The sequence below is a fragment of the Endobacterium cereale genome, assembly GCF_009617585.1.
In the GTDB taxonomy this organism is placed as follows: domain Bacteria; phylum Pseudomonadota; class Alphaproteobacteria; order Rhizobiales; family Rhizobiaceae; genus Neorhizobium; species Neorhizobium cereale.
Map to the genome: position 1 here is coordinate 1 of NZ_WIXI01000049.1, position 57,671 is coordinate 57,671.

At 60.1% G+C, this 57,671-nt stretch carries 49 protein-coding genes and 1 tRNA gene (1 of these 50 running past the window's edge); 31 read left to right on the plus strand and 19 right to left on the minus strand.

Annotated elements, in window-relative coordinates:
- From GAO09_RS21940 to GAO09_RS21955, 4 genes are all read left to right on the plus strand, one after another.
- Positions 1-247: LysM peptidoglycan-binding domain-containing protein (locus GAO09_RS21940; protein WP_153357611.1), on the plus strand; the 247-nt coding region annotated here is incomplete at its 5' end.
- Positions 248-384: 137 nt separating this feature from the next.
- On the plus strand, positions 385-1,419 hold the full coding sequence (gene hemH / locus GAO09_RS21945) for a ferrochelatase (protein ID WP_153357613.1): 1,035 nt from the start codon (positions 385-387) through the stop codon (positions 1,417-1,419).
- Positions 1,420-1,438: 19 nt separating this feature from the next.
- Positions 1,439-1,984: a hypothetical protein gene (locus GAO09_RS21950; RefSeq protein ID WP_153357617.1), complete on the plus strand. Its 546-nt coding sequence runs from the start codon at positions 1,439-1,441 to the stop codon at positions 1,982-1,984.
- A gap of 21 nt (positions 1,985-2,005) precedes the next feature.
- The gene (locus GAO09_RS21955) at positions 2,006-2,695 is read left to right on the plus strand and encodes an SDR family oxidoreductase (RefSeq protein ID WP_153357619.1); all 690 of its coding nucleotides are present in this window, start codon (positions 2,006-2,008) and stop codon (positions 2,693-2,695) included.
- Here GAO09_RS21955 and GAO09_RS21960 read toward each other — a convergent pair.
- The 4 genes from GAO09_RS21960 to queC all read right to left on the minus strand — a co-directional run bounded on the left by GAO09_RS21960 (position 2,683) and on the right by queC (position 6,133).
- Positions 2,683-4,245, minus strand: coding sequence for an FAD-dependent monooxygenase (locus tag GAO09_RS21960; RefSeq protein ID WP_153357622.1), 1,563 nt, complete (start codon positions 4,243-4,245; stop codon positions 2,683-2,685). The two genes, GAO09_RS21955 and GAO09_RS21960, sit on opposite strands and share 13 nt — an antisense overlap.
- A 66-nt stretch (positions 4,246-4,311) precedes the next feature.
- Positions 4,312-5,058, minus strand: a complete 747-nt coding sequence (gene queE / locus GAO09_RS21965) for a 7-carboxy-7-deazaguanine synthase QueE (protein WP_153357625.1) — start codon at positions 5,056-5,058, stop codon at positions 4,312-4,314.
- Complete coding sequence (gene queD, locus GAO09_RS21970; RefSeq protein WP_153357628.1) at positions 5,055-5,423, minus strand: 6-carboxytetrahydropterin synthase QueD; 369 nt, start codon at positions 5,421-5,423, stop codon at positions 5,055-5,057. Before queD ends, queE begins: the two co-directional genes overlap by 4 nt.
- The gene (gene queC / locus GAO09_RS21975) at positions 5,423-6,133 is read right to left on the minus strand and encodes a 7-cyano-7-deazaguanine synthase QueC (RefSeq protein WP_153357631.1); all 711 of its coding nucleotides are present in this window, start codon (positions 6,131-6,133) and stop codon (positions 5,423-5,425) included. Before queC ends, queD begins: the two co-directional genes overlap by 1 nt.
- A 207-nt stretch (positions 6,134-6,340) precedes the next feature.
- On the opposite strand from queC, the gene GAO09_RS21980 reads away from it, so the two are divergent.
- The 3 genes from GAO09_RS21980 to GAO09_RS21990 all read left to right on the plus strand — a co-directional run bounded on the left by GAO09_RS21980 (position 6,341) and on the right by GAO09_RS21990 (position 8,292).
- Complete coding sequence (locus tag GAO09_RS21980) at positions 6,341-6,709, plus strand: helix-turn-helix domain-containing protein (protein WP_209018793.1); 369 nt, start codon at positions 6,341-6,343, stop codon at positions 6,707-6,709.
- 106 nt (positions 6,710-6,815) lie between these two features.
- Positions 6,816-7,829 (plus strand): SPFH domain-containing protein, encoded by a 1,014-nt coding sequence (locus tag GAO09_RS21985; RefSeq protein WP_153358315.1) that lies wholly within the window; start codon positions 6,816-6,818, stop codon positions 7,827-7,829.
- 4 nt (positions 7,830-7,833) lie between these two features.
- Complete coding sequence (locus GAO09_RS21990; RefSeq protein ID WP_153357637.1) at positions 7,834-8,292, plus strand: NfeD family protein; 459 nt, start codon at positions 7,834-7,836, stop codon at positions 8,290-8,292.
- Between the two features lie 21 nt (positions 8,293-8,313).
- On the opposite strand, the gene GAO09_RS21995 is transcribed toward GAO09_RS21990, so the two are convergent.
- Positions 8,314-9,324, minus strand: coding sequence for a KpsF/GutQ family sugar-phosphate isomerase (locus GAO09_RS21995; protein ID WP_153358317.1), 1,011 nt, complete (start codon positions 9,322-9,324; stop codon positions 8,314-8,316).
- A gap of 145 nt (positions 9,325-9,469) precedes the next feature.
- On the opposite strand from GAO09_RS21995, the gene GAO09_RS22000 reads away from it, so the two are divergent.
- Positions 9,470-11,176, plus strand: a complete 1,707-nt coding sequence (locus GAO09_RS22000; RefSeq protein WP_153357640.1) for an outer membrane beta-barrel protein — start codon at positions 9,470-9,472, stop codon at positions 11,174-11,176.
- A 55-nt stretch (positions 11,177-11,231) separates the two neighbouring features.
- Here GAO09_RS22000 and galU read toward each other — a convergent pair whose 3' ends face one another.
- The gene (gene galU / locus GAO09_RS22005) at positions 11,232-12,116 is read right to left on the minus strand and encodes a UTP--glucose-1-phosphate uridylyltransferase GalU (protein WP_112730779.1); all 885 of its coding nucleotides are present in this window, start codon (positions 12,114-12,116) and stop codon (positions 11,232-11,234) included.
- A gap of 251 nt (positions 12,117-12,367) precedes the next feature.
- On the opposite strand from galU, the gene GAO09_RS22010 reads away from it, so the two are divergent.
- Both GAO09_RS22010 and GAO09_RS22015 read left to right on the plus strand, forming a co-directional pair.
- Positions 12,368-13,543 (plus strand): lytic murein transglycosylase, encoded by a 1,176-nt coding sequence (locus GAO09_RS22010; RefSeq protein ID WP_410768429.1) that lies wholly within the window; start codon positions 12,368-12,370, stop codon positions 13,541-13,543.
- A gap of 74 nt (positions 13,544-13,617) precedes the next feature.
- Positions 13,618-14,871, plus strand: a complete 1,254-nt coding sequence (locus tag GAO09_RS22015) for an SGNH/GDSL hydrolase family protein (RefSeq protein ID WP_410768311.1) — start codon at positions 13,618-13,620, stop codon at positions 14,869-14,871.
- On the opposite strand, the gene GAO09_RS22020 is transcribed toward GAO09_RS22015, so the two are convergent.
- From GAO09_RS22020 to gltB, 5 genes are all read right to left on the minus strand, one after another.
- Positions 14,855-15,325 carry a hypothetical protein gene (locus GAO09_RS22020; RefSeq protein WP_153357648.1) on the minus strand — a complete coding sequence of 157 codons (471 nt, stop codon included), beginning with the start codon at positions 15,323-15,325 and terminating at the stop codon, positions 14,855-14,857. The genes GAO09_RS22015 and GAO09_RS22020 overlap by 17 nt on opposite strands.
- A gap of 378 nt (positions 15,326-15,703) precedes the next feature.
- Positions 15,704-17,158, minus strand: coding sequence for a glutamate synthase subunit beta (locus tag GAO09_RS22030; RefSeq protein ID WP_153357655.1), 1,455 nt, complete (start codon positions 17,156-17,158; stop codon positions 15,704-15,706).
- 26 nt (positions 17,159-17,184) lie between these two features.
- On the minus strand, positions 17,185-17,571 hold the full coding sequence (locus GAO09_RS22035; RefSeq protein ID WP_235938389.1) for a type II toxin-antitoxin system VapC family toxin: 387 nt from the start codon (positions 17,569-17,571) through the stop codon (positions 17,185-17,187).
- A gap of 8 nt (positions 17,572-17,579) precedes the next feature.
- Positions 17,580-17,852: an antitoxin gene (locus tag GAO09_RS22040; protein WP_209018794.1), complete on the minus strand. Its 273-nt coding sequence runs from the start codon at positions 17,850-17,852 to the stop codon at positions 17,580-17,582.
- A 58-nt stretch (positions 17,853-17,910) separates the two neighbouring features.
- On the minus strand, positions 17,911-22,632 hold the full coding sequence (gene gltB, locus GAO09_RS22045) for a glutamate synthase large subunit (RefSeq protein ID WP_410768307.1): 4,722 nt from the start codon (positions 22,630-22,632) through the stop codon (positions 17,911-17,913).
- A gap of 500 nt (positions 22,633-23,132) precedes the next feature.
- Between gltB and GAO09_RS22050 the strand changes: the two genes are divergently transcribed.
- Positions 23,133-24,185 (plus strand): threonine aldolase family protein, encoded by a 1,053-nt coding sequence (locus GAO09_RS22050; protein WP_153358321.1) that lies wholly within the window; start codon positions 23,133-23,135, stop codon positions 24,183-24,185.
- Between the two features lie 104 nt (positions 24,186-24,289).
- Here the strand turns inward: GAO09_RS22050 and GAO09_RS22055 are convergent, their stop codons facing one another.
- A complete protein-coding gene (locus tag GAO09_RS22055; RefSeq protein WP_324185070.1) occupies positions 24,290-25,132 on the minus strand; it encodes a LysR family transcriptional regulator in 843 nt (280 codons plus the stop codon).
- A 100-nt stretch (positions 25,133-25,232) separates the two neighbouring features.
- Here GAO09_RS22055 and GAO09_RS22060 point away from each other — a divergent pair, with 100 nt between their 5' ends.
- Positions 25,233-26,231 carry a bile acid:sodium symporter family protein gene (locus tag GAO09_RS22060; protein ID WP_153357664.1) on the plus strand — a complete coding sequence of 333 codons (999 nt, stop codon included), beginning with the start codon at positions 25,233-25,235 and terminating at the stop codon, positions 26,229-26,231.
- A 100-nt stretch (positions 26,232-26,331) separates the two neighbouring features.
- Here the strand turns inward: GAO09_RS22060 and GAO09_RS22065 are convergent, their stop codons facing one another.
- Positions 26,332-26,814, minus strand: coding sequence for an Hsp20 family protein (locus GAO09_RS22065; protein WP_153357667.1), 483 nt, complete (start codon positions 26,812-26,814; stop codon positions 26,332-26,334).
- 383 nt (positions 26,815-27,197) lie between these two features.
- Here GAO09_RS22065 and GAO09_RS22070 point away from each other — a divergent pair, with 383 nt between their 5' ends.
- Positions 27,198-28,352, plus strand: a complete 1,155-nt coding sequence (locus tag GAO09_RS22070; protein WP_235938391.1) for a hypothetical protein — start codon at positions 27,198-27,200, stop codon at positions 28,350-28,352.
- A gap of 182 nt (positions 28,353-28,534) precedes the next feature.
- On the opposite strand, the gene GAO09_RS22075 is transcribed toward GAO09_RS22070, so the two are convergent.
- Genes GAO09_RS22075 through GAO09_RS22085 form a run of 3 tightly spaced genes read right to left on the minus strand, consistent with a single transcriptional unit; the run spans position 28,535 to position 30,863 of the window.
- The gene (locus GAO09_RS22075; protein WP_153357670.1) at positions 28,535-29,887 is read right to left on the minus strand and encodes a sensor histidine kinase; all 1,353 of its coding nucleotides are present in this window, start codon (positions 29,885-29,887) and stop codon (positions 28,535-28,537) included.
- Positions 29,884-30,543 (minus strand): response regulator transcription factor, encoded by a 660-nt coding sequence (locus GAO09_RS22080; RefSeq protein ID WP_153357673.1) that lies wholly within the window; start codon positions 30,541-30,543, stop codon positions 29,884-29,886. The genes GAO09_RS22075 and GAO09_RS22080 overlap by 4 nt, the downstream gene beginning before the upstream one ends.
- 5 nt (positions 30,544-30,548) lie before the next feature.
- Positions 30,549-30,863 carry a PepSY domain-containing protein gene (locus tag GAO09_RS22085; RefSeq protein WP_153357676.1) on the minus strand — a complete coding sequence of 105 codons (315 nt, stop codon included), beginning with the start codon at positions 30,861-30,863 and terminating at the stop codon, positions 30,549-30,551.
- A 131-nt stretch (positions 30,864-30,994) separates the two neighbouring features.
- Here GAO09_RS22085 and GAO09_RS22090 point away from each other — a divergent pair, with 131 nt between their 5' ends.
- A complete protein-coding gene (locus tag GAO09_RS22090) occupies positions 30,995-31,294 on the plus strand; it encodes a PepSY domain-containing protein (RefSeq protein ID WP_209018795.1) in 300 nt (99 codons plus the stop codon).
- A gap of 86 nt (positions 31,295-31,380) precedes the next feature.
- On the plus strand, positions 31,381-32,373 hold the full coding sequence (locus GAO09_RS22095) for an alpha/beta fold hydrolase (RefSeq protein ID WP_153357681.1): 993 nt from the start codon (positions 31,381-31,383) through the stop codon (positions 32,371-32,373).
- A gap of 6 nt (positions 32,374-32,379) precedes the next feature.
- Here GAO09_RS22095 and hisN read toward each other — a convergent pair whose 3' ends face one another.
- Entirely contained in the window at positions 32,380-33,153 is a 774-nt protein-coding gene (hisN, locus tag GAO09_RS22100) for a histidinol-phosphatase (protein WP_153358325.1), read from the minus strand.
- 281 nt (positions 33,154-33,434) lie between these two features.
- The gene (locus GAO09_RS22105; RefSeq protein WP_153357684.1) at positions 33,435-34,319 is read right to left on the minus strand and encodes an N-formylglutamate amidohydrolase; all 885 of its coding nucleotides are present in this window, start codon (positions 34,317-34,319) and stop codon (positions 33,435-33,437) included.
- A 201-nt stretch (positions 34,320-34,520) separates the two neighbouring features.
- Here GAO09_RS22105 and cpdR1 point away from each other — a divergent pair, with 201 nt between their 5' ends.
- The 7 genes from cpdR1 to GAO09_RS22140 all read left to right on the plus strand — a co-directional run bounded on the left by cpdR1 (position 34,521) and on the right by GAO09_RS22140 (position 38,970).
- The gene (cpdR1, locus tag GAO09_RS22110) at positions 34,521-34,883 is read left to right on the plus strand and encodes a response regulator CpdR1 (protein WP_153357686.1); all 363 of its coding nucleotides are present in this window, start codon (positions 34,521-34,523) and stop codon (positions 34,881-34,883) included.
- Positions 34,884-34,985: 102 nt separating this feature from the next.
- Positions 34,986-35,060 (plus strand) — tRNA-Val (locus GAO09_RS22115).
- Between the two features lie 228 nt (positions 35,061-35,288).
- Entirely contained in the window at positions 35,289-36,200 is a 912-nt protein-coding gene (locus GAO09_RS22120) for a LysR family transcriptional regulator (protein WP_153357689.1), read from the plus strand.
- Between the two features lie 55 nt (positions 36,201-36,255).
- A complete protein-coding gene (locus GAO09_RS22125) occupies positions 36,256-36,855 on the plus strand; it encodes a hypothetical protein (RefSeq protein ID WP_153357691.1) in 600 nt (199 codons plus the stop codon).
- 125 nt (positions 36,856-36,980) lie between these two features.
- On the plus strand, positions 36,981-37,376 hold the full coding sequence (locus tag GAO09_RS22130; RefSeq protein ID WP_153357694.1) for a hypothetical protein: 396 nt from the start codon (positions 36,981-36,983) through the stop codon (positions 37,374-37,376).
- Positions 37,377-37,531: 155 nt separating this feature from the next.
- Positions 37,532-37,942 carry a DoxX family protein gene (locus GAO09_RS22135; RefSeq protein WP_153357696.1) on the plus strand — a complete coding sequence of 137 codons (411 nt, stop codon included), beginning with the start codon at positions 37,532-37,534 and terminating at the stop codon, positions 37,940-37,942.
- Positions 37,943-38,010: 68 nt separating this feature from the next.
- Positions 38,011-38,970: a glutathione S-transferase family protein gene (locus GAO09_RS22140; protein WP_153357698.1), complete on the plus strand. Its 960-nt coding sequence runs from the start codon at positions 38,011-38,013 to the stop codon at positions 38,968-38,970.
- Here GAO09_RS22140 and GAO09_RS22145 read toward each other — a convergent pair.
- A complete protein-coding gene (locus tag GAO09_RS22145; RefSeq protein WP_153357701.1) occupies positions 38,967-40,127 on the minus strand; it encodes a GGDEF domain-containing protein in 1,161 nt (386 codons plus the stop codon). The two genes, GAO09_RS22140 and GAO09_RS22145, sit on opposite strands and share 4 nt — an antisense overlap.
- Before the next feature lie 264 nt (positions 40,128-40,391).
- On the opposite strand from GAO09_RS22145, the gene GAO09_RS22150 reads away from it, so the two are divergent.
- The 9 genes from GAO09_RS22150 to GAO09_RS22190 all read left to right on the plus strand — a co-directional run.
- Entirely contained in the window at positions 40,392-43,748 is a 3,357-nt protein-coding gene (locus tag GAO09_RS22150) for a transglutaminase family protein (protein WP_153357704.1), read from the plus strand.
- Positions 43,749-43,757: 9 nt separating this feature from the next.
- Entirely contained in the window at positions 43,758-46,172 is a 2,415-nt protein-coding gene (locus GAO09_RS22155) for a circularly permuted type 2 ATP-grasp protein (protein WP_153357707.1), read from the plus strand.
- A gap of 20 nt (positions 46,173-46,192) precedes the next feature.
- On the plus strand, positions 46,193-47,071 hold the full coding sequence (locus GAO09_RS22160) for a transglutaminase family protein (protein WP_153357709.1): 879 nt from the start codon (positions 46,193-46,195) through the stop codon (positions 47,069-47,071).
- A gap of 118 nt (positions 47,072-47,189) precedes the next feature.
- Positions 47,190-48,443: a vWA domain-containing protein gene (locus GAO09_RS22165; RefSeq protein WP_209018796.1), complete on the plus strand. Its 1,254-nt coding sequence runs from the start codon at positions 47,190-47,192 to the stop codon at positions 48,441-48,443.
- A 217-nt stretch (positions 48,444-48,660) separates the two neighbouring features.
- Complete coding sequence (locus tag GAO09_RS22170) at positions 48,661-51,126, plus strand: glycogen/starch/alpha-glucan phosphorylase (RefSeq protein ID WP_153357715.1); 2,466 nt, start codon at positions 48,661-48,663, stop codon at positions 51,124-51,126.
- Positions 51,123-53,348 carry a 1,4-alpha-glucan branching protein GlgB gene (glgB, locus tag GAO09_RS22175; RefSeq protein ID WP_153357718.1) on the plus strand — a complete coding sequence of 742 codons (2,226 nt, stop codon included), beginning with the start codon at positions 51,123-51,125 and terminating at the stop codon, positions 53,346-53,348. The genes GAO09_RS22170 and glgB overlap by 4 nt, the downstream gene beginning before the upstream one ends.
- Positions 53,349-53,383: 35 nt before the next feature.
- Positions 53,384-54,646: a glucose-1-phosphate adenylyltransferase gene (gene glgC, locus GAO09_RS22180; RefSeq protein ID WP_153357724.1), complete on the plus strand. Its 1,263-nt coding sequence runs from the start codon at positions 53,384-53,386 to the stop codon at positions 54,644-54,646.
- Between the two features lie 26 nt (positions 54,647-54,672).
- Positions 54,673-56,118, plus strand: coding sequence for a glycogen synthase GlgA (gene glgA / locus GAO09_RS22185; RefSeq protein WP_153358327.1), 1,446 nt, complete (start codon positions 54,673-54,675; stop codon positions 56,116-56,118).
- Positions 56,119-56,120: 2 nt separating this feature from the next.
- On the plus strand, positions 56,121-57,671 hold the 5' portion of the coding sequence (locus GAO09_RS22190) for an alpha-D-glucose phosphate-specific phosphoglucomutase (RefSeq protein WP_153358329.1). Its footprint extends 78 nt past the window's final position; only the first 1,551 of its 1,629 coding nucleotides appear in the window; its start codon is at positions 56,121-56,123; its stop codon lies beyond the right edge, outside the window.

Sequence of the window (57,671 nt, forward strand, 5' to 3'; positions counted from 1 at the left end):
TGCTCCGGCCCCGGCAGCGCCCGCTGCAACGACCACGGCTCCGGCCGCTGTCGAGGCGCCCGGCCAGACCGCGCAGCCGGCCGGCGGCCCGAGCAAGTACACGGTCGTCAAGGGCGACTCGCTGTGGACGATTGCCGAAAGCGCCTATGGCGACGGCACCCGCTGGAGCGAAATCTCCAAGGCCAATGAACTGCGCCACCCGGACCTGATCCAGGTCGGCAAGGAACTGGACCTGCCGGCCAAGTAAGGCCCACCGGGTTAAGACGATTTGTCCTATGCTAAACGACGGTCCGGGGCTTTCCCGGGCCGTTCTTTGTTTCTACATAAGGCGATAACTGCCGCGCCCTTCTCGGCGCGACCCACGAATTTAGCCGGAAAGCCCGCATGACATCTCCCACAGCCGTTTTGCCTGCCAACCACCCCAAGGTCTCACTTGGCAAGGTGGGCGTCCTGCTCGTCAATTTGGGCACGCCCGACGGCACCGATTACTGGTCGATGCGCCGTTATCTGGCGGAATTCCTGTCCGACAGCCGCGTCATCGAGTGGTCGAAGCTTTACTGGTACCCGATCCTCTACGGCATCGTGCTCAACAAGCGCCCCCAAAAGGTCGGCAAGGCTTACGAGGAGATCTGGAACAAGGATCTGAACGAAAGCTATCTGCGCACCTACACCCGCAACCAGGGTGAACTGATGGTCGAGCGCCTGAAGGATCTGCCCAATGTCGTGGTCGACTGGGCCATGCGTTACGGCAATCCGTCGATCGCCTCGAAAATCGATGCGCTGAAGGCGCAAGGGTGTGACCGCATCGTGCTCTTCCCGCTCTATCCGCAATATGCAGCGGCAACGACGGCCACCGTCAACGACAAAGCTTTCGAGCACCTGATGAAGATGCGCTGGCAGCCCGCCGTGCGCACCGTGCCGACCTATCACGACGACCCGGTCTATATCGAGGCGCTGGCCAACTCCGTGCGCAACACGCTCGCCACGCTGGACTGGGAACCGCAGCTGCTGATCACCTCGTTCCACGGCATCCCGCAATCCTATTTCAAGGCCGGCGATCCCTACCAGTGTTTCTGCCAGAAGACGGCCCGCCTGCTGCGAGAAAAGCTCGGTTATCGAGAGGACCAGCTACGCATCACCTTCCAGTCGCGTTTCGGCCCGGAAGAGTGGCTGCAGCCCTATACCGACAAGACGATGGAAGGGCTTGCCGCCGAAGGCATCAAGCGCGTCGCCATCATGAACCCCGGTTTCGTTTCGGATTGTCTCGAGACGCTTGAGGAAATCGCCGGTGAAGCCGGCGAAATCTTCATGCATCACGGCGGCGAAAAGTTTGTCCACATCCCCTGCCTCAACGACAGTGTCGACGGCATGAATGTGCTGGAAGCGGTCGTGCGACGCGAATTGCAGGGGTGGGTGTAACAAACGGGGGTAGAGAGGCTTGAAGCGCTCATGGATTTGGCCCGCAGCCCTTCTGGTGATGGGCGCGGGTATTGCCGGACGGTCGCTCGCGGACAATCACACCGAGAACAGGATCCGCTTTGCGGAAACCGCCTGCCCATTCACGATTGATCTGCCCGGCGATTCCGTGACGACGCATAGCGGTATCAAGACAGAGTATCTGGATCCGTCGCATATGGTGACCGGCTTCTGGAGCAGCGCAGCCGCGGATTTTCTCGTCATCTGCCTGTCGGTGCCGGAGTACAAGCTGCCACCCGATGCGGTCAAAAAATTCTGCAGTGCCGAAAACCCGGAGATGGTGGACCGCAGTGAATGTGGGCGCGCCAAACGGTTCGACGGGGTTGAAATAGCCTCTCCGAAGACCGGCCCGGCGGATGGCGTGGCTTATTTCTGGTTCTATGTAGGTCACAAGGAAAGCAAGGGCCGCTTCAGTTTCAGGGTCGCGTCGAAACAGAAGACCCCGGATGAAGCCGAGAAAAAGCGGATCGATGATCTGGCACGATCTCTTTTCAGCACGATCCGCTGAATGGGTGAAAGGGAGACCATCATGAAAAAGGCAATCGTCACCGGCGGCGCAGGGCTCATCGGAACCGGCATCTGCGAGGCACTCAGCCTTCGCGGTTTCGAGGTCGCCTCTTTTGACCTCACCGACAAGCCGCATCCCGTCGAAGCCGTGCGGCATATCCAGTGCGACGTCTCCGATGAGGCTTCCGTCGAAATCGCCGTCGCCGAGCTCGGCTGGGATCGCATGGACCTTCTCGTCAACAATGCCGGCGCCACCGGCGGTGCGCTCGGCACACCGCTGCTGGATCTGTCGCTGACCGAATGGCGCCGCGTCATCGACAGCCACCTGACCGGCGCCTTCCTGATGACCCGAACCGTAACACCGCTGATGCGCGAGGGCGGCGCCATCGTCAACATGGCCTCCACCCGCGCCTTCATGTCGGAGCCGAATTCGGAAGCCTATGCCGCGTCGAAGGGCGGGCTGGTGGCGCTCACCCATGCGCTGGCCGTCAGCCTCGGCCCAAAGATCCGCGTCAACGCCATCGCGCCGGGCTGGATCACCGCCGAGACAGAACTTTCGGCAGAGGACGAGGCCCAGCATCCGTCAGGCCGCGTCGGGCGTGCGAAAGATATCGCCGACGCCGTGCTCTATCTCGAAGGCGCCGGCTTCGTCACCGGCCAGACGATCACGGTGGACGGCGGCATGACGAAGAAGATGATCTACGCCGAATAGGTTTTTCGCGTCTTCGCCGGCAGCGTGATGCCATGGTCGGAAAAATAACGCTCCAGCGCCTCCGGCAGCGCCGCGTGAGCGGCACTTGCCACATAACTGTCCGGCCGCATCAGATAGGCGGCATCGCGCCCGATGCCCGCTTCCTCGAATTGCGATTGCCACGGAAATACATGCAGCGGCAGGCCGTTTTCACGGCACCAGTCCTCCACGTCGCTGCCGGCATATCCATAGACATGCACCTGCCAGCAGAGATCGCGAAAACCGTCATGGTTGGAACGGCCATCTCCGAGATCGAACCACGGCAGCCGGTCGCCGCCATGCACGTCGCCCGCTTCGCCTCGACTGAGGTATTCGCCACGATAGTTGATCATCAGTTGCGACACGGTGCGGAACATGAAATCCCGCACCGGCTCGATCTGAGTGGCCATGGGCACGACCAGCGGCACCAGCTTTGTCCGCACGAAACGCGCCATCCAGCCATCCGCCGTCGCCATGGAAAAGGCCTGATCCGTCGTGCGCACCAGTTTACGGGCAAAGGCGATCCGTTCCGCCTCGAATGTGTTGAGCAAACGGTTGGCGGCTGCCATGTCATGCACGCCGCCGGACAAGACGGCCTTCAGTTTCCAGGCGAGATTGATGGCATCACCGATGCCGGTATTCATGCCCTGCCCGCCGGCCGGGCTGTGAATATGCGCGGCATCACCGAGGATGAAGGCACGCCCCTTGCGGAACCTTTCCGCCACCCGGTGATGCACACGGTAGGTCGAGAACCAGTTGACCGCCTTCACCGCGATGCCGAGATGGGCGATCGCCCGGTCGTTCAGATCCTCGAAACGCAGCGTGCCGGCATGTGCTTCATCCTCCTCCACCGTGCCGACCAGACGGGCGCGACGGCCTTCATCGAGCGGGAAGACGGCGAGGAAATCGGCGCTGTCGAGCGCGATATTGAGTTCGCCATTCATCGGCGGCCCGGATGCCTCGACATCGGCGACGTAAAAGGTCTGCTCGTAGGTGCCGCCCGGAAAACCAGCTGAGATGCTTTTGCGCACCATTGAGCCGGCGCCGTCGCAACCGGCAACAAAGGCGGCCTCATACACGGCCTCGTTTCCATCCGGCAGGGTCAGCCGCGCCGCAATGCCATCCGTCGCTTCCTCGAATTCGATGAAGCTGGTGTTCCACTCGACCGAGACACCCATCCCCTCAAGCCGGGACAAGAGCAGCTTTTCATGCGCATCCTGCGGATAGATATGCAGGAACGGATAGGGCGTCAGACCGCCACCGATCTCGCCGAATTCCGCCCTGGCCTTGCGGTCGCCCTCGACCCACAGATTGACACCGGCAACATGGTGGCCCTCGGAAACCACGGCGTCAGCCAGACCGACCTGATCATAAAACTCCAGCGTGCGGGCATGTACGGCCAGCGCCCGCGAGGCCGTGCCCGGCCCGGACGCCTTGGAGATGATGCGCACCTGCACACCCAATTTCGTCAGCCATAATGCAAGCACCAGCCCGGTCGGCCCCGCTCCCACGATCAGCACATTTTTGCGCATGCCTTCCTCCTCCGGATCTCCCGCCGATAAATCTAGCGTAACGGCGAGAAAGGCAAAGACGGAAGATCAAACGCCCCGCTTGTTGCCCCAAAGGAGAACATGAAGCTGCGGCAGCACGGTCGCGGCGAACCAGCGGTCGGCCATCACCTTGTCCACCAGCCACAACATGCGATCCATGACACCATCGAGATCGATGCGGGCATCGTCGTCATCCGGTGGTGGCGGCGTATGATTGCCGGGCTGTAGATAGACCGGCAGATCGGGAAAACGCGCAGCCGCATCCTTCGCGAACGCATAATCGGCATCATCGAAAACCACGAATTTCAAACCGATACGCGGACCGCCAGATGAGCACGACGTGGCGGCCTTGAGACAGTCGGTCAGAATATCCCAATCCGTTTCCATGCCGCTCGATGGCGGTTTTGGCGACAGCACGAGGAAATCGAGGTCGGCAAACCAGTCGCGCGCGACACTGCCCTGCGTTTCGATGGCAAAACGATAGCCGTCCTGCTTGCCGCGCCGGATCAAATTCCCCAGCGGCTGGATGGCAGGATTGCCGCCGGACAGTGACACCGTCAGCGGCACGTCACCCGAAAGGTATCGCACCTGCCCCCAGATCGTTTCGGTCTCCATCGCCAGCCAGTTATGGCGATATTCGCTATCGACCGCATGCAGCGTATCACACCACGAACAGCGATAATCGCAGCCGCCGGTGCGCACGAACACGGTCGGCTGACCGATCAGCATGCCCTCGCCCTGGATGGTCGGCCCAAAAATCTCGCTGATGCGGATTTTTTCGCTTGCCGCACTCATGGCCTGATCTCGGGTCGATACTCGGCCCATGTTTTCGGCGTTTCACTGACGCGGACGGCAGAGGTTTCCGGCAGGCGCTGTTTGCACCAGTCATAAAAATGCTTCGCCAAAAATTCCGACGTCACCTTTTCATGGCCCAGCACATCGTTGAGATGCCGGTGGTCGAATTTTTCGTCGATATACTGCTTAAGCGGCTTCAGCTCGTGATAGTCGCGGACAAAACCGTCATCGTCGAGTTCGGCAGCCGTTAGCTCCACCACGACGATATAGTTGTGGCCATGCAGTCGCGCGCATTGATGATCGGCCGGCAGATGCGTCAGCTGGTGCGAAGCGGAAAAATGAAACTCCTTGGTGATCCGGTACATCAGCGGATTTCCTCGGCATTGAAACCGGCCGTTGCCGACTTCCAGAAGTCCGGGTCCGCGTAATCGGTCGGATCATCGACACCGGCCAGATGAAACGCTTCACGGCGTTCGACACAGGTGCCGCACCGGCCGCAATGTTTGGTCCCGCCCTTGTAGCAGGACCATGTTTCGACAAACGGCGTATCGTGTTTCGCGCCATCGCTGACGATATCGGCCTTGGAGCCGTTCACATAAGGTGCCAGCAGTCTGACCGAGGCGTAACCGTCGAGCGCATGCCGCTGCATGGTGTCAAAACTGTCGATGAAATCCGGGCGGCAATCGGGATAGATGAAGTGATCGCCGCCATGCACGGCGATCGCCACGGCCTCCGCCTGCCGTGCTGCCGCCACACCGAACGCGACGGTCAGCATGATGGCATTGCGGTTGGGGACTACGGTGATGCGCATGGTTTCTTCGGCATAATGACCGTCGGGCACATCGAGATTATCGGTCAAGGCCGAGCCCGTCAGCTGGCTGCCGATCGCCCGCATGTCGATGATCTGGTGAAAAACGCCGAGCCGCGTCGCGCAGGCCGCGGCGTATTCGAGTTCTACTCTGTGTCGCTGGCCGTAATCGAAGGAGATGAGACCCATGAGATCGCCTAGGGCGGCGATACGATGGGCAAGCGAAACGGAATCGAGTCCGCCTGAGCAGACGACGAGTGTCTTCATATTAGGTGTCCTTGTTTTGACCGGGTAGGCTGCGACCGGCATTTCTGGGCGGCTGTTTATCCCCTTGGGCCACGATTGCAAATGGCCATTCATGATATTGCGATAATCACATTATTTTCATCCATAGATTGCGTTTAAAGCAAATACATGTTGAATAGCACAACCAAAAGACGATATCATCAAAACACACCCGCAGGAGATGATTCTTTGCCAGGCCGTACACCCCAAAAGATAGATCGCGATCGTGGCAAGCGGCTGCGTCAGGCGCTCGGCGCCCGCGGTCCGCAAAAGATGATGGCGCTCGCCGCCGATCTCGGCATTTCGCCGGCGGCAGTTTCCAAATGGATGCAGGGTCACGCCATGTCGATCGAAAATGCCGCCCGGCTGACCGATTTGCTCGGGATTTCGCTCGACTGGCTTCTGTCGGGCGACCCCAAGACAACCGATGTCACCGGTGCGAAGCTCAGCGGCATGGAAAAGGAACTCATCGAGCACCTGCGCGACCGTCCTGCCCATGTTCTGCCGTTGCTGACGCGCCTGGTTCGGGAAATCCCTGTAAATCCGCAGCGAAGTTGATGAAATCACACCGGAATCTACCCTCTCCACCCTTATTGCTTGTTTATACGAAGCCGCTTGCATAGGATCGCCGCCGATCAAATGTGAGTTGAAGGGGCTATCCATGCTGGACCTGAGCGGGTTCGATATTTTCGTCATTGGCATCGTCATTCTGGCGATCCTGCTGCTGTTCGCACTGGTGAAAACCGTGCCGCAGGGCTATTGCTACACCGTCGAGCGTTTTGGCAAATACACGCGTACGCTGCAGCCGGGCCTCAACATCCTGACACCGTTCATCGAGCGCATCGGCTCCCGCATGAACGTGATGGAACAGGTGCTGCACATCCCGACGCAGGAAGTCATCACCAAGGACAATGCCAGCGTGTCCGCTGACGCTGTCGCCTTCTATCAGGTGCTCAATCCGGCCCAGGCCGCCTATCAGGTCACCAATCTGGAAGTCGCAGTCCAGAACCTCACCATGACCAACATCCGCTCAGTGATGGGCTCGATGGATCTCGACGAGCTTCTCTCCAATCGCGATATCATCAACGACCGCCTGCTGCGCGTCGTCGATGAAGCCGTACAGCCCTGGGGCATCAAGGTCACGCGCATCGAGATCAAGGACATCCAGCCGCCGGCCGATCTGGTCGCATCGATGGGTCGCCAGATGAAGGCGGAACGCGAAAAGCGTGCGCAGATCCTTGAAGCTGAGGGCTCGCGTAATGCGCAGATCCTGCGCGCCGAAGGCGCCAAGCAGGCAGCCGTCCTGCAGGCCGAAGGCGAACGTGAAGCCGCCTTCCGCGACGCCGAAGCCCGCGAACGACTGGCCGAAGCCGAAGCCCGCGCAACCCAGGTCGTATCGGAAGCGATTGCTGCCGGCGACGTGCAGGCCATCAACTACTTCGTTGCCCAGAAATACACCGAGGCGCTGGTGGAAATTGGCAAGGCGAACAATTCCAAGATCGTGCTGATGCCGCTGGAAGCTTCTTCGCTGATCGGTTCGCTGAGCGGCATTGGAGCCATCGCCAAGGAAGTGTTCGGCGGCGACGGCAACGGCCCCACTTCCACGCCATCGGCGCCACGTCAGCCGACCATCCGCCGCCCGCCAACCGTGTCGCCATTTGGCTCCACCGAAAGCTAAGGCCATGGTGATCGAACTCTGGAACAGTTTTGGGCCGTGGAGCTGGTGGATCGTCGGCCTCGTGCTGCTCGCCCTCGAACTGGTCGTGCCCGGCTTTTTCCTGATCTGGATCGGCGCGGCAGCCGTCGTGCTCGGCGCGCTTTCGCTGGCCTTGTGGGGTTCAAGCTTCTGGGGCTGGCATGTGCAGCTTCTGCTGTTTGCCACCCTGTCGGTCGTCTTCGCGCTGGCCGGCCGTCGTATCTATAACGGCAGCGGCACGAAGACGGACGAACCCTGGCTCAACCGTCGCGGCGAAAGCCTCGTCGGCCGCACCGCCACGCTTGCCGAGCCGATCCTCGAAGGCCGTGGCCGTATCAAGCTCGACGACACGACATGGACGGTGATGGGCCCCGATATGCCCGCCGGCACACGCGTGAAAGTCACCGCGTCGAGCGGACGTGATCTGACGGTCGAACAGGCCTGAATTTTGAAAACGCGATCGGCGTCAGGCGACGCCGATCCGCAGCAGATCGTGAAAATGCACCAGTCCGACGGGGCGGTTGTCGTCATCGACCACAATAAGCGCACCGATCTTGTATTGATTGAGCTGCGCCAGTGCCGCAGTGGCCAGAACCGACGGTTTGATCGTCTTCGGCTTACGGGTCATGATGTCATCGACACACAGTTCGGCGAGATTGCGCGACAGGTTGCGCGCCATGTCACCTTCGGTGACGATGCCACTAAGGCGCCCCTCTTCATCCAGCACGCCGACACAGCCGAAGTGCTTGTGCGAGAGCACGGTGATCGCCTGCGTCATCGGCGTGCCCTGCTTGACCAGCGGCACGCGGTCACCGGTATGCATGATGTCGTGCACATGCATCAGGCTCGCACCCAGCTTGCCGCCGGGGTGGAACACGCGGAAATCGGTGGGCGTAAACCCGCGCGCTTCCAGAAGCGCCACGGTCAGCGCATCGCCCAGTGCCATCTGCAGAAGCGTGGACGTGGTTGGCGCCAGGCCGTGCGGGCAAGCTTCCTGCGCATCCGGCAAAAGCAGAACGATATCGGCGGCGCGGCCAAGCGATGAGCCTGCATTGCCGGTCATGGCGATCAGCGGAATGGAAAAACGCCGCGTATAGGCAACGATGCTTTTCAACTCGGCACTTTCACCGCCCTTGGAAATGGCCAGAACCACATCGTTCTGGGCGATCATGCCGAGATCGCCATGGGCAGCTTCCGCCGCATGCACGAAGGAGGTGGGGGTGCCGGTGGACGACAGGCTCGCCGACATCTTGACGCCGATATGGCCGCTTTTGCCGACGCCGGTAATGATGACACGGCCGGTCGTTGCAAGGATGATATCGATCGCCTTGCGGAAAGGTTCGGCCAGACCGTTGTTCAGCGCCGCCTCCAGCGCGTCGAGCCCCTGCTTTTCAAAGGCAACGGTGCGCAGCGCGGATGCGATGACATCAGCCTGGGGATCGATCGTGGAAACGGTGTCGGAAGCGCTCTGGGTCATGGCGTGCATGTATCGCTGTTGCGATCTGTTGTCCATTCCACGGCACGCCGCAACAGGAGGCGGATCGCCGCATCGGCAGGCTCGAAACCTATCATTAACCATAGTGATTTAGGATTGGATAATCTTTACCCTTGCAGGCGACGCAATGAACGGCACAGGACACAAGGCTCGATCGGGAGCGGCCCGCAAGCGGGCAGCTTCGCCATGCGCATGCCCGCTGACCGACGCCGCACCCTCTATCAGCCCTGCCCGCCCGCAGCCGCTCCGCCAGCCGGCGATACGGCGCGGCCCCGTCCTGATGTTGCTGGCCAGCACCGTGCTTGCGCCCGGTTTGGTTTTTGCGCAGACGCCCTATTCCGGATCATCCACTACGCGCCCCGCCGCCTACTCGACCACGTCGAACGGCAGCAGCGGATATGGCACCGCCGCCACCTCCGGCAGCAGCCCCACCGGCCCGCTCGGCTCCGGTAACGGCATTAGCCCTGTCGCCGGAAACCCGATTCCCACCGGTTCCGCCGACCCTTATGGCGACCCTTACGCGCAGGAAACAACCGGCGACGACCCGAACCAGCCGCTGAACGGCCGGCAGACCGCAGGACAGGAAGGGCTTGCCGACGAAACCGGCGAAGCCGCCGAACTCGATCTCAACCAGCCGGTTGAAGGCCCCCTAAATCCGCCCGAACTCAATCGCGACGGTATCGACAACCCGCTACCGCGCACCGATGACGGTCTGGGCGTGCGGCTTGGCACATTCACATTGCGCCCCAGCGTCAACCAGAGCATCAACCACGAAACCGAACGCACCGGTGCCGGCAAGGCCAGCCGCAACTATCTGTCCACCGCCATTCGCGGCACGCTGTCTTCCGACTGGTCGCGCCATGCGCTGACGGTGACCGGCGAAGGCACGTTCGAAAAGACGCTCTCCGGCCGCACCAGCAACAGTGCCGATTTCGAACCGGAAGGCCGAATAGATGCCGACCTGCGGCTCGACCTGTCCAACGACACGATTGCCAACATCACCGGCAATTACGCGCTTGAGCGTGAAAGCAACAGCGACCCGAATGCCGTATCGGGCGCCAGCACACAATCGACCGTACAGCGGTTCGGCGGCGGGGCTTCGATCGAGCGCGACTTTGGTGTGATGCGCGGCACGGCGGCCGTGTCCGTCGCACGTTCTGTTTATGGCGATGTCGATCTTTCCGATGGCACCAGCGTCAGCCGCGGTGACCGCGACCGCACCGGTTTCGACGGCCGCCTGCGCGTCGGTTACGAACTGTCGCCCGCGATCATCCCCTTCCTCGAAGTGGCGGCCGGTCGCGCTGTCTATGACGAGCGTTTCGATTCATCCGGGTACCGGCGTTCATCCAACAACTATGCCGTCCGCAGCGGTGTCGAATTCGATTTTTCGGAAAAGCTGCGCGGCGAACTGGGCGTCGGCTACATCGTCGCCAAATATGACGACAATCGCCTCGACGAACTTGGCGCCGTCGCTTTTGACGGCAATGCCACATGGTCCCCGCGCCGTGGCACCGATATCGATTTCGGCCTACGCACGACATTGCAGGATGCAACGGCCGCCGGCGCCAATGGCTGGGCGGAGTATCGCTTTTCGACCGCGCTCCAGCACCAGATGCGCAGCGACCTGATCGCCCGCCTGACCGGCGCCACCACGTTGCGTGACTTCCCGTCCGGCAGTAACGAAAGCACCTATGAGCTTGGCGCCGGGATCACCTATCGCCTCAACCGTTATCTCGATCTCACCGGCGACGTGACCTACGAGCACGAGGAAAATGCCGGCGGTTCGCCGACAAAGACGGTACAGATCGGCGCGGGCCTAACGCTGCGGCGGTAACGAAAAAGGCCCCGGAATATCATTCCGAGGCCTTTTCCATTCATATCACCAAAACTCAGCCGAGCTTAGAAACCAGCGCCTTCAAGCCGTTTTCGACACTCGGGCGGATATCCGCACGCTTCAGCGCAAAAGCGACGTTGGCGAGGATAAAGCCATCCTTGGCGCCGCAGTCATAGGTTTCGCCGGTGAACTTGTAGGCGGCGAATTCCTGGGACTTGGCAAGCGTCAGCATGCCATCGGTCAGCTGGATTTCGTTGCCGGCGCCACGTTCCTGGGTTTCCAGAATATCAAAGACTTCCGGCTGCAGGATATAACGACCGTTGATGAAGAAGTTCGACGGAGCGGTGCCCTTGGCAGGCTTTTCGACCATCTGGGTGATCTTGAAGCCGTCGCCGACTGCATCACCAACGCCGACGATGCCATACTTGTGCGCCTGTTCCGGATCGCACTCTTCAACCGCAAGAATGTTGCCGCCGGTCTTTTCGTAAAGCTCGACCATGCCCTTGAGGCAGCCCTTTTCGGCCGACATGATCATGTCCGGCAGAAGCACGGCGAAAGGTTCGTCGCCGACGATGTCACGGGCGCACCAGACGGCGTGGCCGAGGCCGAGCGGCGACTGCTGGCGGGTGAAGCTCGCCATGCCGGCCTGTGGCAGCATATCGGACAGAATGGTCAGTTCGGCATTCTTGTTACGCTCCTTCAGAAGCGCTTCCAGTTCAAATTGAATATCGAAATAGTCTTCAATAACGCCTTTGCCGCGACCGGTGACGAACACGAGATGTTCGATGCCGGCTTCGATAGCCTCATCCACCACATACTGGATGACCGGCTTATCGACGACCGTCAGCATTTCCTTTGGCACGGCCTTGGTCGCGGGAAGAAAACGCGTACCCATGCCTGCTACCGGAAAAACTGCCTTACGAATCTTTTGGTGTCCCACTCATGCCTCCTAAAAGCACAATCTGTTTTTATCTGTCGGTCGCCCGTGAAAAGGTCTCTAGGGATATATTTCAGCCTTTTCGGGGCAATGACAGAACGATGTTCTCATGGTAAAGAATTTATTTATTCTGATGTTCTACACTGACCGTAACCCGGCCGCCATCACCGGTGAAAACCCTGACTGGAAGAACAACGGATACGCCGTCCATGACTAAGACTCGCCCCCGTCGCTTTCAAGCGCTCGCCCTCTCGATGATCGCAGGCATGACGCTCGCGGTCACTCCGATACATGCTCAGGCAGACCAAGGTTTCAAGGCTTTTATCTCAAATTTCTATGAGACCGCCGCCCAGAGCGGCATTACCCGCGCAACCTATAACAAAGCCTTTGCCGGCATCAGCACGCCGGATCAGGACGTGTTGCAGAAGGCGCAGTACCAGCCTGAATTCAAGTCGCAGATCTGGGATTATCTCGACAGCCGCGTGAACCCTTACACGGTCAAGGTCGGCCGCGAGATGAAGGCCCGTCACGGCCGCCTCCTGAACGCCATCGAGCGGCAGTTCGGTGTGGACCAGCACATCATTCTCGCCATCTGGTCGATGGAATCCAACTACGGCGCCGCACTCGAAAACCCGGAACGCCTGCACCACGTGCCGCAGGCACTGGCCACGCTCGCATGGGCAGATCCGAAGCGCTCCAAGTTCGGTCGCACCCAGTTGATCGCGGCGCTGAAAATCCTGCAGGCCGGTGATGTGACGCCAAAACAGCTGACCGGCTCCTGGGCCGGCGCCATGGGTCACACCCAGTTCATCCCGACCAGCTACCTGCTTTACGCGGTCGATGCCGACGGCAACGGCAAGCGCGACATCTGGCACTCCATCCCGGACGCTCTGGCAACGGCTGCCAACCTCTTGTCCAAGAACGGCTGGACCTCCGGCAAGACCTGGGGTTACGAAGCAGCCCTGCCCGCCGGTGCCGCAAAATACGCAGGCCAGACCAAGACGATTTCGCAGTGGGCGGCCCTCGGCTTCACCCGGCCCAACGGCAAGGGTTTTCCGCGTGGGTCGGATCGCGCGACGCTGAAGCTGATGGCAGGTTCGAACGGCCCGGCCTTCCTGATGATGAAAAACTTCTTCACCATCAAGAAATACAATGCCGCTGACAGTTATGCGCTCGCCGTCGGCCTTCTGGCCGACCAGATCGCCGGTTACGGCGGCATGCAGCAGCGTTGGCCGCGCCCGGAAGGCACGCTCGACATTTCGGAAAAATTCGAGCTGCAGTCGCGCATGAAGGAACTCGGTTATTACGACGGCGAGGTCGACGGCAATTTCGGCTCCGGCTCGAAGGCCGCCATTTCCGCTATCCAGAAGCGCCTCGGCATGCAGCAGGACGGCGAACCGTCGCATTCGCTGCTGAAGGCCATCCGCTGACATCACGATGCCATCATTATGATCGCATCGTTGACTCTGGAACCGGGCTGCGGTCCACTCGCGGCCCGGAAGAAATGGACGACAGGGACATGAAGGCTGCACGGCTTGGCCTCGGCAAACGGCTGAAGACTTTTGGCACGCGGGCCATTCTCGTGGTCATGGCCACGATGACGGCCCTGCCGGAGTTCGTTGCGCCTGTCGCGGCGCAGGAGCGCCGTTATTATCTGGAGGACCGTCGGTACGAGCGCCCGCAGCGTCGCACGCTGATGGACCTTTTCTTCAATGACCGCCGTAGTCGTGACCGGTCTGTTATCGAGATGCAGCCGCGACGCAAACGGCGCGCGGCGCCGGCATCCGCCCCCCGTCGGCCGGTTCGCACCGCACCGGCAGCGCCGGTGATTGCCGCCGAGCCAAAACCGGAACCCGTCCAGAAGCTTGAAAATGCAAAAAAGGTGCTGGTCGTCGGCGATTTTCTGGCCGGACGTCTGGCTGGCGGCCTCGATGCCGCCTTTGCCGAAAATCCGGGTGTCGTCGTGGTCGATCACGGCGAAACCGCTTCCGGTCTGGTGCGCCAGGACCACTACGACTGGCCGCAGGCGCTGCCGGAGCTGATCGCCAACGAAAAGCCGTCGCTCGTCGTCGTCATGATCGGCGCAAATGACCGCCAGCAGATCGACAGCAATGACGCACGCGAGAAATTCCGCACCGAGCGCTGGTTCGAGATCTACAAGCAGCGGGTCAACGAATTCGGCCAGATTGCCCGCGACCACGATCTGCCGCTGCTTTGGGTCGGCCTGCCGGCCTTCCAGTCCGCTTCGATGACAGCAGATGCGGTAACGCTCAACACCATCTTCCGCACCCAGGCCGAAGAGATCGGCGGCGAGTTCGTCGATATCTGGGACGGGTTTGTTGACGAGGACGGAAAATTCATCGTCACCGGTTCCGATGTCAACGGCCAGCAGGTGCGCCTGCGTAGCGCCGATGGCATCAACATGACCGAAGCAGGCCGTCGCAAGTTGGCCTTCTACGTGGAAAAGGTCATCCGCCGCCATCTCGGCGACCTGCCCCCGGCCGAGATGGTCAATCTCGATGGCAGCAACCTGCCGGCGCTGCCCGTGCTTCCCGGTACGCCGATGGCTGCCATCGTCTCCACCCAGCCAATCGCGCTCTCCGATCCCGACCTCGATGGCGGCAAGGACCTGCTCGGGGCAAGCGCCCCTGCCCCGGCATTGAGCCAATCCCCCCGTGACCTTCTTGTGACCCGTGGTGAACTGCCGGAAGCGCCTGCTGGCCGCGTCGATGATTACCGGATCAAGGCGACGCAATAGCCAAAGCATGCGCTCGGGCGGACGCTGCGGCATGATCGACCCTGTCGATGAACGCCTGCGCGCGCGGAACGACGTCATGCAGATATTGATCCGGTCCGAGCATCTTGCGGGTGTTGAGCTCAGCTGTATCGAGCAGATCGAAGTCCACCGTTTCGATTGAACAGCTCCATCCCGGATATCGTCTCGACCAGCCCTTGGCGTGATGCGCCAGCAGCCGCTCGCGCAACGAATAGCCGTGGTAGTCGAAGGCGATGATGCCGTCTGTCACGTAGGCATGTCCGCCCGCAAAATCTTCCGCAGGAATGATGCGCTCCGCATGAAAGCCGGGCAATGGCGGAAAACGAAGAAACGTACCCGCCAACAATGCGCAGGCACCATGCCCGAAGAAGATGCGATCGGGCAAAGCCCACCGCCTTTCCGGATTTTTCTTGATACCGTGCTTGAGAATATACATGGCAACGAAGCTGCGGTGATTCCGCTTTTCCGTCAAATGAGAGCCTAGAGCGGTTCATTGTTAAATGGAAACAGTTCTGCCGGAGCAGGTTTTCGTCGGGGCAGTGGCGATTGGCGAAGTGCATACCCGAAGGTACGTGCGAGCCGATCGCCACTGATCCCGGCGGAAAGATGCCCGGCCCTACGGGTTGGCTGAAACGGGCCGCCTGATCGCATGGTCGGCTTGGCCGTATGCTTTGGCTACGACGCGCGCCGGCCATGCGACCATCCAGCTCCGTTTGAGCCAACAGAACTGATTCCATTTAACAATGAGCCGCTCTAACAAAAAGCCCTGCCGCGAGAAGCGGCAGGGCCAATATCGGATACCGAAACGGCTGTGTTAACGCGGCAGAACCGACGCGCCCATCAGTGCCTCGTCCACTGCACGCGCCACCTGACGGCCTTCGCGGATCGCCCAGACGACCAGCGACTGGCCACGACGCACGTCGCCGGCCACATAGAGCTTGTCGATCGAGGTCTTGTAGTCGCGTTCATTGGCAACGACGTTGGTCGAGCCGCGACGGTCTGTGTTGAGTGTCAGCTTGCCTTCCAGTTCCGACAGCACGCCCGTCGTCATCGGGCCGGAAAAGCCGATGGCGATGAAGGCGAGGTCGGCCTTGATGATGAAATCCGTGCCGGCGATCGGCTTGCGGCGTTCATCCACCTGGCAGCAACGCACGCCGGTCAGCATGCCGTCTTCGCCGACGAATTCGAGCGTCGCGACCTGGAATTCGCGGTTGGCGCCTTCGGCCTGCGACGACGAGGTGCGCATCTTGGTGGCCCAGAACGGCCAGACGGCAAGCTTGTCTTCCTTTTCCGGTGGCATCGGGCGGATGTCGAGCTGGGTTACCTTGACGGCGCCCTGACGGAAAGCCGTGCCGACGCAGTCCGATGCAGTATCGCCACCGCCGACAACGACGACATGCTTGGCGCCGGCGAGGATCGGTTCTGCCGGCCAGCCCGTCGAGTCGATGTTCTCGCGGCCAACGCGGCGGTTCTGCTGCACGAGGTACGGCATGGCATCGTAGACGCCGTGCAGTTCGACACCGGGAATGCCGGCCGGACGCGGAGTTTCCGAACCGCCACAGTAGATGACGGCGTCATGTTCGGCCATCAGCTCTTCGGTCGGCTTGTCGACGCCGACATTGACGCCGTAATGGAAGGTGACGCCTTCGCCAGTCATCTGCTCGACGCGGCGGTCGATGAAGTTCTTTTCCATCTTGAAGTCGGGAATGCCGTAACGCAGCAGGCCACCGGCCTTGGTCTCGCGCTCAAAGACATGCACTTCGTGACCGGCGCGGGCCAGCTGCTGGGCAGCGGCCATACCGGCAGGACCGGAACCGATGACAGCGACCCGTCTGCCGGACTTCACTGTTGCCGGCTGCGGCACGATGTAACCAAGCTCATAGGCTTTGTCGGCGATCGCCTGTTCGACGGTTTTGATCGCAACAGGCGAGTCCTCGAGGTTCAACGTACACGCTTCCTCGCAGGGGGCGGGGCAGACGCGGCCGGTGAATTCCGGAAAATTGTTGGTGGAATGGAGGTTGCGGATCGCCTCTTCCCACTTGTTGTTATAGACCAGATCATTCCAGTCGGGGATCTGGTTGTGCACGGGACAGCCGGTCGGGCCGTGGCAGAACGGAATGCCACAATCCATGCAGCGTGCCGCCTGTTTGGTGACTTCCGCATCCGACATGGGAATGGTGAACTCGCGGAAATGGCGAATACGGTCCGACGCCGGCTGGTACTTGCCAACCTGCCGGTCGATTTCCATGAAACCCGTAACCTTGCCCATGTCTCAATCCCTATTCCGTCACCGCGCTATCGCAGCCAGTTTTCGATCTTTAATCCCGGCACGCGGGAAAACTCACTTTCATTGTCGGTCACGAGGACCGCATCCAGAGCCAGAGCATGCGCCGCGATCCAGAGATCGTTGGGACCTATGTTCTTTCCCTGTCTCAACGCCAGCCGGGCATCGGCATAACGTTGGTCACTCGGTAGTTGAAGCGGAGCTACAAAAAGCCGCCGCGTGACCGCGGACACCTTTTTGGACAGCTCCTCCGAGCCATTTTTCTTCACGCCGTACCAGATCTCACCATGGGTGATGATGCTGATGAACGCGTTCTCTTCTCTTACCTCGAGCAACCGCTCGAAAACTTTGCCGCGCGGGTCTCTCACAATCGCCGAGACGATGTTGGTGTCGAGCATGAACCGCATCAAAACTCGACTTCCCGAAGCGGCGCCAGATCATCGTCGTCTGCGACGAAATCCTCTCCACTCCAGGCTTCTGCTTGCCTGAGATAGTCGATCAGACCGGCAGTCACTGCGGTTCGCATCAGGATCGATCCATCCGGCTGCTTCACCATGACGGCGCGATCGCCTTCGATCTCGAACTCTTTCGGTATGCGCACTGCCCGGCTTCGACCGTTCTTGAAGATGGCGACGGCTATTTCGCCACCTTCCGGAGTTTCCTTCACATGCTCATTCATGTTCCGCTCCATTATTGGTATATGCCATCAGCATATCACAACGGCGAAACTTGTCGAACTATTCCGCAGCCACGCCCATCCGCATGCGTTCCATTTCCTCAAGCGCGCGGCGGTATTCCACCGGCATGACCTTGCGGAACTTTGGACGGTACTCGCCCCAGCGATCCAGGATTTCCTTGGCGCGGGTGGAGCCGGTGTAGTGCATGTGGTTGGAGATCAGCTGGTACAGGCGCTCCTCGTCGTGGCGGGTCATGTCTTCCGACACGTCGACACGGCCCTTGTGCTGGATGTCGCCGCCGCGGTGGTGCAGCTTTTCCAGCATGTCGTCTTCTTCCGGAACCGGTTCCAGCTCGACCATCGCCATGTTGCAGCGCTTGGCGAAGTCACCGACCTCATCCAGCACGTAAGCGACGCCACCCGACATGCCGGCGGCAAAGTTACGGCCGGTTTCGCCGAGAACGACGACGATGCCGCCGGTCATGTATTCGCAGCCGTGGTCACCCACGCCCTCAACGACGGCGATAGCGCCTGAGTTGCGGACGGAGAAACGTTCACCGGCGACGCCGCGGAAATAGCATTCACCCGAGGTCGCGCCGTAAAGCACGGTATTGCCGACGATGATCGAGTTTTCCGCGACCAGCTTGGAGTTTTCCGGCGGGCGCACGATGATACGGCCACCAGACAAACCCTTGCCGACATAGTCGTTGCCGTCGCCGACGAGATCGAAGGTGATACCGCGGGCAAGGAACGCGCCAAACGACTGGCCAGCGGTACCAGTCAGAGTCACGCGGATCGTGTCGTCCTTGAGACCCTTTTCGTTCCAGCGCTTGGCAAGCTCGCCCGAAAGCATGGCGCCGGCCGAACGGTCGACGTTCTTGATCGAAGCTTCGAAAACCACCGGCTCCTTGCTTTCCAGCGCCGGCATGGCCTTCTCGATCAGCTTGCGATCGAGAATATCGTCGATCGGGTGCTTTTGGCGCTCGGTCCAGTAGGTGGCTTCCTTGGGTGCTTCGACCTTGTGGAAAATCTTTGAGAAATCCAGACCCTTGGACTTCCAGTGGTCGAGCATCTCGTCCTTGGCAAGGAAGTCCGAGGAACCGATGATTTCGTCAAGCCTTGTGAAACCGAGCGATGCCAGGATTTCGCGCACTTCTTCGGCGACGAAGAAGAAGTAGTTGATGACGTGTTCCGGCGTGCCCTTGAAGCGCTTGCGCAGTACCGGATCCTGCGTAGCAACGCCGACAGGGCAGGTGTTCAGATGGCACTTGCGCATCATGATGCAGCCAGCGGCAATGACCGGAGCCGTCGCAAAGCCGAATTCGTCGGCACCAAGAAGCGCACCGATGATGACGTCACGGCCGGTCTTCAGACCACCATCCACCTGCAGGGCGATGCGCGAACGCAGACCGTTCAGAACCAGCGTCTGCTGGGTTTCGGCAAGGCCGATTTCCCATGGGCTACCGGCATGTTTCAGCGAGGTGAGCGGCGATGCGCCCGTACCGCCATCGAAACCGGAGACGGTGATATGGTCGGCGCGCGCCTTGGCGACACCGGCGGCAACCGTGCCGACGCCCACTTCTGACACCAGCTTGACGGAGATGTCGGAGGTCGGGTTGACGTTCTTCAGGTCGTAGATCAGCTGCGCCAGATCTTCGATCGAATAGATATCATGGTGCGGCGGCGGCGAAATCAGGCCGACACCCGGCGTCGAGTGACGTGTCTTGGCAACCGTCGCATCGACCTTGTGGCCGGGCAGCTGGCCGCCTTCGCCGGGCTTTGCACCTTGCGCGACCTTGATCTGCAGCATGTCGGCATTGACCAGATATTCGGTGGTCACACCAAAACGGCCCGACGCGATCTGCTTGATGGCCGAACGTTCCGGGTTCATCGAACCGTCGCGGCGCGGCAGGTAACGATCGCTCTCCTCGCCACCTTCACCGGTGTTCGACTTGCCGCCGATCTTGTTCATGGCAATCGCAAGCGTAGTGTGTGCTTCGCGGGAAATAGACCCGAAGGACATGGCGCCGGTGGAGAACCGCTTGACGATATCGACGGCCGCTTCGACCTCATCGATGGAAACCGGCTTGCGGCCAAGCTCTTCCGCCGACTTGATCTTGAACAGGCCACGAATGGTGTTCATCCGCACGGCGCTGTCGTTCACCAGCCCGGCAAACTCGCGGTAACGGTCCTGGCTGTTGCCACGCACGGCGTGCTGCAACGTCGCAACAACGTCCGGCGTCCAGGCATGGCTTTCGCCACGCATGCGGTAGGCATATTCGCCGCCGATCTCCAGCGTCGAGGCAAGAACCGGGTCCTTGCCGAAAGCGGATTCGTGGCGCTCGGTGGTTTCGCGGGCGATTTCATCGAGGCCGATGCCGCCGATCGAGGAAGCGGTGCCGAAGAAATACTGCTCGACCAATGCCGGCGACAGGCCGACGGCGTCAAAGATCTGCGCGCCGCAATAGGACTGGTAGGTGGAAATGCCCATCTTGGACATGACCTTGAGGATGCCCTTACCCACGGCCTTGATGTAACGATAGACCACTTCCTGCGCATCGACTTCCTTGGGGAATTCGCCGCGCATATGCATGTCGGTCAGCGTGTCGAAGGCCAGATACGGATTGATGGCTTCGGCGCCATAACCGGCGAGACAGCAGAAGTGATGGATTTCGCGCGGCTCGCCCGATTCCACAACGAGACCAACCGAGGTGCGCAGACCCTTGCGGATCAGGTGATGGTGTACGGCAGCGGTCGCCAGCAGCGCCGGGATGGCCATGCGGTCCGGGCCGATCTGGCGGTCGGAGAGAACGATGATGTTGTAACCGCCCTTGACCGCCGCTTCCGCACGTTCGCAGAGACGATCGAGCATTTCCGGCATGCCTTCGGCGCCACGCTCGATGGCGTAGGTAAAGTCGAGCGTCTTGGTGTCGAAACGGTCTTCCGTGTGGCCGATGGAGCGGATCTTTTCGAGATCGCCATTGGTCAGGATCGGCTGGCGCACTTCCAGACGCTTGGCGTTGGCCGCACCCTCATGGTCGAGAATGTTGGGGCGCGGGCCGATGAACGATACGAGGCTCATCACCAGCTCTTCGCGGATCGGGTCGATCGGCGGGTTGGTAACCTGCGCAAAATTCTGCTTGAAGTATGTATAAAGCAGCTTCGATTTCTCAGACATGGCCGAGATCGGCGTGTCGGTGCCCATCGAACCCACGGCTTCCTGACCGGTGGTCGCCATCGGCGACATCAGGATCTTTGTGTCTTCGCGGGTGTAACCAAAGGCCTGCTGGCGGTCGAGCAGCGACACGTCGCGGCGCAGTGCGCGCGGTTCAACCGGCTTCAGTTCTTCAAGGATGAGCTGGGTGTTGTCGAGCCACTTCGAATAGGGGTGCTTGGTGGCAAGCTCGGTCTTCAACTCCTCGTCGGAGATAATCTGACCCTTTTCCATGTCGATCAGCAGCATCTTGCCCGGCTGCAGACGCCACTTCTTGACGATGCTTTCCTCCGGCACCGGCAGCGTGCCGGCTTCGGAAGCGAGAATGATGCGGTCGTCGTCGGTGACGAGATAACGGGCCGGACGCAGGCCGTTACGGTCGAGCGTCGCGCCGATCTGCTTGCCATCGGTGAAGCAGACGGCAGCCGGTCCATCCCACGGCTCCATCAGCGCGGCGTGGTATTCGTAAAACGCCTTGCGCTCCTTCGACATGGACTGGTTGCCGGCCCATGCTTCCGGGATCAGCATCATCACGGCATGCGCCATGGAGTAACCGCCACGCAGCAGGAATTCGAGCGCGTTGTCGAAACAGGCCGTGTCCGACTGGCCTTCGTAGGAGATCGGCCACAGCTTGGAGATATCGTCGCCGAACAGCGGCGAAGAAACCGATGCCTGACGTGCCGCCATCCAGTTCACGTTGCCGCGCAGCGTGTTGATTTCGCCATTATGGGCGACCATGCGGTATGGATGCGCCAGCTTCCACGAGGGGAAGGTATTGGTGGAGAAACGCTGGTGGACAAGCGCCACGGCGCTCTCAAAGCGCGGATCGGCTAGGTCCTTGTAATAGGCGCCGACCTGATAGGCGAGGAACATGCCCTTGTAGACGATGGTCGAGGAGGACAGCGAGACCGGATAAAAACCCTGATCGACGCCGCCGAATGCATCATAGATGCGGTTCGAGATGACCTTGCGGATCAGGAAGAGCTTGCGCTCGAACTCGAGATTGGTCGCGGCATCGCGCCCTGCCCCGATGAAGACCTGAACGTGATAGGGTTCGGTCGCGGCAATTTCCGGCGCCTTGGAGAGCGAGGAATTATCGACCGGCACATCGCGGAAACCGATGAACTGCTGGCCCATCTCGGCGATGACGTCCTTCACCACCTGACGGTAATGTTCGATTTCTTCCGGCTTGCGCGGCATGAACAGATGGCCGACGGCATATTCACCGGCCTTGGGCAGGGTGATGCCCTGGCTTGCCATTTCCTCGCGGAAGAAACGATCCGGGATCTGCACAAGAATGCCCGCACCATCACCCATCAGCGGATCGGCACCAACGGCGCCACGATGCGTCAGGTTTTCGAGGATGAACAGGCCGTCCTTGACGATCTGGTGCGACTTTACGCCCTTCATATGGGCGATAAAGCCGACGCCGCAGGCATCGTGCTCGTTGCGGGGGTCATAAAGGCCCTGAGCCGCTGGAATGCCCGACGCAACGAAGGGCACATGCTCTTCGACTTTCGCCGAAGCTATGTCGGTGGGACAGTGCATATCCAGGATCGTCTTCGTCATCGTCAGTCCTCCAGTTGGCCGCTTTTGCGGGCAAGGTGGTATCGGTTCATTCCGCGGAACAAGGTGCGGGTGTCGCACATCAATCCAAAATTCATGCGACAGTCCGGCTGTCATGCAAGTGCGCCGCCCGGACGCGCCGCACCTCTTGAAAGATGCAGCATAACCCGGATCGGCGCGAAGGTCATGACGGAAACCGGCCCATCGCCGACCTGATTTCCGGAAATTAGGACAGTTATTCTGACCTAATTTCTACTTTTATGACATAGAAGTTAATACACGACAAGAGGCTGAAACACGATTCAAACTGGACGAAACGACACAAGAAGACATCAGGCCCGCCTTGCGACGCAATAAAATTACGCCGCCGGCGGAAAACCATCACTTAGATTGCGAGGCGAATACGCATGGCCGGACAGTCCGGCTTTTCCGTTGATTGCAGCGTTAAATTCCTTAAGGTCGGAACCTCTCCCGCAGCACGACATGACGCGACAGGTACCTCCATGTTCTTTGCCTCCGATAACTGGGCCGGCGCCCATCCTGCCATCAATGAACGTCTTTCCAAGGAATCCACCCGCTTTGCCGCGGCTTATGGTTCCAGCGACCTCGACAAGTCGATCGAGGTCCGCTTCAACGAAATCTTCGAACGCGAAGTCGCAGTGTTTTTCGTGGCCACCGGCACCGCCGCCAATTCGCTGTCACTGGCCAGCATCGCCCGCCCCGGCGGCCTGACCTTCTGTCATTCGGAAGCCCATATCATCGAAGACGAATGCGGCGCGCCGGACTTCTTTTCCGGCATGCGCATGGTCGCGGTCGAAGGCCCGGACGGCAAGATGCTGCCGGAAAACCTCGTCAGCCGCATCGCCCGGTATCCGCAGGATGCCATCCATCACGGCCGCGCCGCCGCCATTTCGATCACGCAGGCAACCGAAGCCGGCACCGTCTATACGCTGGACGAAATCGACGCGATTGCAAAAATCGCCAAAGATAACGGCCTGCCGCTGCATATGGATGGCGCCCGTTTTGCCAACGCCCTGATGGCGCTTGGTTGCACACCGGCAGAAATGACCTGGAAACGTGGCGTCGACGTGCTCTCCTTCGGCGGCACCAAGAACGGCTGCTGGTGTGCGGAGGCGATCGTCTTTTTCGATCCCGAACTCGCCAAGGATTTTGCCTTCCTGCGCAAGCGCACCGCCCAACTGTTTTCCAAGTCGCGCTTCATCGCCGCCCAGTTCGATGCCTATCTGAAAGACGACCTGTGGCTCGGCCTTGCCGGCCATGCCAACGAGATGGCCAACCGCCTGCGCGCCGGTTTCGGTTCGCTCAACAGCGCCCGCCTCGCCTGGCCGACCCAGGCCAATGAAGTGTTCGCCATCCTGCCGAAATCCTCCGCCAAGGCTGCACAGGAAAACGGCGCCAGATTCTACGACTGGCTGGAACCGCGCGACATGCCGGAAAAGGTTTCCGCTGACGAAGTGCTGATCCGCATGGTGACGAGCTTTGCCACGACCGAAGAAGACGTGGACCAGTTTCTGTCGATCTGCGCTTCGGCGTAAGTCCGATAGGTGACTGGGCGAAAATGCCTCTCACTTGCGATTTCTAACGCTTAGCTAGTGGCTAAGTGCCGGATTTCTCAAGTGAGAGGCTTCCTCGCGCGCGCTCACGGCACAATCCGCGCCGTGATCAGGCTCGACACCGCCTCCACCAGCGCCGCATCGGCTCCTCGCCGCGGCACCAGCACAAATTCGATATCTTCAAGATCCGGCAGACGTCCCGATGCGATCTCGCGTAACCCATCAGGCGCCATGCTGCGCGGCTGCACCAGCACGCCCATGCCGGCGCGTGCCGCAGCCGTCAGCCCGGAAAGACTTCCGCAGGTACAGACGATGCGCCACGCGACATTGTTCCGGTCCAGCGCCTGCTGCGCCACCTTGCGGGTGATGCTCGGCGGCGGAAAGGCGATCAGCGGCACCGTATCGACCCGCGACAGCACATCGGCATCGCGCGCCAGCCAGACCAGCGGCTCGCGATAGAGCAGCCGCCCATGCGTTTCGCCGAGATGCCGTTTGGCCAGAACCAGATCCAGTTCGCCGACCTCCTGCATCTGAAACAGCACGCCACTCAAGGCCACCGTCAGCTCCAGATCCACCCACGGATGCAGCCGGCTGAAATCCTCCAGAATGGCGGTCAGCCGGTTGGCGACGACATCTTCCGAAACACCCAGTCGCAAACGTCCGCGCAAACGGCTTTCGCCGAACAACGACGCCACCTTGCCATTGAGATCGAGCATGCCACGGGCATAACCCAGCAGCGCCTCGCCATCCGCCGTCAACCGTACTTGGTGAGTATCACGCTGCACCAATTGCCGCCCCAGCGACTTTTCAAGCCGCTGTATATGCTGGCTGATGGTTGATTGACCGATGCCCAAACGCTCGGCGGCAAGGGTAAAGCTGCCGGCCTGTTGCAACATCACAAAGCTTTCGAGATGGTGGAGATTAAGCACGCCTATCCTGCTTCATGATAACTGTTAATTCTTGCATCGCACATCATGATAAGGGAAGACGCGTCTCAATCGAAGAAAAAATCAGTGTCAGGGAATGCCCATGAGCCGCTTTATGCCGGACCGTTTCACGATCATGCTGGTCTGCGCGGTCATCCTCGCCTCCTTCCTGCCGATCTATGGTGAACCCGCCTACTGGTTCGGTATCGCCACCGATATCGCCATCGGCCTGCTGTTTTTCCTGCACGGCGCGCGCCTGTCACGTGAGGTCGTGGTCGGCGGCCTGTTGCACTGGCGCCTGCACCTGACCATTCTCGCGACCACATTCGTGATTTTTCCGCTGCTCGGTCTGGCAATCGGCTTCCTGCCGGAAAGCATTCTGCCCGCCCCGCTTTACGCCGGCATCCTTTTCCTTTGCGTGCTGCCCTCCACCGTACAGTCCTCGATCGCGTTTACCTCGATGGCGAACGGCAACGTTCCGGCGGCGATCGTCTCGGCCTCCGGCTCCAACCTGTTCGGCATGTTCCTGACACCGCTCCTCGCCGGCCTCGTCATGTCCACGGCAGGTGAAGGCGGCGGCGTTTCGGCCGATGCGATAGAAAAGATCGCGCTCCAACTTCTCGCCCCCTTCGTGGTCGGCCAGCTTCTGCAGCCCTTCATCGGTAACTGGATCCGCGCACGCAAAAAACTGCTGGCCCCGGTCGATCGAGGTGGCATCCTGATGGTGGTTTATTTGGCCTTCTCCACGGCCGTCATAGAAGGCATCTGGCGCACATTTTCGCTGACCGACATCGCCGCCGTCATCGTCACCGACATGGTTCTGCTGGCGGTCGTCATCGTCATCACCATGTATGGCAGCCGCCTGCTTGGCTTCTCCAAGGAAGACGAGATCGCCATCACCTTCTGCGGCTCGAAAAAATCGCTGGCATCGGGCGTGCCGATGGCCAACGCCATCTTCGCCGGCCAGTCCTCGGCCATCGGCGCCATCGTCCTGCCGATCATGCTGTTCCACCAGATCCAGCTGATGGTCTGCGCCGTGCTGGCCCAGAAATACGCGCAACGCAAGGTGAAGGTGGAAGACAAGGCGACGGCTGCGGCTTGAATTTTCATAACAAAAACGCCCCCTTCCAGCTCTGGAAGAGGGCGTCTTGTTGGCCATCTGACTTGGAGGTCGTCCTGGGAGGATTTTTGGCCTTAAAAGTTTAGTTGACCTGTGGCTGGCTGATCTGCGCCTCGATGGTTTTGGGCGTATCAACCGGCTCGGCGGCAATCGCGATGCGGCGCGGTTTCATCGCTTCCGGAATGGACCGCAGAAGATCGATGTGAAGCAGGCCGTTCTTCAACTGCGCGCTCTGCACTTCGACATGATCGGCCAGCTGGAAACGGCGCTCGAAGGCGCGCTTGGCGATACCGCGATGGAGAAACTCGCTTTGGGAAGCGGCTTCTTCCTCGCTCTTTTCACCCTTGACGTGCAGCACATGCGCACGAGCCTCGATGCTCAGTTCCTTTTCATCGAAACCGGCAACGGCCATGGTGATGCGATAGGTGTTCTCACCGGTCCGCTCGATATTGTAGGGCGGATAGGTCTGCGCCTGATCAGGCTGGCCAAGGCTGTCCAGCATGGTGAAAAGGCGGTCGAAACCGACGGTGGAACGGTAAAGGGGGGAAAAATCGACGTGACGCATGATGTCCTCTCATGAAGCGACGTGTTGCGGTTTTTAAAGCCCGACACCCCATTCTGGCGATGCCCGACCTCTGTTTGCGGACCCGTTATCGGCGCCCGCAGAACCAAGATGGGAATTGCATTTTCCGGCTTCAAGACCTTTTTTCCGGATTTGCGCATATGCAACTTATATGCGAATTTTAGTAAACTCGAATGCGGCGTTCTCCAATACGTTCCGCAGGGAAAAATCCCGTCAGAGCGCCAGTTTGTCGCAGGCGAACCGTTTCGCTGATTGCCAAAAAGCAAATAACCCGTCAGAAAATGAACTATCGTCAAAATTGCACGAGCGGATTGTCCGGATGCCTTCGCCCCGGCCGCCTCTGCAATATCGATAGGAACAAAACGATGCATTCCGCTCACCGAGCCGGATGGCTCATTCTCGCCCTGCCCCTTTTTGTTGCCGGACCGGCAGCCGCTCACGTCAAATGGTTTGCGCCCTACATCGTCGGCGCCCCGCCGCAACCGATCAGCGCCACGCTGACAGATACCTGGTTCTGGTTCGGTATCGCCCTCGTATTGGTCTTCTTTCTGGCCACCCGCGCCATCGAAAAATCCAGCGCCGGTGAGCGCATTCTGCTCGGCATGGACCGCCTGACCGATCCGCTGTGGAACCGCCTCGACGATTTCGTGCGTTGCGTGGTCGGCGCCTTTTTCATCGCTATCTTTGCCGTCGGCGGCGTTTACCTGACGCCTGACCTGAAAACGCCTTCGGAAATCGTCTCATGGGGTCAGTTGCTGATCGCCCTGCTGATCTTCTTCCGCCGCACCCAGCCGCTCGCCGCCGCCGGTATCATTCTGCTGTGGCTACTGGCGCTCAGGGACTATGACATCTTTCACCTGCTCGACTACCTGGCGCTCGGCGTCGGCGTGGCCGCCTATCTGGTGATGGAGGCCTCTTCGAACGAGGAACTCAGAAAGCACCGGTTCCAGGCGCTGCGCTGGGGTGTCGCCATCGCGCTGATGTGGTCCAGCCTCGAAAAGTTCGCTTATCCCGACTGGTTCTATCCGCTGGTCGAGGAAAAGCCGTTCCTGACCTTCGGCATGCCGCGCGACGTTTTTATCCCGATGGCGGGCGTATCGGAATTCACCATGGGTTTTGGCCTGTTGTGGACACCGCTGGTGCGCCGACTTTCGGCTGTGGCCTTGTTCGTCATCTTCAACGCCGCCGTCTATCCCTTTGGTCGCGTCGATCTGATCGGCCACGCCCTGATCATGGCCGTCATCGTGGCGATTGCCGCTGATCATACGCGCTACGTCTTTTTCGTTCCACAATTCAAGAAGCTGCTGGCGGGTGTGCCGATCGGCATTGCCGCAGCACTGGTGATCTTCGCCTCGTCCTATTGGGGCCTGCATATCGCGCTTTATGGCCAAGAGGGCGACGTGGCGGCGATCCACCGCACCACCCACAGCCCTGACCCGGATCATCCGCACCCGACCGATGCGGCGGATGCGACGCCGGTAGCACCGCATGATCATGGTGGCGCAGAGCATAGGCATTGAGGCGGGGCGTCTGCCTCTTCTGCGAGGGGATGAGTGGCTGCCGAAGACGTTGAATGTCAGGCCATTGCCCCTCATCCGCCTGCCGGCACCTTCTGTCCGGCGGGAAAACGGGTCTGTGCCGCCCGCACGCGATAGCCCTATCCCTTGTGAGAGGACCAGCGGACCGGGCTCTTCCGCTATCCCTATCCGACCACCTCGAACACTACCGACACCATCAAGCCGCTACCCTGCCGGTTTTCGATCGACAGGGTCAGTCCATAAACCTCGCAAATTTCCTTGACGATCGACAGTCCGAACCCGGTTCCCGGCGTCTGGCTATCCAGCCGCACACCGCGCTCGGTCATGCTGCGGATCTTTTCAGGGTCCACGCCCGGCCCGTCATCTGCCACCACCACCCGGCCATGCTTCCAGCCGATGCACACTTCGCCCGTCGCCCATTTGACGGCGTTCTCGGTGAGATTACCGATCAGTTCGCGCAGATCATGCGCATCGAGCGGCACATTCGGTGGCGCACCGATCTCGACCGTCCAGGCCAGCGTCTCGCCCTTTGGCGTGCGCTGCAGCGTCTTCACCACCTGTCCGACGATCTTTTCCATATCCGCATCGGCTTGGCGCATGTCGGCATTGGCGACGATGCGGCTGCGCGCCAGTTCGTGCTCCACATGGCCGCGCATCAGGCGCACCAGTTGCTCGATCTCGTCGGCGATCTCGTCTTGCCCGCGCTCGCGCAAGGTCAGGGCATCATTGGACAGCACGGTGAGCGGCGTTTTCAAGCCATGCGCCAGATCGCCAGCCCGTGCCCTCGCCTTGGCCAGCGACTGCGCCTGCGATTCCAGCAGTCGGTTGACCGCCTGTTCGACCGGCGCGAATTCCACCGGCAGCGCGCCTTCCAATCTGCCGCTGTGGCGCTCGCGAATGCGGTCGAGCCCCTTGGTCAGGTCCGCCAGCGGTTTCAGGCCATAAAAAACCTGCACAAGAGATGCGCCGATCAGAAAGGCCGCCAGCCCCGCGAGATAAGGCAGGATATCCAGCGCGAAACCACGGCTCGCCTCGTCCAGTGCCTTTGTGTCCGACGCGACCGAAATCTGCACCGGCTTTAGCCCGGCAGGCGCGCTCACCATGATTTGCCGTTCCAGCACGATCAACCGCGTGTCGTTCGGCCCCTCTGCTTCATAGCGATGCACGGCACCATCATCCGGCAGGTCCTCGGGGCTGGAAAGACTGGTATCCCACAGTGATTCCGAGCGGAACATGGCAGGCGTCGTCGCATCACCGATCTGCCAGTAAAGCCCGCCATAGGCCTGCACAAACCGCCGGTCTGTCAGGCTGAAGGGATGTTCGATGCGGCCATCGGCACCAAGCCTGATCGATCCTGCAATCGTGTTGATATGCCCCTTCAGCTCCTCTTCCAGCCGCCGTTCCAGGCTGGCCGAAAACATCGAGGTCATGAAGAGTGCTGCCAGCGCCAGCGCCGAGGGAACGGCAACCAGCGAAACGAGAAGAAAGCGGACGCGGATCGAAAGCGGCCGCTTCATGCAGCACCGATGCGGTAGCCGTAACCACGACGCGTAGTGATCAGGTCCTTGCCGAATTTCTTGCGCAAACGCCCGATCAGAACTTCCACCGAATTGCTCTCGCGCTCGAAATCCTGAGCGTAAAGCTGCTCGGTCAGTTCCAGCTGCGAGACATGCCGTTCGGCATTGGCCATCAGATAATGCAGGCAGCGATATTCGAGCGGGGTCAGGTCGGCCGGCTGACCATCAAGCGAAACCGTTCGGCTGCGCGGATCGATCTTCATGCGGCCGGCGGAAAGAACCGGGCTGGCCTTGCCCTGCGAGCGACGGATGATCGCCCGCAGACGCGCCAGAAGCTCCGGCATCTGAAAGGGTTTGGAGAGATAATCGTCGGCGCCGGCATCGATACCTTCGACCCGTTCCTCCCAATTGCCGCGTGCGGTCAGGATCAGCACCGGCAATTCGCGCTCGGCGGTGCGCCAGCGTTTGAGCACGGAAAGCCCGTCCATGCTCGGAAGGCCAAGATCGAGCACGACGGCGGCAAAATCCTCGCTGTCACCGCGATACCAGCCGCTTTCGCCGTCATTTTCGTGTTCCACGAGATAACCGGCACGCGTCAGGTGATGCGTGATGTCGCGGGCGATCAGCGGGTCGTCTTCAACAAGCAGAATGCGCATGGGCCTCAGTCGTCGTCATCATCGTCAACATCGAGAATGGCGCCATCCTTTGCATCCATCTCGATCTCGTAAAGCCGGCCATTCGCCTGCAGCACCTTGAACTCATAGGTAAAACGATCCTCGTCATCATCGAGTTCAACGCGGATGATGTCGCCCGGATAACGCGCGCGCAGCTTTTCCTGCAGCACGGATAGCGGCAGCACGTCGCCGCGTTTCACCGCATCGCGCAGCTTGTCCAGATCCCGCGCGACACCGGCCGCAGGCGCGGTCAGCAGCAGCGCGGCGACGAGCGACGCTTTTATAAGGACATGGTTCAACATGGACGCGAAACTAACATTCCCAAACTGAAATTTGGCTGACACCTGCCGTCAGTTATCGATCAGTGGCCGTGACTTAGTGTGGCTTCATCGGCAGGGCAATGGTGCCCGCCATACGCCCAAGGAGACCACCCATGAAAAAGCTCGTTCTCGCCGCCGCCATTGCCGCCACCACGCTGACCGCGTTTGCGCCGCTTTCCATCGCTCATGCCGATGATCGCGATGACCGCCGCTGCGGCAATGTCCAGCTTGAGAAGTGGATGAGCGAAGCCCAGATGCGCGACCGCGCCACCGGCCTTGGCATCGAGGTGCGTGACATCGATATCGACGACGGCTGCTACGAAGTATCCGGCCGCAACAAGGACGGTCGCAGCATCGAGGTCAAATTCAACCCGGAAACCGGCGAACAGGTCTCGATCGACAGTGACGACTGATTTTTTGCCAACGGGCGTCGGTCAAGGCCGATGCCCGAAACGACTTTCCCCTTGACCCGAAAAACATTCCGCCTATCGCTTGTCTCATGAGCGAAGCAGAAACCACCACGCCCGAAATCCTGCGGTCGACGCCCGACAATCCGGTGCCGCCGAACCATTTTGCCGGCTTTTTCACCGGCCATCGCGGCGCAAAGCTGCGCTATGCGGTGTTCCGCTCGGACATTTCGCCGGCGCGCGGTACGATCGTTCTGCTGCATGGCCGCAGCGAATCCATCGAGAAATATTACGAGACGATCCAAGATTTCAACGCCATGGGCCTATGGGTGGCGACCTACGACCTGCGCGGTCAGGGCGGCTCCGATCGGCTGCTGAAAAAGCCGAAAAAGGGTCATCTGCGCCGCTTTTCGGACTATGAACACGATCTCGACCTGTTTCTCGAACAGATCGTGCTGCCCGATACCCGCCTGCCCTTTTTCCTTGTCGCGCATTCCACAGGCGCACTGATCGCGCTCGCCGCCGCTCCGAGGCTTACCAACCGCATCGACCGAATGGCGCTGGCGGCGCCTTTCGTGGGACTGACCGGCCAGGCAATGTCGGAAGGCCTGATCCGTCTGATTGCCGGATCGCTGACCAATATCGGGCTTGGGCAGCTGTCCGCCGGCCCCGACCAGAACAACCGGCCATTTGCCGGTAATCCGCTGACCTCGGACCCGAAACGGTTTGCCCGCAATGGCGCCATCGGCAAGACATTTCCGGAACTGGAAATCGGGCCGCCGACCATGCGCTGGCTGAAGGAAACGCTGAAGGCGGGTCGCCGCATGGCCTCGCAGGCGCATCTCACCCACATCACCATACCGACGCTGATACTGGCGCCGATGCGCGACGGCATCGTGCCCTATGCGGCCCAGGAGGAACTGGCCCGCAATTTCCGCGCCGGCCAGCTGGTCAACATCATCGGTGGGCGCCATGAACTGTTCAGCGAGGACGATGTCTATCGTGCCCAGGCGCTGGCGGCGATCGAAGCCTTCATGCCCGGCAGCGATGCCGCTGCAATCGTTACCGACGACGCAGCAGCCTAGACCGGATCAGCGGGCGAGAAGCGCCCTCACCTCTTCATAAACGGCGCGGCTGCCGGCAGCGATGATATTGCCACCCTCTTCCGGCCGTCCGCCGTCCCAGGTGGTGATGATACCGCCCGCCTGTTCGATGATCGGGATCAGCGCGCCGACATCATAGGGTTTCAGGTTGTTCTCGACCACGATATCGATATGCCCGCCGGCCAGCAGCGTATAGGCGTAACAATCTGTGCCGTAACGGAACAGCCGCACCTTTTCCTCGACCGATTTATAGGCGACGAGATCTGCACCCTCAAAGATGTGCGGCGAGGTGGTGAACAGGATCGCATCCGACAATTTTCCGCAATCGCGCGTAAAAATCTGATGTTCGCCATCAGGGCCGCGATACCACGATTTTTCGCCATCGGCGAAATAACGCTCGCCGGTAAATGGCTGGTCCATCATGCCCATGGAAGCACGACCGTTTGAGCGCAAGCCGATCAGCGTGCCCCATGTGGGCAGGCCGGAGATGAAGGCGCGCGTGCCGTCTATCGGATCGATCACCCAGACATGCTCGCGGTCCAGCCCCACATTCTCGTGTTCCTCACCCAGAATGCCGTGCTCCGGAAACTGTTGGCTAATCAGCGCACGAATGGCGGTTTCGGCTGCGCGATCCCCTTCCGTCACCGGGTCGAACCCGCCGGCCAGCTTGTTGGTGACGGAAGTGCCGGTGCGAAAGCGCGGCAGCGTTTCGGCCTTGGCCGCATCGGCCAGCCTGTCGAAAAACGAACGATCTGGAAGCATGGTCACCCCGAAATTTGTATGCCCGCTCATAGACCACAGTTTTCTATCGAGGCCAATCGGGGCAGACTCAATAGGCAAATGCACATAATTTGTGCATTGTAATATTATGCTTGACGATTGTGCAATGCAGGCGTAATTTCGTCCTTGCAGTCTTCGGGCTGTAATACCCTCCTTGGGTGTTTCCTCCCTAGACTTGACCGCGCCTCGAGCGCGGTTTTTTTTGGCCGCACAAAACCGCCGCCTCGACGGGAGGCGTTCGAAAACCCGGAAATTCGAAAGAATTATTCGGCGGCCAGAGCCGAATCAGGACCGAATTCGGCAGCATAATCCGCCATCGATCCCATGAATTCGGTGAGCGCACGCGCCAGATCATCGAAATCCGGCCGCTTTCGGAGCGTCACCTCATCAATATAAAGTGCGCGGTTGATCTCGATCTGCAGCGCATGCAGCCCCCGCACCGGGCGACCGTAATGTTCGGTGATGAAGCCACCGGCATAGGGCTTGTTGCGCACGGCGGTAAAACCGAGCCCTTCCAGGAAATACATCGCGGCCCGAGACAGTTCGGCGGCGGCACTGGTGCCGTAACGGTCACCGATGATGAAATCCGGGCGGATATCCGAACCCGACAGACGGATGTTGCCGGGCATGGAATGGCAGTCGATCAGCACCGACATCCCGAATGTCGCATGGGTACGGCCAATCAGCCGACGCAGGCAGGCATGATAGGGTTTGTAGATTGTCTCGATGCGCGAAAGCCCCTCCTCGACGGTAAGGCGGCGGCGATAAATCTCCATATTTTCCGCGACGATACGCGGAATCGTACCAAGTCCGCCGGCCACCCGCATGGAGCCGATATTGACGTAAGGCGGCAACGCGCCGTCAAACATGCGCGGGTCGAGCTCGTAAGGCTCGCGGTTCACATCGAGATAGGCACGCGGGAAATGCGCCAGCAGAAGCGGTGCGCCGAGATTGGGCGCATGCGCGAAAAGCTCATCGACGTAATGATCTTCGGATCGCCTGATCCCCATCTCGTCGAGACGCGACTCACTCAGGAACTGAGCAGGATAATGACGGCCGCTATGGGGAGAATTGAAGACGAAAGGAATGGTCTGCGACGCGGGCTCCCTCACCTCGAATAACCCGATCTCCCCCGTCACTGCGTCCATCCGCCTTATCCGAAGCCGCCTTTACCATATTGGTAACTTGTTCGTAACGGCATGTTGCCAGTTGCCTGCAGCGAAGTCCATACTATGTAGTAACCCACCAATGGCGTCCTGCAGGGCTTCACCGGTTCTTTACCGCGAAATGCCTAATGTAGGATTTAGAGCCGAGTTTTAAACACGACCCACTGACGGTTTTCCAAGACGATGCAAAAAATCCTTCTCGCCGAAGACGATAATGACATGCGCCGCTTCCTCGTGAAGGCGCTTGAGAAGGCAGGCTATAAAGTCTCATCCTTCGACAACGGCGCCAGCGCTTATGATCGCCTGCGCGAAGAACCCTTCTCGCTGCTTCTGACCGACATCGTCATGCCGGAAATGGACGGGATCGAGCTTGCCCGCCGCGCAACCGAACTCGACCCGGACCTGAAGGTGATGTTCATCACCGGCTTTGCCGCCGTGGCGCTCAACGCAGATTCGAAGGCTCCGAAGGACGCAAAAGTGCTGTCCAAACCCTTCCACCTGCGTGACCTTGTGGACGAAGTGAACAAGATGCTGGCGGCTGCCTGAGGCAAAAACCTTGTGTCATAAGGGGTTTGAAAAAACTTCAAAAAATCGACACAAAACCGATTGACGGCGGCAAGACCATGTGGTTTATGCCGCCTCACGGAAGGGCGTGTAGCTCAGCGGGAGAGCACTACGTTGACATCGTAGGGGTCACAGGTTCAATCCCTGTCACGCCCACCATCCGTACCTTGCAAGGCCCTGTTTACGCAGGGCTTTTTGCATTTCTGGCCCACGCATTGCGAAGTGGCCGATAGCACCAGAAAGCTCGAATAAGCGCATGACGTGACTGCCGCCCCGCACGATGCTTCATCTCGTTTGCTCAGGTCCATCGAAACATCCGCCAAGCTCTTGAATGCGCCTGGAGCCCGGCACTAAGGTGACCGGGAAATGCAGCGGAGCGGGCACAACATGGACAGACTCGATTGCGACAGGATGTTCGTCGCAGTAGCCGAAAACGGCAGTTTCGCCGCCGCCGCCTCGCGCCTCGGCACCAGTACCGGACAGGCTTCCAAACTGGTCTCGCGACTGGAGGCGGACCTTGGCGTGCAGCTTCTTTCCCGCACCACCCGTGCCCTGTCGCTCACCGAAGCCGGACGTGGTTATCTGGAAGGCATCAAGCCGCTACTGGATGATTATGACGCGCTCGATACCGTGACGCGGCATGCCTCCGGTGCACCTTCGGGACGCTTGAGGATCAGCGCGCCGATCACCTTCGGCACCGCTCAACTGGCGCCGATATTAATAGACTTTGCCAAACAATACAGCGACATACAGCTGGATATTAATTTTTCTGATCGAAACGTTAATCTGGTGGATGAAGGTTTTGACGCGGCGATCCGTGTAGGAAAACCGGCCGACAGCAGCCTGATCGCGCGAAAACTCTGCGACAGTCGAGTCGTCGTGGCCGCCTCCCCCGCTTACCTTGCCGCCCGAGACACGCCAAAAACGCCGGCAGAGCTGGAGGGCCATGACTGCATCATCGACACCAATTTTCGCGAGCCTTTTCGCTGGCAGTTTGCCCGCGCTGATGGCGGCACGGATACGGTGATGATGAAGGGTCGGCTGCAATTCTCCAATGCCGAAGCCTGCCTTGCCGCCACGCTCGCCGGTTTCGGCATCGCCCGCCTGCCGAGTTTCATCGCCGGGCCATGCCTGCGCGACGGACGATTGACGCTGCTCCTGTCCGAACGCGGTTACGACGATTTTGGCATTTACGCGCTGTATCCGCCGGGGCGGCATCTGGCGCTAAAAGTGCGGGTGCTGGTGGATTTTTTGACCGCAGCATTCAGGGGGCGACCGGATTGGGACAAGGGGTGGTAGAAAGAATCATCACCTTGCATGATCCGGCCGGCTTCTTCTTCACCAAGGCAAGACAATGATATCTAATGAAAAAATTGAGGGATTTGGCTTCTCGGATCTCCGCACCGAACCACTTCGGCAGTATTCTCTCACGGAGTTTGCCAGCGATCCGCTACGATTTCTTTGCAATCTCGACCTTTTACATTTCAACTTCGTCATTTTCGATGATGAAATTATCAGATGCAGGTTTCAAGGCGAATCATGGAAGATATTTGGCGATCAAGGCGAGGACATGTTTGGCATAGAGGAGGCAAGCGGTAGAGTTTTCTTCATCACGCGGTCACTCGAAGGCGACACCGATCTTCAGATCTGTGCTGAGACCATGGATGATTTTGCCTCGTTGTTTAACATGTTCATTTCGTACACTTTTCGCTTCCGTGCCTCATTGAAACGCCCAGAGGACGATCAGGCGGAAGATGCCAGAACGTATTTTCTATCTTATGCCGGCAAATACTTAAACGCCGAGACGCTTGCCACCTCCTACTGGGCCACGATGTGTGAACTCGTTGAGCACGGCGAACTGATGCTGACCAACGATTTTGTACAACTTTTCTCCACCGATAGAGTGCTACGCGGAGATGACAGCTGGCTTGAAGAATCCACCGATAATTCGTGACGATCCGACATATGACATGCGTTGGTCGGCACGTGTCTGCGTGATGAAAGACCTGAGCCCGTTGTGTCGATAAATCAACAATCCAGACATCACTCAATACCGGCGAAAAGCAACGGAACGAAAGCATGAAATCGCCATTCCCTAAACGCTACTGGACCCGCGCCTCAATTGAATTCCTGTCGGAAAAATTTGACCATCCCATCTTTGATTACGAACAGGACTGGGCTTACACTGTTGCCGACTTCGGGCGTCTTGACGCCTATCTGTCAGTATTCCGAGAGCGTTCGATAAACGACGACATACGCTTCACGCTGGGCGACATGATTATCCAGGCGTTTGAGGACGAAGGCGATCTGGCAGCGGACCCGCGATGGGTAGAGTTCCTGGCACATGTATCGGCCGATTTCCGGATCCACGCCCATCAGGTCTGGTATTGGGCGGCGACAGACACACCTCTCGCGGACAGCTGGAAGGTCTCGCCATGGATGCGCGAATTGCTGCGTGAAAAAAGCCCGGGTTAGGACCATCAAGAACAAATGATAGGTTGTCTTCGCAAGGACTGCCAATTCCTTCCAGATCAGAAACAATCAATCTCATCTTAACCGGATAATCAGCCAAGCGGAACGAGTGCATAACCGGCAACATCATTGCTCCTACCCCCAAGGTTTTGCCCCATATGACCGACACCCGCACCGCTCCTTACGCCGCCCTCATTCTCCGCCTCAGCCTTGGCATCCTGTTTCTCGCTCATGCCGGCCTGAAGATTTTTGTGTTCACCCCGGCCGGCACCGCCGGTTTCTTTTCGTCGCTCGGCCTGCCGGGCTGGCTCGCCTATGTCACCATCGCCTGGGAACTGGTGGGCGCGGTCGCTCTCATCCTCGGCGTGCTGCCCCGTCTGGCCGCCATCGCCATGATCCCGGTCCTGCTCGGCGCCATTTTCACGGTGCATGGTCCGGCCGGTTTCTTCTTCACCAATCCGAATGGCGGCTGGGAATTTTTGGGCCTCTGGATCGTCGGCCTTCTGGCACTCGCCCTGATCGGTGACGGCCCCTACGCCCTGCGCCCCACACCTGTCGGCAAGCGCTAAAACATCATGACGGCAGGGTTTTCTCTTATACCTTGCCGTCACCAGCAGATAAAAACAGGACGATTAAAATGCTCGTGGATGGAAAATGGACGGCCGAATGGCACCCGGTACAGGCAAGTGACGCCAAGGGCGGTTTCGTGCGGCAGGTTTCCGGTTTCCGCCACTGGGTGACGCCGGATGGTTCCGCAGGTCCGACCGGTGATGCCGGGTTCAAGGCGGAAAAGGACCGTTACCATCTCTATGTCGCGCTGATCTGCCCCTGGGCCTCGCGCACGCTGATCGGCCGCAAGCTGAAAAAGCTGGAAGACGTAATTTCCGTTTCCGTCGTCGAGCCAAAACTGTCCGACGAAGGCTGGCAGTTCGGCACCTATCCCGGCGCGAATGAGGATGCGCTCAACGGCGCCACCTACATGCACGAAGTCTACACGATGGCCGATCCGCATTATACCGGCCGCGCCACCGTGCCCGTCCTGTGGGACAAGAAAAACAGGACCATCGTCAACAACGAATCCGCCGACATTTTGAAAATGCTCGACAGCGGTTTTGGCGCACTGGCGGATAATGCGGTCGATCTTTACCCCGCCGATATTGCGCAAGACGTCGAGGCGCTGGCCGAGGTCTTTTATCCAAAACTGAACAACGGCGTTTACCGCGCCGGTTTCGCCACCACGCAAGGCGCCTATGAAGACGCTTTTGCCGACGTTTTTTCCATGCTCGACACGTTGGAAACACGCTTTGCCGATGGCCGAAAATTCCTGTTCGGCGACCGTGTGACGGCAGCCGATGTGCGCCTGTTCGTAACGCTGATCCGCTTTGATGCCGCCTATCACGGCATCTTCAAATGCAACCTGCGCCGCATCGCCGACTATCCGTCCCTGCAAAGCTATATGCTACGTGTTCTGGCGCTGCCCGGCGTGCGCGAAACGGTCAATATCGACCATATCAAGCAGGGTTATTATTCGATCAAGGCGCTCAATCCGAACGGCATCGTGCCGGTCGGCCCGTCCATTGCGGGCGTGACCGGTTAGACTGCGCGCGCCAGCTCCGGCGGCGGCTCCAGCGTCACGGCGTTGCGGCCGCCCTTCTTGGAGCGATAAAGCGCCGTATCGGCACGCCCGAGCGTAACCTCGAAGGTCTCGCCATCGCTCACCAGCGCGATGCCGAAACTGGCGGTAATCCTATCGGCCGAAGCAATGCCGCGCAGTGCCGCCGGCACGCCCTCACGCAAGCTTTCCACCAATGCCACCGCCTCGTGGACTTCCCGGCCTGGCAGAACCAGCGCAAATTCCTCGCCGCCGATCCGCGCCACCAGATCCCCCTTGCGTCCGATCGAATGCAGATGCGCGGCAAAGGCACGGATAACGGCATCGCCGGCGGCATGGCCAAGCTGGTCGTTGATCGATTTGAAATGATCGATATCGGCCAGTACCACGACCAGAGGCCGGCGAACCGCGCGGCTGGAGGCAAATATCGGCGCCACCTGCTGTTCCAGCCCGCGCCGGTTCAAAAGCCCCGTCAGCGGATCGGCAATCGCCTGACGCCGCAATTCCTCCGCCAGATCGGCAGCAACGATCAACAGGGTCAAAAGGCCAGTGGCGATCATCCCGGTCGGCGTTCCGATGGAAAGAACCGCAAAGAACACCGGCCCACCGATCATGCCGCCATCACGCGCCAGCCATGCGGTAGCGGCGACGCTGCAGATATAGGCCCCGTAACCCACGAACAGAAAGCGCAGCATCAGGGCACGGCGACTGGCGGCCTTGATGGTCGCGACGATGATCGCCACCATGGCGGCATCCGCGCCAGCGGTGATGATGCGGTTGAGCATCCGCCCCTCGGCCCCGCCGATCATGAAATAACACAAGAGCAGTGCCAGCGTTGCGACGCCCCAGAATGCGAAGGTCAGACGATTGTCACGACCGGCGCGCAAGCCAAAACCCCAGGCGAGAAAGGCAAAGCTGGCAACCGACGCATGGCAGGCCAGCATGGCGAGGAGATCATTGTGGCCCGACAGTGGCCCGCCGATGATACGTGCGCCATGCCCGATAGTCGCAGCCATGAAGGAGAAAGCCCAGATCAAGGCATGGATACGCCGTCCGAACTGCCACCAGGCAACGAACAATGCAAAGCCGATCAGCAGGCTCGCGATAGCGAGGCTGGAGGACGTGATGAGAGCTGACAACATGCCACGTCCGTAAAGCTTTACTTATAAATAAAACCTTACAATGTGCCTTACCGGTGTTGGATTGACCGTTTTATCCCAAAACTGGTTCTGCCGTGGCGGGCTTGCCGCGCCAGGCAGCGCTGCCTTGAAAAATGCCGGAAACACGGCAACGAAAGCGCCTTGCAATCTTTCCCCGCATTGCACAAACTCGCATCAACGAAGATGTGACCGGCCCATTTAACGAGGCCGGGCAAGGGGCGCCCGCAAAGGGCTTTAAGGGGAACGATGTCGATCAAGGCAAGCGTCTACCATCTCACCCATTATATCTATGACAGACCGGTGCGACTGGGGCCGCAGATCATCCGGCTCAAACCCGCCGCCCATTCACGCACGAAAGTGCTGTCGCACTCGCTGAAGGTGACGCCAGAAAACCATTTCGTGAACCTGCAGCAAGACCCTTACGGCAACTATCTTGCCCGCTTCGTATTTCCCGAACCGGTCAGCGAATTCAAGATCGAGGTCGATCTGATCGCCGACATGACGGTCTATAATCCGTTCGATTTCTTCGTCGAGGAGGAGGCAACGAAATGGCCATTCCGCTATCCTGACGAACTGGCCGAAGACCTGTCAATCTACATGATCCCCGAGCCGCCCGGCTCGGCGCTGATCGATTATCTGAAAAATTTCGACCTTTCGCCCGACCAGCCGACTGTCGACATGGTGGTGGGCATCAATGCCCGCCTGCAGCAGGCGATCGGCTACGTCATCCGGATGGAACCGGGCGTGCAGACGCCGGAAGAAACGCTCGTCTCCGCCATGGGCTCATGCCGCGACACGTCGTGGCTGCTAGTGCAGATTCTTCGAAACCTCGGTTTCGCCACCCGTTTCGTTTCGGGTTATCTGGTCCAGCTGACACCGGACTTGAAGGCGCTCGATGGCCCTTCCGGCACAGAGGTCGATTTCACCGATCTGCATGCATGGTGCGAGGTCTATCTGCCCGGCGCCGGCTGGGTTGGTCTCGATCCCACCTCGGGCCTTCTGACCGGCGAAAGCCACATCCCGCTCGCGGCCACACCACATTACAGCAATGCCGCGCCGATCTCCGGCGGTTATTTCGGCGAGGCGAATACCTCGTTCGATTTTGCCATGAACGTCACCCGCGTTGCCGAACATCCGCGCATCACAAAACCGTTTTCCGACGAAAGCTGGGATGCGCTCAATGCGCTCGGCGAAAAAGTGGACCGCGAACTGGCCGTTGGAGACGTGCGCCTCACCATGGGCGGCGAGCCTACTTTTGTCTCCATCGACGATTTTGAATCCGACGAATGGAATACCGGCGCGGTCGGCCCCACCAAGCGCGAAAAGGCCGACGTGCTGATCCGCCGTCTGCGGGAAAAATTCGCGCCCGGTGGTTTCCTGCATTACGGTCAGGGCAAATGGTATCCCGGTGAAAGCCTGCCGCGCTGGACGTTTTCGCTCTACTGGCGCAAGGACGACCGGCCGATCTGGCAAAACCCGGATCTGGTTGCGCAGGAAGGCGGCGATTACGGGGTTGGCGAACAGGACTCGCAACAGTTCCTGACAGCCCTTGCCTCCGAACTCGGCATCGATGCGGAGATGGTCGTTCCCGCCTATGAGGACCCAGCCGAATGGCTGCTCAAGGAAGGTTCGCTGCCCGACAATGTCGATCCGTCGAATTCTCAGCTGAAGGACCCGGAGGAGCGCAACCGCATGATGCGCGTCTTCGAGCGCGGCCTGACCAAGCCGACCGGCCACGTCCTGCCGGTTCAGGCCTGGAACGCCCATGCCGGCGGCGCGCCGCAAACACGGCGCTGGGTCAGCGAGAAATGGAGCACCCGACGCGGCCGCATTTTTCTGGTGCCCGGTGACAGCCCTGTCGGTTACCGCCTGCCGCTCGGCACTCTGCCGTTCATCCCGGCCTCGCAATTTCCCTATATTCACGAGGCCGATCCGTCGATCCCGCGTGCGCCATTACCCGAAACCATCGTGCCGGTCGGCCGCGCTGAGGCGCAAGGCCGCGCCATGCCGGAATCCTCGTTTACGGCCAGCGACCCGGTCAATCCCGGCCGCGTTGAACAGAGCGTCAGCGAAATTCACGGCGCGGTGCGCACCGCCATTTCTGTCGAGCCGCGCGACGGACGCCTTTGCGTGTTCATGCCGCCGGTCGAGAAGATCGAGGACTATCTCGAGCTGATCACCGCCGCCGAAAACGCCGCCACCGAACTCGGCCTGCCTGTCCATATCGAAGGTTATGCGCCGCCGCATGACGAGCGCATCAACGTGATCCGCGTCGCCCCGGATCCGGGCGTCATCGAGGTCAACATCCATCCGGCCTCAAGCTGGAAAGAGACGGTCGACATCACCACCGCCATTTACGAGGAGGCCCGCCAGAGCCGCCTCGGCGCAGACAAGTTCATGATCGACGGCCGCCACACCGGCACAGGCGGCGGCAACCATGTCGTGGTCGGCGGCGCCAACCCCAATGACAGCCCATTCCTGCGTCGGCCGGACCTGCTGAAGAGTCTCGTCCTGCACTGGCAGCGCCATCCATCACTGTCCTACCTGTTTTCCGGCCTGTTCATCGGCCCGACCAGCCAGGCACCGCGCATCGATGAAGCCCGCCATGACAGTCTCTACGAGCTGGAAATCGCCATGGCGCAGATACCCACCCCCGGACAGGGCCAGCAGCCCCTGCCGTGGCTGGTCGACCGCCTGTTCCGCAATCTTCTGACGGACGTTACCGGCAATACCCACCGTTCGGAAATCTGCATCGACAAGCTGTTTTCACCCGATGGCCCGACCGGGCGTCTTGGTCTCGTCGAGTTCCGCGGTTTCGAAATGCCGCCGAATGCCCGCATGTCGCTTGCCCAGCAGCTTCTCGTGCGCGCCCTCATCGCCCGCTTCTGGAAGAACCCGGCACAAGGCGGTTTCGTGCGCTGGGGCACGGCGCTTGCCGACCGCTTCATGCTGCCCACTCATGTCTGGGCGGATTTCATGGATGTGCTGCGCGATCTGAAGGACAACGGTTTCGACCTGCGCCCCGAATGGTTCGAGGCGCAGCTGGAATTCCGTTTCCCCTTCTTCGGCGAGGTGGAGCACGAGGGCGCCAAGCTGGAACTGCGCCAGGCGCTGGAGCCATGGCATGTGATGGGCGAACAGGGTGCGATCGGCGGTACCGTGCGGTATGTCGACAGTTCCGTTGAACGCCTGCAGGTAAAACTGGAGACTTCCAATCCCGACCGTTACACCGTTGCCTGCAATGGCCGCGCCGTGCCCCTGAAAGCGGCTGGCACGTCCGGGGTTTCGGTTGCCGGTGTACGCTTCAAGGCATGGCAGCCAAGATCCGGCCTGCACCCGGTTCTGCCGGTTAACACACCTCTTACATTCGACATTTATGATAGATGGTCTGGCCGATCGATCGGCGGCTGCAGATATCATGTTGCCCATCCGGGCGGGCGCAATTATGAAACCTTCCCGGTCAACGGCAACGAGGCGGAAGCACGCCGGCTGGCGCGGTTCGAACCTTGGGGGCATACGGCCGGTCAGTATACGCTGATGGCCGAAACGCCCTCGCCCGAATTTCCGCTGACGCTCGATCTGCGCCGGCCTCTTGGAGCATGACGAAGCTTTATGTCCACCGGACCGGCAGCCGAACGCTTGATTGACAATGCGAGCGAAAACGAACCGACCCTCGGTTATGCGGCGCTGCCCGGCGTCGCCGATGAGATGCTGGACGGACAGGGCAATGTCAGGCCGGTCTGGCGCAAGCTGATCGCCCATCTCGACCGCCTGCCCATACGCGAACTACACGAGCGTTTTGCCCGCGCCGACCGTTACCTGCGCGATGCCGGTGTTTTTTATCGCACCTATGACAACAAGGACAATGGCGAACGCAACTGGCCGATCAGCCATGTTCCCGTGATGATCGACGAACGCGAGTGGGAAGGCATTTCGAAAGGCCTCGTCCAGCGTGCCGATCTTCTCGAAGCTCTGATGGCCGATATTTATGGCGATAACAGGCTGGTTCAGGAAGGCATCCTGCCGCCGCCACTGATCGCCAACAATCCGGAATTTTTACGCCCGATGGTCGGCGTGGAACCGGTCGGCGGCCATTACCTGCATTTCTGCTCCTTCGAGATCGGCCGCGGGCCCGATGGCAACTGGTGGGTTCTGGCCGACCGCACGCAAGCCCCCTCCGGCGCCGGCTTCGCGCTCGAAAACCGCGTCGCCACCACTCGCGCCTTTTCCGATCTTTATGCCGAGAGCCATGTGCATCGCCTCGCCTCCTTCTTCGGCGCCTTCCGCGATGCGCTGCAGGGTTACCGGCACAATCCGGATGACCGCATCGCCGTCCTCTCCCCCGGCCCTGCCAACGAAACCTATTTCGAACACGCCTATATCGCCCGTTATCTCGGCTTCATGCTCTTGGAAGGCGAAGACCTGACCGTCGTCAACAACCGCGTCATGGTGCGCACCGTCGCGGGCCTCAAGCCCATCGGCGTGCTCTGGCGCCGTCTCGATGCCTCCTATGCCGATCCACTGGAACTCGACCAGAATTCGCATATCGGCACGCCGGGCATGGTACAGGCGCTGCGCTCCGGCTCGATGACGCTGGTCAATGCGCTCGGTTCCGGCATTCTGGAAACCCGCGCGCTGATGGCCTTCATGCCGACGGTGTGCCGCAGCCTGCTCGGCGAAGATCCGCTGATGCCGTCGGTTGCCACATGGTGGTGCGGCCAGAAAGCCGAGCGCGAGCATGTGGCCAAAAATATCGACCGCATGGTCATCGGCCCGGCCTATTCCCGTCAGCCCTTTTTCGAAGACGATGGCCAGTCGAAACACGGCACGGCCTGGAGCAAGGTCAAGGAAGGCTCGCTCAGCACCTGGCTCGCCAATGACGGCGCAAATTTTGTTGGACAGGAAGTCGTCACGCTCTCCACCACGCCGGTCTATGTCGATGGCAAGCTGACGCCACGACCGATGTCTCTGCGCGTCTTTGCCGCCCGCACCGAAAAGGGCTGGCAGATCATGCCGGGCGGTTTTGCCCGCATCGGCTCGGGCGATGACGTAACGGCGATCGCCATGCAGTCCGGCGGTTCGGCCGCAGACGTCTGGATCGTCTCCGACAAGCCGGTCCCGAAACCGACGCTTTTGCCGCCGGAGGAAAGTTTTACCCGCAACATGCCGGGTTCGCTGCCAAGCCGCGCCGCCGACAATCTTTATTGGCTCGGCCGTTATATCGAACGTGCTGAAGGCGCCTTGCGCATCCTGCGCGCCTGGAACGTGCGTTACGCCGAATCCGCCGATCCGAATGCACCGCTGCTTGCCGATGTCACTCGCTACATGAAGGGGCTGGACATCGACATGCCGAAGGAGGCCATTCCGGCCACCCTGATCCGCAATCTCGACAGCGCCATCTATTCCGCCAGCAATATCCGCGACCGCTTTTCGCCGGATGGCTGGCTGGCTCTGACGGACCTTGCCAAAACCGCACGCCGTTTCCACGAGGTCGTCAAGCCGGGCGACGATGCCGCCCACGCCACCACCATTCTCCTGCGAAAACTCGCAGGCTTTGCCGGTCTCGTGCATGAAAACATGTACCGGTTCACCGGCTGGCGTTTCCTGTCCATCGGTCGTCATCTGGAACGTGGCCTGCACATGTCGGGCCTGCTCGGCCACATGTCCGGCGCGGATGCTCCCGATGGCGCGCTCGACATGCTGCTGGAGATTGGCGACAGCGTCATGACCCACCGCCGTCGCTACAATGTCGCGACCGCGCGCCTCACCATCAACGACCTGCTGGGCCTCGACCAGCTCAATCCGCGCTCGATCCTGTTTCAGTTGCACGAGATCCGCAACGAGGTGGAGCAACTGCCCAATGCCAAGCTCAACGGCCAGATGTCACCATTCCTGCGCGAGGCGACCCGCCTCTATTCAGGCCTTGCGGTGATGACGCCGGAAGCAATGGACGGCAAGGTCTATGAGCGGCTGGAAGCGGATCTCGAAAAACTGTCCGACATTCTCGGTCAGACCTATCTGCACTAGGCCCAGGAGAGATACCGGAAATGCTCTACGATCTCTCCCTGCATATGGGGTACGTCTATGACGTGCCGGCATCCGGCGCACGCCATGTCATCCGCGTGCTGCCGCTGTCCCTGCCCGATCGCCAGCGATTGATCGCCGGCTCGGTTACGGTCACGCCCAAGGCCGAGGAAAAAACGACCTTCATCGATTTCTTCGGCCAGCAGACCACCTCCGTCTTTCTGCGGGCGCCACATGAGAGGCTCGATATCCGCATGCAGGCCCGCGTCTCGGTCGAAACCCCGACGATCACCGTCGACCTCTCGCCGACGCTGGACGTGCTGCGAGACGAACTTGCGGACCTTCGATCCATCGATGCCGCCTCGCCGCACCACCTGACGGGGACAAGTCCGCGCCTGTCGGCAAACCCGCAAATCTCCGCTTACGCGCGCGAAGGCCTGAAAGCGGACCAGACTGCGCGCGAAATCGCCACCACGCTCTGCCACCGCATCCACCGCGATTTCAAATATGATCCCGAGGCAACCGCGGTGCAAACGACACCGGGCGAAGCCTTCGACATGAAGCGCGGCGTCTGCCAGGATTTTTCGCATATCATGATCGTCGCCTTGCGCAGCCTCGGCATTCCGGCCGGTTATGTCTCCGGTTTCCTGCGCACCATTCCGCCGCCGGGCAAGGAGCGGCTGGAAGGCGCCGATGCCATGCATGCATGGGTGCGCGTGTGGTGCGGTGAAACGACCGGTTATGTCGAGCTCGACCCGACCAACGACATTGCCGCCGGCAGTGATCATATCGTCGTCGGTTATGGCCGCGATTATTCCGATATCGCACCGGTCATCGGCGTTCTCAAAACCTATGGCAGCCACCAGACCGTACAGTCCGTAGATGTCATTCCGCTAAAATAGCACAGATTTATGCACGAAATCGCGACATCGATAAAATGCCGCGAAATATCTTCAGCCCGCATCTACGCACAACCGATAAACCGTCCGGCGTGGGTTCCAAATGGATTGGGCTGGGGCAATGAAAATCTCGCTTCCTTTTTCGCGGTTGCTGAACGACCGTGGTGGTAATTTCGGCATCATTACGGCGATTGTCGCTCCGCTGGCATTCGGTGCCGCCGGTATTGCGATCGACATCACCCAGGCCATGCAGATCAAGGCCGAGTTGCAGGCAATGGCGGACTCCGCGTCGCTTGCCGCATCAAAGGCCATGTCCGAAGACGACCTGACCCCCGCCCAGGCGAAGGAACGCGCCGAAAAGATCTATGCCGGACAGATGGTCAATTATCTGAAGACCGGCAAGGAAACCGACGCCGAAATCGACGAGATGATCGCCGCCCAGAAAGCTGCGCTGAAAATCACGATTGCGGAAGCGGCCAATGGCAGCCGCGGCAAGACCTACACGATCACCGTGGCATCCACCTATCAGATGCCGGTGAACGCAATGACGGGCCTCATCACCGGTTCGAACATGAATCTGGCGACCTCGAGCACGGCGGCCAGTGCAACCGAATCCACCAACGGGATTTCCATGTATCTGGCGCTCGACCGTTCGGGCTCGATGTCGTTCAAGACCTCGACGGTTATCAAGAACGCCAGCTGCGTGAACTATACGGAAAACAATTGGGGCAATAAGAATGTCACAAACACCCGCGATTCCCGTTATATCTGGCCCGAGAAGCCCTGCTACGTTCGCAAGATCGACGCCCTCAAGACGGCGGCCGGCAGCATGTTCACGGCTCTGAATACGGCTGACAAAAATTCGAACCTCGTTCGTGTCGGCGCAGTTTCCTACACCGATGAAACGCAGTCTGCCTCTTCTATCGACTGGGGTACATCCAAGGCTGCAAAATATGTATCCAATCTTCCGAGTATTCCGGAAGGCGGCACGGACGCCAACGGAGCCATGACGGCCGCAATCAATGCTCTGAAAAGCAGCAATAGCACCGAAAAGGATGCGCATAGCAAGAAGGGGAACAATAGCTTCAGCCGCTTTATCGTTCTTATGACCGACGGTAAGATGACGGGCTATAGCGCTAACTTTAACTACAATCTCGATCAGGGTGTCCGCGCCAAATGTGATGCAGCCAAAAAGGATGGGATCCAGGTTTATACGGTCGCCTTTATGGCCCCCAGTGAAGGCAAATCGCTCCTGAACTACTGCGCCACGGACTCCAGCTACTATTATGAACCGGACGACATGGAAGATCTGGTCAAGGCTTTCGGCGAAATTGCCGAAAAGGCTGCCAAGGCAACGACACGCCTGACCAACTGATCCTTCGCGATCACCGCGCTATCTATGACACGCCCTCGCTGCCCGCAGCGGGGGCTTTGTTATTTCTGGCAAATTTCCTTTTCCGGTCTTGCCGAATGAAGCCGTGTCCCGATATTGCCAGTCCATCATAAGAATGCATAAACTGTGGTTTACTGCATGCCAGACGACTGAATCGGACGACCCTCCCATCCGCTCCTCCAGCAAAGTTGGCGATACAATGAGTACTACCGTCTTTTCCAACGACCTTCCTCATCCCGCTCCGCGTTCCTCGCGCCCGGAAATCATGGCCGCGGAGATCATCGAACGTCTCACCTATCGCATCGGCAAGGACGTGCAGGTTGCCAAGCCGCATGACTGGCTGACCGCCACCATTCTCGTGGTGCGCGACCGCATCATCGATCGCTGGATGGAGAGTACCCGTCAGGCTTACCGCACCGGGCAGAAGCGCGTTTATTATCTATCGCTGGAATTCCTGATCGGCCGCCTGATGCGTGATGCCGTCAGCAATCTCAACCTGATGTCGGAAATCCGCGACGCGCTGACCTCGCTCGGCGTCGATATCAACGTCATTGCCGGCCTCGAACCGGATGCGGCGCTTGGCAACGGTGGCCTTGGCCGTCTTGCTGCCTGTTTCATGGAGAGCATGGCGACGGTTGAAGTGCCGGCCTATGGCTACGGCATCCGTTATATCCACGGCCTGTTCCGCCAGCAGATGGCCGATGGCTGGCAGGTGGAACTGCCGGAAACATGGCTTGCCCACGGCAACCCATGGGAATTCGAACGCCGCGAAAGCTCCTACGAAATCGGATATGGCGGATCGGTCGAAACCGTCGGCGGTTACGACGATGCGCCGCGTTACGTCTGGAAACCGGCCGAACGCGTCATCGCCATGGCTTACGACACACCGGTCGTCGGCTGGCGCGGCAAACGCGTCAACACGCTGCGCCTGTGGTCGGCCCAGCCGATCGATCCCATCCTGCTCGACGCCTTTAATGCCGGCGACCATATCGGCGCACTGCGCGAGAGCAACAAGGCGGAAGCCCTGACCCGCGTGCTTTACCCGGCCGATGCCAATCCGGCCGGTCAGGAACTGCGCCTGCGCCAGGAATATTTCTTCTCGTCGGCCTCGCTGCAGGACATTCTGCGCCGCCATCTGCAGCAATACCCGGACTTCACTAACCTGCATGACAAGGTGTCGATCCAGCTCAACGACACGCATCCGGCGATTTCCATCGGCGAACTGATGCGTCTGCTCGTCGACGTGCACGGCATGGAGTTCGAGGAAGCGTGGGAAATCACCCGCCACACCTTCTCCTACACCAACCACACGCTGCTGCCCGAAGCGCTGGAAAGCTGGCCGGTGCCGCTGTTCGAGCGCCTTCTGCCGCGCCACATGCAGCTGGTTTATGCGATCAACGCAAAGATCCTCCTGGAAGCCCGCAAGGAAAAGAATTTTGGCGATAGCCAAATCCGTTCGATCTCGCTGATCGACGAAAGCGGCGATCGCCGCGTGCGCATGGGCAACCTCGCCTTCATCGGTTCGCATTCGGTCAACGGCGTTTCGGCGCTGCATACCGAACTGATGAAGGAAACGGTGTTTGCCGACCTGCACACGCTTTACCCGACCCGCATCAACAACAAGACCAACGGCATTACCCCGCGCCGCTGGCTGATGCAGTGCAATCCGGGCCTGACCTCGCTGATCCGCGAAGCGATCGGCGACAAGTTCATGGACGACACCGATGCGCTGGTGGAACTCGACAAGTTTGCCGACGACAAGGCGTTCCAGGAAAAATTCGCCGCCGTGAAGCGTGCCAACAAGGTAGCGCTGTCCAATCTCGTCGGCAGCCGCATGGGCATCCGCCTTGATCCATCGTCGATGTTCGACATCCAGATCAAGCGTATCCATGAATACAAACGCCAGTTGCTGAACATCGTCGAAGCCGTTGCTTTGTATGATCAAATTCGCTCGCACCCGGAACTGGATTGGGTTCCGCGCGTTAAGCTCTTCGCAGGCAAGGCAGCCCCCAGCTACCACAATGCGAAACTGATCATCAAACTCGCCAACGACGTGGCGCGGGTCATCAACAACGACCCGGCGGTGCGCGGCCTTCTGAAAGTGGTGTTCGTGCCCAACTATAACGTCACGCTGGCCGAGACCATGGTCCCGGCCGCCGACCTGTCCGAGCAGATCTCGACGGCCGGCATGGAAGCGTCGGGCACCGGCAACATGAAGTTCGCGCTGAACGGCGCGCTGACGATCGGCACGCTGGATGGTGCCAACGTCGAAATGCAGGAACATGTCGGTGCGGAAAACATCGTCATCTTCGGCATGACGGCGGAAGAGGTTTCGAACCTGCGCGCCGGCGAATACAATCCGCGCGAGGTCATCGAAGGCTCGCGCGAACTGTCGCAGGCGCTCGCCGCCATCTCTTCCGGCGTGTTTTCGCCGGATGACCGTAACCGCTTCACCGGCCTGATGGACGGTATCTACAACACCGACTGGTTCCTGGTCGCCGCCGATTTCGACGCCTATGCGAAAGCACAGCGCGATGTCGACCAGATCTGGACCGATACCTCGTCCTGGTACTCCAAGACGATCCGCAACACTGCCCGGATGGGCTGGTTCTCGTCCGATCGCACCATCCGTCAATATGCGACGGAAATCTGGAGAGCCATATGACCAAATCGCCCAAGGAACTTGGAGAAACGGAAGCCCTGGCTGAAACCAGGGCTCCCGGTGAGATACCGCTCTCCGAGATCGAGGCGATCATCAACGGCAAGCACACCAATCCCTTCGCCGTTCTGGGTGTCCACCAGATCGGCGGAGGCTTCATGGCCCGCTGCTTCATTCCCGGCGCCGAGGAAGCCATCGCACTTACCCTCGACGGCAAGGATCTGGGCGAGCTGAAACTGCGCCACGAGGCCGGTTATTTCGAGGGCATGGTGCCGGTCACCAGCCAGCAGCCGCTGCGCTATCGTGCCGCCCGCGGCGATGTCGAATGGGCGGTCACCGACCCCTATTCCTTCGGCCCTGTGCTCGGCCCCATGGACGATTATCTCTTACGCGAAGGCTCGCATTTGCGGCTGTTCGACAGGATGGGCGCACATCCTGTCAAACACGAAGGCGTCGAAGGCTTTCATTTTGCCGTCTGGGCTCCGAATGCGCAGCGTGTCTCCGTTGTCGGCGAGTTCAACAATTGGGATGGCCGCCGCCATGTCATGCGTCTGCGGCAGGACACCGGCATCTGGGAAATTTTTGCGCCCGATGTCCGTGCCGGTGCCGCCTACAAATACGAGATCGTCGGTGCCGACGGCACGCTTTTGCCGCTGAAGGCCGATCCTTATGCCCGCCGCGCCGAGATGAGGCCCGACACTGCATCGGTCACAACGCCGGAACTCGAGCAGAAATGGGATGACGCCGCCCACCGCGAGCATTGGGAAAAGGCCGACCACCGCCGCCAGCCGATTTCCATCTACGAAGTGCACGCCGGTTCATGGCAGCGCCGCGACGACGGCTCCTTCCTCTCTTGGGACGAACTCGCCTCGCAGCTGATCCCCTACTGCACCGACATGGGCTTTACCCATATCGAATTCCTGCCCATCACCGAACACCCCTATGATCCCTCATGGGGTTACCAGACCACCGGCCTCTACGCCCCCTCCGCCCGTTTCGGCGAGCCGGAAGGGTTTGCCCGTTTCGTCAACGGCGCACACAAGGTCGGTCTCGGCGTCATCCTCGACTGGGTGCCGGCGCATTTCCCGACCGATGCCCACGGCCTTCGCCATTTCGATGGCACCGCCCTTTACGAACATGCCGATCCGCGTCAGGGCTACCACCCCGACTGGAACACCGCGATCTACAACTTTGGCCGCGTCGAGGTTCTCTCTTACCTCATCAACAACGCGCTCTACTGGTCGGAAAAATTCCATCTCGACGGCCTTCGCGTCGATGCCGTCGCCTCGATGCTCTATCTCGACTACTCGCGCCGCCACGGCGAATGGGTGCCGAACGAATATGGCGGCCGTGAAAACCTCGAATCCGTGCGCTTTCTGCAGAAGATGAATTCGCTCTCCTACGGCGCCCATCCCGGCATGATGACGATCGCCGAAGAATCGACGTCGTGGCCAAAGGTTTCGGCGCCGGTGCATGAGGGCGGGCTTGGTTTCGGCTTCAAGTGGAACATGGGCTTCATGCACGACACGCTGTCCTATATGGGCCGCGATCCCGTGCACCGAAAATTCCACCACAGCGAACTGACTTTTGGCCTCGTCTACGCCTTCTCCGAAAACTTTGTCCTGCCGATCAGCCATGACGAAGTGGTGCACGGCAAGGGCTCGATGATCGCCAAGATGGCGGGCGACGACTGGCAGAAGTTTGCCAACCTGCGCGCCTATTACGGCCTGATGTGGGGTTATCCCGGCAAAAAACTGCTGTTCATGGGCCAGGAATTTGCCCAGTGGAGCGAATGGAGTGAGGAGCGCGCGCTCGACTGGAACCTCCTGCAATACCACATGCACGAAGGCATGCGCCGCCTGATCCGCGACCTGAATTTCTGCTACCGCTCGAAACCGGCGCTGCATGCGCGCGATTGCGAAGGCGAAGGGTTTCGCTGGCTGGTCGTCGATGACGACGACAATTCGGTCTATGCGTGGCTCAGAATGTCGCCCGGAGAAAAGCCGGTGGCGGTGATCTGCAATTTCACGCCGGCCTATCGCGAAAACTATCGAATTTCCTTGCCGAATGCCGGTCGCTGGCGCGAAATACTCAATACCGATGCCGAGATCTATGGCGGCAGCGGCAAGGGCAATGGCGGACGCGTGCAGGCGGTCGATGCGGGAGGCACGATCTCGGCCGAAGTGACGCTGCCGCCCTTGGCGACGATCATGCTGGAACTGGAATAAAAGCGGGCGACAAGCCGAAATTTGGGGAGGATGAAATGACCACGAAACGCGTTCAACCACTCGCACGTGATGCCATGGCCTATGTTCTGGCCGGCGGCCGGGGGAGCCGCCTGAAGGAACTGACCGACCGCCGTGCCAAACCGGCCGTCTATTTCGGCGGCAAGACCCGCATCATCGATTTCGCGCTGTCCAACGCACTCAATTCCGGCATTCGCCGCATCGGCGTCGCCACGCAATACAAGGCGCATTCGCTGATCCGCCACATGCAGCGCGGCTGGGACTTTTTCCGCCCCGAGCGTAACGAAAGTTTCGACATCCTGCCGGCCTCGCAGCGCGTTTCCGAAACGCAATGGTACGAAGGCACGGCCGACGCCGTTTACCAGAACATCGACATCATCCAGGATCATGGCGTCGAATACATGGTCATCCTGGCCGGCGACCACGTCTACAAGATGGACTACGAATTGATGTTGCAGCAGCACGTCGATTCCGGCGCCGATGTTACCGTCGGCTGCCTGGAAGTGCCGCGCATGGAAGCCGTCGCCTTCGGTGTCATGCATGTCAACGCCAAGGACGAGATCATCGATTTCGTGGAAAAGCCCGCCGATCCACCGAGCATCCCCGGTGACCCGGACCACGCTCTGGCCTCAATGGGCATCTATGTCTTCCACACCAAATTCCTGATCGAGGCGCTGAAACGCGACGCCGCCGATCCGAATTCCAGCCGTGATTTCGGCAAGGACATCATTCCGCACATCGTCGCCAACGGCAAAGCCGTCGCCCACCGTTTTGCCGACAGCTGCGTGCGTTCCGATTTCGAGCGTGAGCCTTACTGGCGCGATGTCGGCACGATCGATGCCTATTGGCAGGCGAACGTCGATCTGACGGCAATCGTCCCGACGCTCGACATCTACGACAAGTCCTGGCCGATCTGGACCTATCAGGAAGTCACCCCTCCGGCGAAATTCGTGCATGACGACGAGGACCGTCGCGGCTCGGCGATTTCCTCGGTCGTTTCGGGCGATTGCATCATTTCCGGCTCGTCGCTGAACCGCAGCCTGTTGTTCACAGGTGTGCGCGCCAATTCCTATTCGCGCCTCGACGGTGCCGTAATCCTGCCGAATGTGCACATTGGAAGACATGCTCAGCTTCGCAATGTCGTCATCGATGCGGGTGTAGTCATTCCCGAAGGACTGGTGGTCGGCGAAGATCCCGAAATCGACGCAAAGCGTTTTCGACGCAGCGAAGGCGGGATTTGCCTGATCACCCAGAAGATGCTCGACAAGCTCGACATCTGAAGACGAAACGGGGTTTGAACACGAACATGCAGGTTCTGGCCGTTGCATCCGAACTGTACCCGCTGGTGAAAACCGGCGGGCTTGCCGATGTGGCCGGTGCGCTGCCCCTGGCGCTGAAACATTATCGTGTGAGCACTAAGACGCTCATCCCCGGTTATCCGGCGGTGATGGCAAAACTGCGCGGCGACACCGTGCAACGCCTGCATTTCGACAACCTGCTCGGCGTCTCCGCCGATATCATCGAAACCCATATCGACGGTCTCGACCTCCTCATTCTCGACGCGCCGGAACTGTTCAACCGCCCCGGCGGCCCTTACGCCGATGCCACCGGCGCCGACCATTCCGACAACTGGCGCCGTTTTGCCGCCCTGTCGTTGGCGGCGGCCCGCATTGCTGGCGGCGAAATGCAAGGCTGGCAGCCGGACCTGATACATGTGCATGACTGGCAGGCAGGTCTCGTGCCCGCCTATATGCGTTATGGCGACACACCCGAACTGCCGAGCCTGATCACCATACACAACATCGCCTTTCAGGGCCGGTTCGATGCCAGCGTGCTGCCGCATATCGGCCTGCCTGCCCATGCCTATGACATCGATGGTGTCGAGTTTTATGGTGGCGTCGGTTATCTCAAGGCCGGGCTGCAGACGGCATGGGCGATCAACACCGTCAGCCCGACCTATGCGGAAGAAATCCTCACGCCGGAATTCGGCATGGGTCTCGAAGGCTTGCTCACCGCCCGCGCCGAGCATCTGTCCGGCATCGTCAACGGCATCGATACCGATGTCTGGGACCCGCGCTCGGACACAGCACTCGGCACCCACTACAGCGCCGCCACCTTGAAAGCCCGCAGCGTCAACAAGCGCGCCGTCGAACAGCGTTTTGGTCTCGATCAAGACGATGGTCCGCTATTTTGCGTGATTTCGCGCCTCACCATGCAAAAGGGCATGGACGTGCTGGCAGAACTCGCCGACGAGATCGTTTCGCTCGGTGCCCGCCTCGCCGTTCTCGGCTCCGGCGATCCGTGGCTCGAATCCGAACTATCGGCCGCAGCCGCCCGCCATCCCGGCCGCATCGCCATCAACCGTGGTTATGACGAGCCGCTGTCGCACCTGATGCAGGCAGGCAGTGACGCCATTCTCATTCCATCCCGTTTCGAACCCTGCGGACTGACCCAGCTTTACGGCCTGCGCTATGGCTGCGTGCCTGTGGTCAGCCGCACCGGCGGTCTCAACGATACCGTCATCGATGCCAACCCGGCCGCAATATCGGCCGGAGCAGCCACCGGCGTGTCCTTCAACGCCGTCACCACCGATAACCTGCGCCGCGCCATCAGGCGCACTGTCGGCCTCTACCAGAGCCCCAAGATCTGGCAGGCCATGCAGAAGCAGGGCATGAAATCGGATGTCTCCTGGGACAAGAGCGCCGGCCTTTATGCCGACCTCTACGCCCAACTCATTGCAAATAAAGGATGACCATGTTCAAGACCGTCACCACCGCGCCATACAAGGATCAGAAACCGGGCACTTCGGGCCTGCGCAAAAAGGTCCCGGTTTTCCAGCAGGAAAACTACGCCGAAAATTTCATCCAGGCGATCTTCGACAGCCTTGAAGGGTTTGAAGGCAAGACGCTGGTGATCGGCGGCGATGGCCGGTATTACAACCGCGAAGTCATCCAGAAGGCGCTGAAAATGGCGGCCGCTTCCGGCTTCGGCAAGGTCATGGTCGGCCAGGGCGGCATCCTTTCCACCCCGGCTGCGTCCAACCTCATCCGCAAATACAAGGCCTTTGGCGGCATCGTTCTCTCCGCCAGCCACAATCCCGGCGGCCCGACCGAAGATTTTGGCATCAAGTACAATATCGGTAATGGCGGCCCGGCCCCCGAAAAAATCACCGACGCGATCTTTGCCCGCACGCAGGTCATCGACACCTACAAGATCGCCGACGTCGCCGACATCGACCTCGACGCAATCGGCACCTTCGATCTCGCCGGCATGACGGTGGAAGTGGTCGATCCGGTCGCCGATTACGTCACGCTGATGGAAGAACTTTTTGATTTCCCGGCCATCAAGGCCCACATCGCCGGTGGCTTCAAGGTGGTCATCGATTCGATGGGTGCCGTCACCGGTCCTTACGCCGTGGAAATCCTCGAAAAGCATCTTGGCGCCCCGGCCGGTTCGGTACGCAATTCCACGCCGCTACCGGATTTCGGTGGTCATCACCCGGACCCGAACCTCGTTCACGCCAAGGAGCTTTATGACGACGTCATGAGCCCGACCGGCCCCGATTTCGGCGCCGCTTCCGATGGCGATGGCGACCGCAACATGGTGGTCGGCAAGAACATGTTCGTCACCCCGTCGGACAGCCTCGCGATCATCGCCGCAAACGCGACGCTGGCACCGGGTTACGCCAAGGGCATCGCCGGCATCGCTCGTTCCATGCCGACAAGTGCCGCCGCCGACCGCGTGGCCGAAAAACTCGGCATCGGCATGTACGAGACCCCGACCGGCTGGAAATTCTTCGGCAACCTGCTGGATGCCGGCAAGGCGACGATCTGCGGCGAAGAAAGCTTTGGCACCGGGTCCGACCACGTGCGTGAGAAGGATGGCTTGTGGGCCGTGCTGTTCTGGCTGAACATTCTGGCCGTGCGCAAGGAAAGCGCCTACGACATCGTCACCAAGCACTGGGCCGAATATGGCCGCAACTACTATTCGCGCCACGATTATGAAGAAGTCGACAGCGATGCCGCCAACGGCATGGTAACGGCGCTGCGCGAAAAACTCTCGACCCTGCCAGGCCAGACATTTGGTGCGCTAAAGGTCGAGGCCGCTGACGATTTTGCCTATAACGATCCGGTCGATGGTTCGGTCTCGAAAAACCAGGGCATCCGCGTGATGTTCGAAGGCGGCAGCCGCGTTGTCTTCCGCCTCTCCGGCACCGGCACTTCGGGCGCCACCATCCGCCTGTATGTCGAACGCTACGAGCCGGACGCCTCGCGTCACGGCATCGAAACGCAGGAAGCGCTGGCC

Bases quoted from the DNA above. Each gene is read 5' to 3' on its own strand.
- hemH (WP_153357613.1), top strand. From the start codon at position 385: ATGACATCTCCCACAGCCGTTTTGCCTGCCAACCACCCCAAGGTCTCA.
- GAO09_RS22085 (WP_153357676.1), bottom strand. From the start codon at position 30,863: ATGTTGAACCATGTCCTTATAAAAGCGTCGCTCGTCGCCGCGCTGCTG.
- GAO09_RS22075 (WP_153357670.1), bottom strand. From the start codon at position 29,887: ATGAAGCGGCCGCTTTCGATCCGCGTCCGCTTTCTTCTCGTTTCGCTG.
- queC (WP_153357631.1), bottom strand. From the start codon at position 6,133: ATGAAGACACTCGTCGTCTGCTCAGGCGGACTCGATTCCGTTTCGCTT.
- GAO09_RS22015 (WP_410768311.1), top strand. From the start codon at position 13,618: ATGGACGACAGGGACATGAAGGCTGCACGGCTTGGCCTCGGCAAACGG.
- GAO09_RS22150 (WP_153357704.1), top strand. From the start codon at position 40,392: ATGTCGATCAAGGCAAGCGTCTACCATCTCACCCATTATATCTATGAC.
- GAO09_RS22155 (WP_153357707.1), top strand. From the start codon at position 43,758: ATGTCCACCGGACCGGCAGCCGAACGCTTGATTGACAATGCGAGCGAA.
- GAO09_RS22030 (WP_153357655.1), bottom strand. From the start codon at position 17,158: ATGGGCAAGGTTACGGGTTTCATGGAAATCGACCGGCAGGTTGGCAAG.
- GAO09_RS22050 (WP_153358321.1), top strand. From the start codon at position 23,133: ATGTTCTTTGCCTCCGATAACTGGGCCGGCGCCCATCCTGCCATCAAT.
- cpdR1 (WP_153357686.1), top strand. From the start codon at position 34,521: ATGCAAAAAATCCTTCTCGCCGAAGACGATAATGACATGCGCCGCTTC.
- GAO09_RS22090 (WP_209018795.1), top strand. From the start codon at position 30,995: ATGAAAAAGCTCGTTCTCGCCGCCGCCATTGCCGCCACCACGCTGACC.
- GAO09_RS22000 (WP_153357640.1), top strand. From the start codon at position 9,470: ATGAACGGCACAGGACACAAGGCTCGATCGGGAGCGGCCCGCAAGCGG.
- GAO09_RS22125 (WP_153357691.1), top strand. From the start codon at position 36,256: ATGATATCTAATGAAAAAATTGAGGGATTTGGCTTCTCGGATCTCCGC.
- GAO09_RS21995 (WP_153358317.1), bottom strand. From the start codon at position 9,324: ATGACCCAGAGCGCTTCCGACACCGTTTCCACGATCGATCCCCAGGCT.
- glgA (WP_153358327.1), top strand. From the start codon at position 54,673: ATGCAGGTTCTGGCCGTTGCATCCGAACTGTACCCGCTGGTGAAAACC.
- GAO09_RS22095 (WP_153357681.1), top strand. From the start codon at position 31,381: ATGAGCGAAGCAGAAACCACCACGCCCGAAATCCTGCGGTCGACGCCC.
- glgB (WP_153357718.1), top strand. From the start codon at position 51,123: ATGACCAAATCGCCCAAGGAACTTGGAGAAACGGAAGCCCTGGCTGAA.
- queD (WP_153357628.1), bottom strand. From the start codon at position 5,423: ATGTACCGGATCACCAAGGAGTTTCATTTTTCCGCTTCGCACCAGCTG.
- GAO09_RS22130 (WP_153357694.1), top strand. From the start codon at position 36,981: ATGAAATCGCCATTCCCTAAACGCTACTGGACCCGCGCCTCAATTGAA.
- GAO09_RS22035 (WP_235938389.1), bottom strand. From the start codon at position 17,571: ATGCTCGACACCAACATCGTCTCGGCGATTGTGAGAGACCCGCGCGGC.
- hisN (WP_153358325.1), bottom strand. From the start codon at position 33,153: ATGCTTCCAGATCGTTCGTTTTTCGACAGGCTGGCCGATGCGGCCAAG.
- GAO09_RS22120 (WP_153357689.1), top strand. From the start codon at position 35,289: ATGGACAGACTCGATTGCGACAGGATGTTCGTCGCAGTAGCCGAAAAC.
- gltB (WP_410768307.1), bottom strand. From the start codon at position 22,632: ATGACGAAGACGATCCTGGATATGCACTGTCCCACCGACATAGCTTCG.
- GAO09_RS22145 (WP_153357701.1), bottom strand. From the start codon at position 40,127: ATGTTGTCAGCTCTCATCACGTCCTCCAGCCTCGCTATCGCGAGCCTG.
- GAO09_RS21960 (WP_153357622.1), bottom strand. From the start codon at position 4,245: ATGCGCAAAAATGTGCTGATCGTGGGAGCGGGGCCGACCGGGCTGGTG.
- GAO09_RS22065 (WP_153357667.1), bottom strand. From the start codon at position 26,814: ATGCGTCACGTCGATTTTTCCCCCCTTTACCGTTCCACCGTCGGTTTC.
- GAO09_RS22160 (WP_153357709.1), top strand. From the start codon at position 46,193: ATGCTCTACGATCTCTCCCTGCATATGGGGTACGTCTATGACGTGCCG.
- GAO09_RS22070 (WP_235938391.1), top strand. From the start codon at position 27,198: ATGCATTCCGCTCACCGAGCCGGATGGCTCATTCTCGCCCTGCCCCTT.
- queE (WP_153357625.1), bottom strand. From the start codon at position 5,058: ATGAGTGCGGCAAGCGAAAAAATCCGCATCAGCGAGATTTTTGGGCCG.
- GAO09_RS22165 (WP_209018796.1), top strand. From the start codon at position 47,190: ATGAAAATCTCGCTTCCTTTTTCGCGGTTGCTGAACGACCGTGGTGGT.
- GAO09_RS21955 (WP_153357619.1), top strand. From the start codon at position 2,006: ATGAAAAAGGCAATCGTCACCGGCGGCGCAGGGCTCATCGGAACCGGC.
- GAO09_RS22105 (WP_153357684.1), bottom strand. From the start codon at position 34,319: ATGGACGCAGTGACGGGGGAGATCGGGTTATTCGAGGTGAGGGAGCCC.
- GAO09_RS22170 (WP_153357715.1), top strand. From the start codon at position 48,661: ATGAGTACTACCGTCTTTTCCAACGACCTTCCTCATCCCGCTCCGCGT.
- GAO09_RS22010 (WP_410768429.1), top strand. From the start codon at position 12,368: ATGATCGCAGGCATGACGCTCGCGGTCACTCCGATACATGCTCAGGCA.
- GAO09_RS21990 (WP_153357637.1), top strand. From the start codon at position 7,834: ATGGTGATCGAACTCTGGAACAGTTTTGGGCCGTGGAGCTGGTGGATC.
- GAO09_RS22080 (WP_153357673.1), bottom strand. From the start codon at position 30,543: ATGCGCATTCTGCTTGTTGAAGACGACCCGCTGATCGCCCGCGACATC.
- GAO09_RS22135 (WP_153357696.1), top strand. From the start codon at position 37,532: ATGACCGACACCCGCACCGCTCCTTACGCCGCCCTCATTCTCCGCCTC.
- glgC (WP_153357724.1), top strand. From the start codon at position 53,384: ATGACCACGAAACGCGTTCAACCACTCGCACGTGATGCCATGGCCTAT.
- GAO09_RS22140 (WP_153357698.1), top strand. From the start codon at position 38,011: ATGCTCGTGGATGGAAAATGGACGGCCGAATGGCACCCGGTACAGGCA.
- GAO09_RS22040 (WP_209018794.1), bottom strand. From the start codon at position 17,852: ATGAATGAGCATGTGAAGGAAACTCCGGAAGGTGGCGAAATAGCCGTC.
- GAO09_RS22020 (WP_153357648.1), bottom strand. From the start codon at position 15,325: ATGTATATTCTCAAGCACGGTATCAAGAAAAATCCGGAAAGGCGGTGG.
- GAO09_RS22060 (WP_153357664.1), top strand. From the start codon at position 25,233: ATGAGCCGCTTTATGCCGGACCGTTTCACGATCATGCTGGTCTGCGCG.